41 protein-coding genes and 1 rRNA gene are annotated in these 45,096 nt (G+C 46.1%); 38 read left to right on the top strand and 4 right to left on the bottom strand.

The features are described from left to right. The first annotated feature begins 364 nt into the window (after window positions 1–364). On the top strand, window positions 365–613 hold the full coding sequence (locus AC58VC_RS36640) for a hypothetical protein (RefSeq protein WP_497376396.1): 249 nt from the start codon (window positions 365–367) through the stop codon (window positions 611–613). A 133-nt stretch (window positions 614–746) separates the two neighbouring features. Further along, window positions 747–1,463, top strand: a complete 717-nt coding sequence (locus AC58VC_RS36645) for a hypothetical protein (RefSeq protein WP_497376397.1) — start codon at window positions 747–749, stop codon at window positions 1,461–1,463. Between the two features lie 229 nt (window positions 1,464–1,692). Here the strand turns inward: AC58VC_RS36645 and AC58VC_RS36650 are convergent, their stop codons facing one another. After that, complete coding sequence (locus AC58VC_RS36650; protein WP_497376398.1) at window positions 1,693–1,935, bottom strand: hypothetical protein; 243 nt, start codon at window positions 1,933–1,935, stop codon at window positions 1,693–1,695. A gap of 87 nt (window positions 1,936–2,022) precedes the next feature. Next, complete coding sequence (locus AC58VC_RS36655) at window positions 2,023–2,184, bottom strand: YvrJ family protein (protein WP_497376399.1); 162 nt, start codon at window positions 2,182–2,184, stop codon at window positions 2,023–2,025. 175 nt (window positions 2,185–2,359) lie between these two features. On the opposite strand from AC58VC_RS36655, the gene AC58VC_RS36660 reads away from it, so the two are divergent. The 5 genes from AC58VC_RS36660 to tgl all read left to right on the top strand — a co-directional run bounded on the left by AC58VC_RS36660 (window position 2,360) and on the right by tgl (window position 9,513). Further along, window positions 2,360–2,689 carry a sigma-70 RNA polymerase sigma factor region 4 domain-containing protein gene (locus AC58VC_RS36660; protein ID WP_497376400.1) on the top strand — a complete coding sequence of 110 codons (330 nt, stop codon included), beginning with the start codon at window positions 2,360–2,362 and terminating at the stop codon, window positions 2,687–2,689. Continuing rightward, window positions 2,644–2,904, top strand: a complete 261-nt coding sequence (locus tag AC58VC_RS36665; protein ID WP_497376401.1) for a helix-turn-helix domain-containing protein — start codon at window positions 2,644–2,646, stop codon at window positions 2,902–2,904. The genes AC58VC_RS36660 and AC58VC_RS36665 overlap by 46 nt, the downstream gene beginning before the upstream one ends. A 333-nt stretch (window positions 2,905–3,237) precedes the next feature. Further along, window positions 3,238–3,657 carry a hypothetical protein gene (locus AC58VC_RS36670; protein WP_497376402.1) on the top strand — a complete coding sequence of 140 codons (420 nt, stop codon included), beginning with the start codon at window positions 3,238–3,240 and terminating at the stop codon, window positions 3,655–3,657. Between the two features lie 14 nt (window positions 3,658–3,671). After that, on the top strand, window positions 3,672–8,555 hold the full coding sequence (locus AC58VC_RS36675; RefSeq protein ID WP_497376403.1) for a DUF4132 domain-containing protein: 4,884 nt from the start codon (window positions 3,672–3,674) through the stop codon (window positions 8,553–8,555). Between the two features lie 139 nt (window positions 8,556–8,694). Continuing rightward, a complete protein-coding gene (gene tgl / locus AC58VC_RS36680) occupies window positions 8,695–9,513 on the top strand; it encodes a spore coat transglutaminase TGL (RefSeq protein WP_497376404.1) in 819 nt (272 codons plus the stop codon). Window positions 9,514–9,648: 135 nt separating this feature from the next. On the opposite strand, the gene AC58VC_RS36685 is transcribed toward tgl, so the two are convergent. Then, on the bottom strand, window positions 9,649–9,786 hold the full coding sequence (locus tag AC58VC_RS36685) for a hypothetical protein (protein ID WP_497376405.1): 138 nt from the start codon (window positions 9,784–9,786) through the stop codon (window positions 9,649–9,651). Window positions 9,787–9,849: 63 nt separating this feature from the next. Beyond that, window positions 9,850–9,972, bottom strand: a complete 123-nt coding sequence (locus AC58VC_RS36690) for a hypothetical protein (protein WP_497376406.1) — start codon at window positions 9,970–9,972, stop codon at window positions 9,850–9,852. Between the two features lie 419 nt (window positions 9,973–10,391). Between AC58VC_RS36690 and cysD the strand changes: the two genes are divergently transcribed. From cysD to AC58VC_RS36845, 31 genes are all read left to right on the top strand, one after another. Further along, complete coding sequence (gene cysD, locus AC58VC_RS36695; protein WP_497376407.1) at window positions 10,392–11,315, top strand: sulfate adenylyltransferase subunit CysD; 924 nt, start codon at window positions 10,392–10,394, stop codon at window positions 11,313–11,315. A gap of 1 nt (window position 11,316) precedes the next feature. Further along, window positions 11,317–12,957, top strand: a complete 1,641-nt coding sequence (locus AC58VC_RS36700; RefSeq protein ID WP_497376408.1) for a GTP-binding protein — start codon at window positions 11,317–11,319, stop codon at window positions 12,955–12,957. Between the two features lie 475 nt (window positions 12,958–13,432). Next, complete coding sequence (locus AC58VC_RS36705) at window positions 13,433–18,370, top strand: S-layer homology domain-containing protein (protein ID WP_497376409.1); 4,938 nt, start codon at window positions 13,433–13,435, stop codon at window positions 18,368–18,370. Between the two features lie 358 nt (window positions 18,371–18,728). After that, a complete protein-coding gene (locus AC58VC_RS36710; RefSeq protein ID WP_497376410.1) occupies window positions 18,729–18,863 on the top strand; it encodes a hypothetical protein in 135 nt (44 codons plus the stop codon). Between the two features lie 704 nt (window positions 18,864–19,567). Next, a complete protein-coding gene (locus AC58VC_RS36715) occupies window positions 19,568–19,912 on the top strand; it encodes a DUF805 domain-containing protein (protein ID WP_497376411.1) in 345 nt (114 codons plus the stop codon). Between the two features lie 176 nt (window positions 19,913–20,088). Then, entirely contained in the window at window positions 20,089–21,084 is a 996-nt protein-coding gene (locus tag AC58VC_RS36720; protein ID WP_497376432.1) for an AI-2E family transporter, read from the top strand. Between the two features lie 178 nt (window positions 21,085–21,262). After that, window positions 21,263–22,234, top strand: a complete 972-nt coding sequence (locus AC58VC_RS36725) for an aldo/keto reductase (protein ID WP_497376412.1) — start codon at window positions 21,263–21,265, stop codon at window positions 22,232–22,234. Window positions 22,235–22,260: 26 nt separating this feature from the next. Continuing rightward, the gene (locus AC58VC_RS36730) at window positions 22,261–23,130 is read left to right on the top strand and encodes an NAD-dependent epimerase/dehydratase family protein (RefSeq protein WP_497376413.1); all 870 of its coding nucleotides are present in this window, start codon (window positions 22,261–22,263) and stop codon (window positions 23,128–23,130) included. Between the two features lie 278 nt (window positions 23,131–23,408). Beyond that, a complete protein-coding gene (locus AC58VC_RS36735; RefSeq protein ID WP_497376414.1) occupies window positions 23,409–25,496 on the top strand; it encodes a TerD family protein in 2,088 nt (695 codons plus the stop codon). 296 nt (window positions 25,497–25,792) lie between these two features. Beyond that, window positions 25,793–27,058 (top strand): class I SAM-dependent methyltransferase, encoded by a 1,266-nt coding sequence (locus tag AC58VC_RS36740; RefSeq protein WP_497376415.1) that lies wholly within the window; start codon window positions 25,793–25,795, stop codon window positions 27,056–27,058. A gap of 3 nt (window positions 27,059–27,061) precedes the next feature. Next, on the top strand, window positions 27,062–29,647 hold the full coding sequence (locus AC58VC_RS36745; RefSeq protein ID WP_497376416.1) for a metallophosphoesterase: 2,586 nt from the start codon (window positions 27,062–27,064) through the stop codon (window positions 29,645–29,647). Window positions 29,648–29,758: 111 nt separating this feature from the next. Then, window positions 29,759–30,139 (top strand): iron chaperone, encoded by a 381-nt coding sequence (locus AC58VC_RS36750; protein ID WP_497376417.1) that lies wholly within the window; start codon window positions 29,759–29,761, stop codon window positions 30,137–30,139. A gap of 171 nt (window positions 30,140–30,310) precedes the next feature. Continuing rightward, on the top strand, window positions 30,311–30,979 hold the full coding sequence (gene eutL, locus AC58VC_RS36755; protein WP_497376418.1) for an ethanolamine utilization microcompartment protein EutL: 669 nt from the start codon (window positions 30,311–30,313) through the stop codon (window positions 30,977–30,979). 19 nt (window positions 30,980–30,998) lie between these two features. After that, entirely contained in the window at window positions 30,999–31,514 is a 516-nt protein-coding gene (locus AC58VC_RS36760) for a BMC domain-containing protein (protein WP_497376419.1), read from the top strand. Beyond that, complete coding sequence (locus AC58VC_RS36765) at window positions 31,511–32,995, top strand: acetaldehyde dehydrogenase (acetylating) (protein WP_497376420.1); 1,485 nt, start codon at window positions 31,511–31,513, stop codon at window positions 32,993–32,995. The genes AC58VC_RS36760 and AC58VC_RS36765 overlap by 4 nt, the downstream gene beginning before the upstream one ends. Window positions 32,996–33,013: 18 nt before the next feature. Continuing rightward, a complete protein-coding gene (locus AC58VC_RS36770; RefSeq protein ID WP_145668697.1) occupies window positions 33,014–33,301 on the top strand; it encodes a BMC domain-containing protein in 288 nt (95 codons plus the stop codon). A gap of 3 nt (window positions 33,302–33,304) precedes the next feature. Beyond that, on the top strand, window positions 33,305–34,051 hold the full coding sequence (pduL, locus tag AC58VC_RS36775) for a phosphate propanoyltransferase (protein WP_497376421.1): 747 nt from the start codon (window positions 33,305–33,307) through the stop codon (window positions 34,049–34,051). Next, complete coding sequence (locus AC58VC_RS36780) at window positions 34,052–34,927, top strand: hypothetical protein (RefSeq protein ID WP_497376422.1); 876 nt, start codon at window positions 34,052–34,054, stop codon at window positions 34,925–34,927. Between the two features lie 6 nt (window positions 34,928–34,933). Next, window positions 34,934–35,242, top strand: coding sequence for a EutN/CcmL family microcompartment protein (locus tag AC58VC_RS36785; protein WP_497376423.1), 309 nt, complete (start codon window positions 34,934–34,936; stop codon window positions 35,240–35,242). Then, window positions 35,218–35,559 carry a BMC domain-containing protein gene (locus AC58VC_RS36790; RefSeq protein WP_497376424.1) on the top strand — a complete coding sequence of 114 codons (342 nt, stop codon included), beginning with the start codon at window positions 35,218–35,220 and terminating at the stop codon, window positions 35,557–35,559. Before AC58VC_RS36785 ends, AC58VC_RS36790 begins: the two co-directional genes overlap by 25 nt. A gap of 16 nt (window positions 35,560–35,575) precedes the next feature. After that, window positions 35,576–36,004: a EutP/PduV family microcompartment system protein gene (locus AC58VC_RS36795; protein ID WP_497376433.1), complete on the top strand. Its 429-nt coding sequence runs from the start codon at window positions 35,576–35,578 to the stop codon at window positions 36,002–36,004. Window positions 36,005–36,029: 25 nt separating this feature from the next. After that, window positions 36,030–37,475 (top strand): GAF domain-containing sensor histidine kinase, encoded by a 1,446-nt coding sequence (locus AC58VC_RS36800; protein WP_497376425.1) that lies wholly within the window; start codon window positions 36,030–36,032, stop codon window positions 37,473–37,475. After that, the gene (locus AC58VC_RS36805) at window positions 37,472–38,080 is read left to right on the top strand and encodes an ANTAR domain-containing response regulator (protein WP_497376426.1); all 609 of its coding nucleotides are present in this window, start codon (window positions 37,472–37,474) and stop codon (window positions 38,078–38,080) included. The genes AC58VC_RS36800 and AC58VC_RS36805 overlap by 4 nt, the downstream gene beginning before the upstream one ends. 49 nt (window positions 38,081–38,129) lie before the next feature. Then, the gene (locus AC58VC_RS36810; RefSeq protein WP_497376434.1) at window positions 38,130–39,551 is read left to right on the top strand and encodes an ethanolamine ammonia-lyase reactivating factor EutA; all 1,422 of its coding nucleotides are present in this window, start codon (window positions 38,130–38,132) and stop codon (window positions 39,549–39,551) included. Then, window positions 39,548–40,909 (top strand): ethanolamine ammonia-lyase subunit EutB, encoded by a 1,362-nt coding sequence (locus tag AC58VC_RS36815; protein ID WP_497376427.1) that lies wholly within the window; start codon window positions 39,548–39,550, stop codon window positions 40,907–40,909. Before AC58VC_RS36810 ends, AC58VC_RS36815 begins: the two co-directional genes overlap by 4 nt. A 13-nt stretch (window positions 40,910–40,922) precedes the next feature. Continuing rightward, the gene (gene eutC, locus AC58VC_RS36820) at window positions 40,923–41,789 is read left to right on the top strand and encodes an ethanolamine ammonia-lyase subunit EutC (RefSeq protein ID WP_497376428.1); all 867 of its coding nucleotides are present in this window, start codon (window positions 40,923–40,925) and stop codon (window positions 41,787–41,789) included. Between the two features lie 41 nt (window positions 41,790–41,830). Further along, a complete protein-coding gene (locus AC58VC_RS36825) occupies window positions 41,831–41,959 on the top strand; it encodes a hypothetical protein (RefSeq protein WP_477499179.1) in 129 nt (42 codons plus the stop codon). 45 nt (window positions 41,960–42,004) lie between these two features. Next, entirely contained in the window at window positions 42,005–43,528 is a 1,524-nt protein-coding gene (locus AC58VC_RS36830; protein WP_497376429.1) for an amino acid permease, read from the top strand. Between the two features lie 86 nt (window positions 43,529–43,614). Beyond that, entirely contained in the window at window positions 43,615–44,373 is a 759-nt protein-coding gene (locus AC58VC_RS36835; protein ID WP_497376430.1) for a YwmB family TATA-box binding protein, read from the top strand. A gap of 46 nt (window positions 44,374–44,419) precedes the next feature. Continuing rightward, window positions 44,420–44,632: a hypothetical protein gene (locus AC58VC_RS36840; RefSeq protein WP_497376431.1), complete on the top strand. Its 213-nt coding sequence runs from the start codon at window positions 44,420–44,422 to the stop codon at window positions 44,630–44,632. A 369-nt stretch (window positions 44,633–45,001) separates the two neighbouring features. Next, a 16S ribosomal RNA gene (locus tag AC58VC_RS36845) occupies window positions 45,002–45,096 on the top strand; the annotation flags it as partial.

Consider the following 45,096-nt stretch of genomic DNA (forward strand, 5'->3'; position numbering starts at 1 on the left):
GCTCAGAGTGGAACAGGGATTTAGGGGGAAGAGCGTTAAAGCCAGGCGGGACAAGGGGTTTGGGGGATTTGAGGGGGAGGGGGCTTGAGATGACTATTTAGGACATTGACAATGATTGGCGAGAATAGGCAATAAAACCCACCTTTGTATGGTGGGTTTTATTGCTTATTCTTTTTTGATAACTGCGACTCATACTTACGAAGCAAATTAAGACTCTCTTTTAAATAGTCAGCTTCTTCTGATATTAGGTTCTCTTTGCTCCCAGTCAGAACCGCAATATTGTCTAGCTCTACGTTGGTTTTCAATTCTCTACTGAGAAGTAAATCCAGGCTTACTTCAAAAAAGTCAGCCAATGCAATGAGCGTTGCAAAATCAGGAACAAGCCCTGCAAGAGGAAAGTATCCTTACCCAAAGAATCAGCCTCTGCAAAGAATTCATCGACATCATTCTAGAGTATATCTCTCAAAAAGCCGATTCTATTCACGTGCTCACGGCAGAGGATATCGTTACCGCAGTGCATACTATCGGCCAAGATCTGGATACAGAGTTGCTTCATTTAAGGTTGGAGAAGGGAATTCTCGAAAATAAGTTAAAGAGTTTCAATGCACAATGAAGCGAGTTGAATAAAAGTTAAATATAGTAATAATTGTATAATTTTTAAAATTGTATTAATCTTTAAGGGACCATGGGTTATTACATATGGCTTTACATCAAAAGGATTATATATTCGAGGAGTGGAGTTGATCTTGTTTAAAAGAACTTTATGTGTCTTAGGGCTCACATTTGTAGTTGCTGGATGTGGAAAATCAGTTGATTTAAAGCCTGAAGTAGTAAGCCCGCCAAATCAGGTCTCAGTGGAGTCAAAGGATAAAAAGGTTGAATTGGCTAGAACAGAGAACGGAGTTGTGATATCTGCCAATAATCCTGCTGAGGGGGATTTATTTAAGGGGATTACGATTCAAACGAAAGATCAAAGGAAAGTTTTCGCATGGAATACCTCGTCAAACCCGGCTTACTATCCGACAGTTAAAATAGGAGATTTTTACAAAGGAAACAAAGATGAGCTTGCAATAATACTTACTAAAGGTCACGGCACGGGAGTTCTTCAACAGGAGATCCATGTGCTAAACTTGGGAGATTTATCAGAGATTGCTGTTGAGAATCCTATAGAAGCTATTAAAAGAGATGTTAAAAGCAAAGTAACAAAGGGAGATGACACAATTACTATTGAATTAGAGGCTGACGGAGCGCGAATTAAGAAAGAATACGAAAAGTCGGCTGCAGGATCGTGGAGTGAGAGTGTAGTTTTTGGAGATATAGTCAATTTTATGATTGATGGAAATAAAATTTCGGCTAATCTTCCAGGAGCCGTTAGTCCCGCGCCTCATATAGTCGCTACTGCAGTTGTTGAGTACGGGAATGATTTGAGAGCGAAAAGAGTTAATCTTATTGAAGAGAAGTAAAGGAGCCCTTAAGGGCTCCTTTTTTTAATATCCAGCTACTAAGAAAAACGTGTGGTTACCGATCACTTTTTTGTAAGTGATATCTTGCCAACTTCCAACAAATTGTAGCTGTAGCTGCCCACTCGTCGTCGTACGGGATTTACTGTTAAACAAGGTATTCGTCCAGAACCAGAGAGCATTGCTTATTGGGTTTGTTTGGTTATCAATCGTCAATGCAATATATAAGATATCATTCCAAGCGCTTAAAGAAGTGTCTGGTTCGCGGGCAGACTGAGTCGTCATGCCAACGAACTGGTTCGGTTTTAAAATGACTCCAGGATAAGTTGACGACATGGCCGACTGCTTGCCAACCCTCCACACCTTCGCCGCGCGCCTCAGAATAAATCAATCGCGCCAGCAGATCTGCATCTTCTTGTCCATCGAATTCAGTTAGTCCTGTTGTGTTCGTAAGAACTTCACCATAAGTTGGCATGTGTAATTCCTCCTTTTATTTTAGGGGAATCTGTTGATTCCCTTCACTTAGGAAGCAAATAAATTACACATTTTTACAACTCGGTTATTAATCTTTTGATATTTTCTTTATTAATTCCGTAATTGTCATATCGATTCTATCTAACCGCTTCTGCACATTGAGCAATACAAAAAAAGTCACAGAGATAGGAAAACCTAGGTCAGTTACGATTTTAACGATTTGATTGGCATCTAGAATAGAAGTATCCATTGTGTCTAACCTCCTTATCTTACTAGTAAAAAATTTATTAGATTAAACAACCATAAAGAATTCATAAAGAAAACCTTAATTTACGTCCGATAGACATTTTAAGACGTATATATGTTGTAAAAAATGTATTTAATTTACTTACTAAGTGAGGGCAGATGTAGAGGGGGGATGGTGAGTGGTAAATGAATTTCCATTAATAGAAAAATGTCAGCAAGTGTTAAGAAGATTTGCGTGGAGAATGCAGTATAGGGCTAGAAAACAGATGAATCATGAATTTTTATCGCTAGACCTTGATTATGCCGGAAAAACGGAGGGGGGCCTGAACATTTACATTGTTGAGTTAATAGAAAGCATCCAATCCAAGAAGGGGCGCTATATTATTAAAAGGATTTACATAGATGGTTTGAACGAGAGAGAGGTAGCTAATGAACTTCGAATATCTCAACAGGCGGTGAGTAAATGGAAAAAGAAAGGCTTAGAGACCATGAGGAAACAAGGGTTCTAGAAGATTTATTACAAAAGGCACTGGGAGGTGATAAAGGAAGTATTGAGATCATCTTGCAATATTTTGAGGAGGAAATTATATATCTTGCTAAATTTATTAAGATGCCAAAAGAGGATGCAATACAGACTTTGAAATTGGAGTTGATTGAATATATCTATCAAAAAAGCAAGCAGAAAATGAGTGAATTAGAAGAGAAGGAAGAGGGGGAGGAATAATATACATTGGATTGAAGAGAAAGGAGCAACCGTTAAATGGTATGCTTCTTTTTTTTGTATAACTGTTTGTTACTTTTGCATATTTTGTTCAAATGCTTTTTCATTTATTAAATTTCAACAAAGTCAAAGGGGAATTCTACATGCTGACGAAGTCATTAGAGTTGGTGTTGATTAAAACAAAGCTATTGAGTCTTGCGGGTCTTGCACTTCTAGACATTGCAGTTATGTCTACAACAAACTGATTAAACAGGGTGTACTACACCAAAGCCCCCCAAACTATATATAATTCCAACAGACAATATTGCCCCACCTTACGGCAGAAAGGGAACCGCAATGAGAATTTATTTTACCGTAAAAAGCGTCGGCAAAAGAAAGCCCTTCTTAACAAAGAAGGAATACATCCTCTCCTCCGCACCAACTACTCTCAGAGAATTGATTATCGAAATCGTCGCTCATCACGTACGAGAATACAACGAGCGAGCGGAGGAAGGCCAGCTCATAGCATTTCTAACAGAAGAAGAAATTAGCACGAAAGTGACCCAAGGGAAAGTGGGTTTCGGCTCCAAGTATGATGATAGGCAGGCGGGTGAAGAAGCATCCATTCAAACGGCTCTTTTAGCTTTCGAGGACGGGCTGTATCGGGTGTTCCTGCGCGAAGAAGAGGTGTCGGAGCTGAGTTCCAAGATTGACATTCAGGATGGGGATGACATCACGTTTATTAAATTTACAATGCTAGCTGGCCGACTATGGTAATGGAGGGAATTTAATTGCTATCTTTTCAAAGGGAAGATGAAGAAGCCAAGCAACTGGAACAAATGATAGTCGAGAAATTGGATAAGGAGCCTAGAGAAAGGCGTTTGAACTATCAAGAGATCAGCGTACTTCTCGATCAAATTCATGCGCAAGGAGCGGGCGATGCTTATTTTGCCCCTTTCATTTCTATCCTCCAACAAAAGGCTGGTGGCTATCCGGCTGAGATCATGCGCTACTTATCCACACATATTACTGAGTACCCCTACAGCGTTGGGTATTATCGCAGGCCATTTCGTACGAAGAACCCTCGTGTTCATGTGGAAAATATGGTTCGCAAGCTGTTTGCCCTCTACGACCTCACTAGGACTAACTTTTCGCTTATGGAGTACCTCACGACACAAGTCAACCAAATTGACAGTTCGATGGTTTCCTATATGCTTGCATACGAACTAGATCATAACAATCGTGAAGTGTTCGATGTGCTTAAGGAGATTATATTTGGAGATAACAACACGGCCCTGCTGAATCGGGCTATGATACGTGGCATTTTCCTCAGTCATCAAGAAGAGGCTTATCAAATGCTCGGCCAGATGCTGATCGCTGCACGACTGCAGGAGGGTTTACGCCAAAGTATCGTTGAATCCATGGATGAGGGCACGATTGAGGCTTTTACCTATTTCCTGAAAATTATTATCGACAATGACTTCATCCGGTATAGTTCGGTGATTCGGGCACTGGATGTATGGACAGGACTTGCACTTGAAGCGGCTAATACTAGGGTCGTAAAGCAATGCATCGAGTATGCTCATACCAGCTTGAACGATGAGGGTCTATGCCAGGAGTGGTCGGAGAGTAAGGATGTCCATAAGCTGTATTTCTCCCTCTGGGCTACGGCTGTCAGAGAAGAGGGTAGTCTCCATGACCTCATCCGGCACATTATGGAAGTTGGGGCTACGCACCAACAAATCGCAGCTCAATACTTCCTGTCACAAAGCCAGAATGATGAGGTTCGTTTTTCCCTTTCCGTTCCCTATATAGCTCAATCTGATTTGGAACTGCAGTCACTTGTCATTACCAATTATGTGTATAAGTGGTCAAGCATTTGGAGAGGTCATCTGGATTATGATGCTATCAAGAATAAGCCAATCGTCGAACGAGTCGCTATGCTAGAGGGGAAAGAGGAGAGGGTCAGGCAATTCGAGCTATTTAAAATCATGCTGATCCAAATGCCGAAGCTTGAGGTGACAGAAAAGTCGAGGGTTTTTGAATGGATGGGATACTCTTACTCCACGGATGCAATCGCGAATAAGATGCTTTATCTCGCGGCTTATGATCTAGACCCTGATATGATCGCTCAGATGATTAGCCTTAAAGATCGAGTCAGTCCAGACCTTCGTGGGGCTCTGATCCGCTCCTTTACGAGCGATGTAACCAATTCTGTGCAAAGACAATATCTGTTTGATTCCTTATCGGACAAAAGCATATCCAATCGCGAAGCGGCGCTAACTAGAGTTGGCGAAATGAACCTTACCCCGCTGGATGCTGAGACGATTCATGGCCTTTTGAAATTAAAGACTGGAGCGCTTCGGCAAAGCGCAATCAAAATTCTTCTTAAGCAGGAGTTGGAGCAGATTGCCCATTCCATCGAAACGCTTCTTGATAGCCCAGCAGAGCTGCAGCGTCTAGGCGCCCTTGAGATGCTCTGTGTGTTGAAGGAGGATGACGAGCGAGCTGACCAATTTGAGCGGGTGAAGCCTCATATTGCCTCTATCAAGGAGCCTTCGGATAAAGAGCGTACGCTGATCGATCGTTTGCTCCTGAAGGAGCAGAAGGGCCTCCATAACGGATTCGGTTTATTCGACCCCAATAGGGAGAAGGAACTCTACAAGTTACCAGACTATCCAGATGTTCGCGTAAAAGACTTCTTTGATATGCCGTTTGAAAAGGTCAAAGCATTTCTACAAGGCTTATCTGATTTGGTCCATACACATCGGGAATATGAATATACCGTTGAAAGGTATGCTGGCAGTAAGGAGAATAATCTGCTGGGAGCAAGGTTGTATCGCCTGAATGGATATCAGAAGCAAGAGCATGAAAAGACACATTTGGAAGGATATCCACTTGCAGAAGTATGGGAGTGTTACCTAGAAGATAACGCGTGTATACCTCGAGAACTTGCTCAGATATCTTTTTATTTTGCAACAGAAGGCCTTTATAAGTTCTTTACAAGTAAACTGGAAAGCTGGGAGATAAGTCGGTATAAGTCATTGGAAGGGTGGGGGAAGGAGTTTTTATCGGATTTGTATCCGATGGATACAATCCTTGCTTTCTATAAATTTATTGAGGACCTGCCATACCTCCAACAAGTTCGGCAAATCTTTTTTGCCTACTTCCATGATAGTGATAAGGAAGAACGGTTCTCTATGTCCAGCAAAATTTTAAATAAAATCCTCACCGAATTGCTGAAGATGGAGTTAGAGGAAAACTCGCATGCGTGGTCTATCCTTTCATCACCATGGAGCTCCTGGTCCGGCAGTCTTGTTTATGATGATCATTCGTTCTTTGAGTATTTCGCTATGATGCTGAATCTCGATAGGCTTACTCTTTATGATAATTTTCACCCAGAGCTCCACGAGTTTGTTAGAGCACATAATTTAGGCCTCATTCACGATGATGAACTTTATGAAGAGCTCATGACCCGAAATCGAAGAAGCCAACAGCGTATTAGAACGATCACCGAGAAAAGAGTAGATTTCGTGAATCAACATCCCTCGATCCAGCGGTTTAAGGATAAAGTCCTCTCCGTAATCCTAGAATTGGAACTGAATCGTGGTGAATTACCAACGGATGTATCGGACCTAGCGATGGGAATCACTTATTATGAGGGAATCGAATATTTCATTGCGATTTTATCCGCCCTCGATCAGGATACGTTTGTGCGCGGTTATATTTATGGCAGCCGGACTAAGAAGGAAGCACTTAGCTATCTCCTTCGTGTCTGTCATCCGAAAGAAGGCGACGATGCCCGGAAGCTCGCAGAAATGCTGAAAGGGAAGCCTATTTCGGAGAAGCGGCTGCTAGAGGCAGCGATGTACGCGCCACAATGGATCGAGCTCGTATCTGAGCATTTGAAATGGAATGGACTGCGAAGCGCCGCGTGGTACTTCCACGCCCATGTGAATGACAGCTTCTCGGCAGAAAAAGAAACGATAGTCGCCCACTATTCACCGATCTCGCCAGTGGAATTCAACGATGGAGCATTTGATATCCGTTGGTTCATGGAAGCTTATCAGGAATTGGGCGAGAAATGGTTCAACGTGCTGTATCAATGTGCCAAGTATATTTCAGCAGGGGCCAATCACCGCAGATCCCAGTTGTTCGCGGATGCTGTTCTTGGCAAGCTGGACCTGAACGAAATCCGGGGTTCTGTGGAGGCTAAGCGGAATAAAGACCATTTGCTATGTTACAGCTTAATTCCAATCGGCCAAGATCAAGACCGGGACGTGCTCGGCAGATATGAGTATATTCAGCAATTTCTCAAAGAGAGCAAGAAATTCGGTGCGCAGCGTAGTGCCAGCGAAGCAAAAGCTGCAGCTATTGCCCTCGATAATTTGTCCCGCAACGCAGGGTACCAAGATGTGATTCGGCTCAAATGGGATATGGAAGCGCGGAAGATGGAAGAGATCCTTCATCTGCTTGAGCCGATGGCGATTGATGATATTGAGGTGAAGCTCGTTATCGAAGATTCGGGTCGCGCTGACATTGAGGTGATCAAGCAAGGTAAGATACTGAAATCCTTACCGTCCAAGTACAGCAAGCACCCGTATATTGTTTCTTTAAAAGAAAGCATCGCTAGTTTAAGGGATCAATATAAGCGGGCGAAGAGCGAGTTCGAGAAATGTATGGAATCCGAAAGCACCTTTACCTATACGGAGCTTTTGAATTTAATGAAGAATCCTACGATTGCTCCGCTTCTTCGCACACTTGTCTTTAAAGCTGGTGACAGATTCGGGTTCTATGAAAACGGCCAATTGGTCAGTGTGGATGACGACGAACCCTATGCTTTATCCACAGAGGATATCCTTTGCATTGCGCACCCACTCCATCTGTACATAAGTGGGGAATGGAGCCTGTATCAGAAGTTCCTTTTTGATAAACAAGTGAAGCAGCCTTTCAAACAAGTATTTAGAGAACTGTATTTGCCCAATAAAGATGAGCTCGAGAGCGGTTCAGTTTCGAGACGCTACGCTGGCCATCAGATTCAGCCGAAGCGGGCAGCCGCTCTGCTGAAAACACGTCTTTGGACCGTCAGCTATGAAGATGGATTGCAGAAGGTATACCATAAAGAGAATATCATTGCACAGGTATATGCCTTAGCGGACTGGTTCTCTCCTTCAGATATCGAGGCGCCTACTCTTGAGACTGTCTCCTTCATGGATCGCAAGACATATAAGCCGCTTGAACTCAGCAGCATTCCTGGCATTATCTTCTCGGAAATTATGCGGGATGTGGATCTGGTCGTGAGTACAGCGCACGCTGGTGGTGTTGATCCTGAGGCGAGCCTAACAACGATTGAACTTCGAAAAGCAATTGTCACTGAATCTTTGAGGCTTATGAAGATTACGAATGTACGTCTGGAAGGGAACTTTGCCCGAATTGCAGGTACTCTTGGCGAATACGGAGTTCACCTTGGAAGCGGTACGGTGCAGAAGCAGGCTGCTGGTACTCTGTATATACTACCGGTGCATTCCCAGCATCGCGGCAAGTTATTCCTACCGTTTATGGACGAAGACCCCAAGACATCCGAGATCCTGTCCAAAATCGTCATGCTCGCGCAAGATACGAAAATCAAAGATCCACATATTTTAGAGCAGCTTAAAGGGATCCAGCACGTATAGAAACAGCAAGGCTGCTTAACAGTTATAAAAGAGCGACCACGGATAACTCCGCAGTCGCTCTTTTTTCTATTCACACAACCCCAAAACCCCACATATAAAAATAGGTGAATCACACTTACTTCATTATGAGGAGAAGTTCATGATCGTAATCGAAGGTACCAACTATGTAACCTTTGGAGAAGGTACGCTGTCTGAGCTCGAACTAGTCATTTTTCAAAAAAAGCAAAATAGCCCTTATGAGTATCAGTATGACTCCATTCATTCTCTGCTGTTTGAGCTGCACATGCGAATGCAGATTATGAAATCCGCGAAAGAGCTGAGTAGAGCTGGTGTCTATTTTGCAGGATTCGAAAGAACGCTGTGCAACCCGACATATTGGCACTTAACGAATGAAGGCAGGTTCCAGCTGAATAGTGGAGTTGCTCCACAAGACGCGATAAGGGATATATTCACAAATGGCGGTTCTTACGGCTTCGAATGTTCAATGGCTGTCATCGTTGTTTTGTATCATGCATTATTACAATCGATAGATCCTGGTCAATTCGACCTCTTATTTGCGGATCTTTTATTATTTGATTGGGATTCCAATAGCAAATTGAACCTCATCGACCGGATCGATAACGAGGAGGCTGTGATGGGGGATGTGCTTTATTTTGAAAATCCCGACGTTGAACAGCTGCTGCCCTGGTGGAAAGGGGAGAACGTCGTCTTGTTGGAGAACGACCTGTATTATGGACATGGTCATGGCCTCGGAATTGCTTCTGGGGAGGAAGTAATTAATGTCCTTAATAAATACAGAATGCCTGGCAGTACGAAATCCGCCTATCTGACGGATCGTTATGTTCATCCTGATTTCTCCTCCTTCTCAGAATTTCAGCATCCTTTACGGGAGAAACCCATTGTTGCGAAAATAGGAGATTGGATTCATGTCCGCAAAGCTGGATTTCCAACAAATTAGGATGAATGAGCCCAATTTCTATAGACATATACCCTAATTGTGAAACGATGCATAGGATGACGTATTGACATATGCCTACTTCAGGAGGGAGCAAGAAGATGCCAAAAGACAGTCGATCAACAGAGGATAGCTTACCTATTTATCAAGCTGGAACAAGAACGGAGAAACTCCAACCCGTTCAAAAATCTCAACCTGTTCCACCAGCTCCAGCGGCTCCACCAGTGCAACCAGCTCCACCCGTACAACAAGCTCAGCCAGTGCTACCAATTCCACAAGTTCAACCCGTGCAACCAGCTCCAAAATGGACGGGAGATAACCTCCCTATCTATCAGCAACCTATCGTGGCGCCAATAGTTCATTCTCCAGCGCAACCGCATCACACTCAAGCTCAAGCTCAAACTCATTACGCTCAGCCTCATCAAGTTTATCATCCGCAGCATCATTATGCTCAGCACCCACACCATGTCTATCATCCTATGCATCATGTTCCTTACCATCCGATGCATCATTACGTTGCCTTTGTTCCACATCCCTATCATGCTTATATGCATCATCATCCCATGCACCACCAGCAGCCCCACCAGCACCATGTTCAGAATCCTCAACAAACCGGGCAACATCACAATATGGGGCAAAATCAACAACACTATACGCCTACACAATCTAATTAATCCAGGCACGGAATACCAAATAAACCCTGAGGCTCTAAGCTTCTAGGGTTTATTCCCATTCGTTAACCACCTACTCCGACAATATTCGAGGAAAATGATAGAAAAATAGACGAATTTACTTTCTTCCACTTTGCATAAAAGCTAGGATCTGGTAGTATATAAGAAATACCGATGGATTTAGTAAGAATTAAAAGGAGGCACCTTTCCATGCAAAAACTGATGCTTGATTCCATACAAGAAATGACGCATCTGGATCAACTTGAAGCTGAAGCGATTTATATTATCCGAGAAGTAGCCGCGGAATGCGAAAACCCCGTGATGCTGTATTCGATCGGGAAGGATAGTTCCGTGATGCTGCATTTGGCGCTGAAAGCTTTCTATCCTGAGAAGCCGCCATTTCCTTTCATGCATATTGATACAACGTGGAAGTTCAAAGAGATGATCGAGTTCCGCGACCGCAAAGCGAAAGAATTCGGGATCGAGATGATTGTTCACTCGAATGAGGAAGGTATTAAGCAAGGGATCAACCCATTTGATCACGGTTCAGCGTACACCGATATTATGAAAACGCAAGCCCTGAAACAGGGATTGGACAAGTATGGGTTTACGGCTGCATTTGGCGGCGGAAGACGTGACGAAGAGAAGTCCCGTGCGAAAGAGCGGATTTTCTCATTCCGGAATAAGAATCATGCATGGGATCCGAAGAACCAACGGCCGGAAATGTGGAAGCTTTTTAACACAAGAATTAATAAAGGCGAAAGCATTCGTGTCTTCCCAATATCCAACTGGACGGAAAAAGATATCTGGCAATATATCCATAGAGAAAACATTGATATTGTGCCTCTCTATTTTGCACAGGAAAGACCTGTTCTTGAACGCGATGGCCATCTCATTATGGTCGATGATGATCGGATGAAACTCGAACCTAATGAGAAAATTGAAATGAAGAAGATGCGATTCCGCACACTAGGCTGCTATCCTCTTACTGGCGGAGCCGAGTCGGAAGCGGATACGCTGGATGCCATCATCGAGGAAACGCTTGGTGCCGTTTCATCCGAACGAACCACTCGGGTTATTGATCAAGAGGCGGCGGGAAGTATGGAAAGACGTAAACGGGAGGGTTATTTCTAAAATGAAAAGTCTGCTTAAATTTATTACATGCGGTAGTGTAGACGACGGAAAATCCACCTTAATTGGACATATGCTTTATGAAGCAAAGCTTCTATTCGCCGACCAGGAGAGAGCACTGGAGCTAGATAGCAAACTTGGTAGTCGTGGCGGCAAAATTGACTATTCCTTGCTGCTTGATGGGTTACTGGCTGAGCGTGAGCAAGGGATAACGATTGATGTGGCTTATCGGTATTTTACGACGGAGCACCGTTCATTCATTGTAGCGGACACGCCAGGACACGAAGAGTATACACGTAACATGGCCGTAGGCGCATCCTTTGCGGATCTTGCCGTCATTCTTGTGGATGCAACCAAAGGGATCATCACCCAAACCAAGCGCCATACTCGGATTTGCGCACTCATGGGCATTAAACATCTGGTATTAGCAGTGAATAAAATGGATTTAGTTCATTTTGAACAAAAGATCTTCGAAGAGATTAAAGATGAGTTCTTCCAAACAGCTGGTGAATTTCATTTTCAAAGCATTGAGGTCATTCCTGTTTCTGCGACAGAAGGGGATAACATTACCAAACAATCAGAGCATACCCCTTGGTATGAGGGCCTTCCGTTATTATCTTATTTAGAAAATGTGGATGTTCTTGAAACTAATGACGCGAAACCGTTCATGATGCCAATCCAGCGTGTATGCCGACCTGACCATACGTTCCGTGGTTTCCAAGGTCAGATTGAGGCTGGGAGTATCGCGGTCGATGATGAGTTGACCATTCTGCCGAGTCGTGAGAAAGCGAAAGTCAAACGCATCTTAGTGACAGACCAAGATAGGGAATCAGCCTATGCTGGACAACCTGTAACCATTCAATTGGATCGTGAAGTTGACGTTTCACGGGGCTGTGTATTCACGAAAGATGATCAAATCAAAGAGGCTGATCGCTTTTCCGCGACGATTCTTTGGATGGATGATTCCGTGCTGACTCCCGGCAAGAATTATTTGGTCAAAGTAGGCACGAAAGTCCTGCCTGGTACCGTAACAGCAATTATTCATAAAATCGATATTAATACAGGACATACAGTTCCAGCCGATCAAATTGTCAAAAATGAAGTGGCAAAATGCGAATTTTCTTTATCCGATGACATCGTTTTTGATTCTTTTGAACAGTATAAAAGTATTGGTGGATTCATTCTGATTGATCGTGTCACTAACATGACATCCGCTTGCGGAGTTATTGAACAGGCTCTGCAAAGCTCGGACAGTGTTGTGCGGTTAGATGCGGAAGTCACCAGAAATGTCCGTGCTGAGCAAAAAGGACAAAGTCCGTTGACTCTTTGGTTCACTGGTTCGGTTTCGGATAACCTAGCTGTAGCGAAGGAAGTCGAGAAACGTTTGGTATCGACAGGCTACCATACGATGCTGCTCGAGAACAGCCAGGGCGAATCGTCGCAGCGCGTAGTCGAGGTTGCCAAACTGATGAACGATGCGGGACTTATTGCATTGGTAGCAAATCAGAATGACAATGACCGAGCAATCGTGAGAGACATCATTGGTAAAGAGTTGATGGAAGTCGACATCGATACAAGCAAGCATTCGATTGAAGAGGCTGCGAGTGATGTTGTGAAGCGGGTTGTGCGGTTTTTGATTCATTAGAAGATAGAGAATCCCTACATCAGCGGTGTGGGGATTCTTTTTTTTGTCTCAATCCCATTGCCTTATGTCAATTTATGGCGAACGAACTATTAAGATTTTACAAAGTTAGAGGATATTTGGTTTATGTAACGAAGACATACCAGTCAAGCTTGCTTATCTGGGGAGGCATCGTACAGAATTTGATTTTGAAGGGGAGATGGATTCTCGTAATTTCTAATATAAGACTTGCCAATTTGTAGTACATAATTTACAAAAATAACTTTAGAAACAATGTTGTCAAAGTTCAAAGTGGGAGGAACATTTTTTCATGCATACCGGAACGTACAGGAGTTTATTGAATAAAAGAATATCAGTAGTCCTATTGGCTATCCTTATGGTTCTCTCATCTGTTTTAATCCCTGGGATCAAAAGTAAAGCATACGCAGAAGCATCTCCGTTAAGCACAACTCTGCAGAAACCGATCAGGGAGTGGATAATGGATGAAGCGAATGGATATATCTATGCTGTCTCTAGTGAGGCTAATAGTTTACTATTTATTCGAATGCGTGACCTGCAGATAGAGAAGCAAGTCACGCTTACTGCACCTTCAGATTTAGTACAATCTGGCGGCAAGCTTTATGTCGCTTTGTCAGGAACAACGGCCATTGCTATTGTAGATATTGCGCGAAAGGAAGTAATTGGCTCGATTACAACGTCCATAAAGCCATACGAACTGGCTATCGACGGTGATAAGCTGTTTTATGCAGAGCTTTACAGTTGGTCTCGTGTAGCGGCATACAATTTAACAACTCAAACAGAGACAGTGCTGGATGGGGCGATTAACGGTAGTTTTAGTGATCCTGATCTAGCCGTTGATACAGCAAATCATATTTTATTTGTTGGCGAGTCGGGATCGACTGGCTCCAATCTTTTCTCATACAGCAGTTCTACTTTGCAGTCACTTTCAAGAACTACTTATGATAAAAACTATGGATTTGGTTTTCCTGACAGAAAAGTAATTGTTGATGGTAATCAGGTTTTTTATGCAGGCTATCGGTTTAAGAATTCAGATTTATCCTCTATTCAAGGGACCTATCAAGATGATGCGATTTACGTTCAAGGCAATACGGTATTTACCAGCCATGCATATAATTCAGGAAATGCCGCACCAGACCGTAGTTATGTGTATGATCGAGAAGGATTTACTCAAATTGCTCAACTTCCTGTGGCATCAAGAAAAATTTTAATGGATAGTCAGAATCATGTTTATTCCTATACAGGATCGGATGTTTGGAATCCTAATATTCCAAATGTTATACAGATCATTGATGTGAAACTGGCACCCTCCACTCCTCCAGTATCTTGGCAATCTGACGGTCAAAAGCTGATATTCGATAAGTCAGTGACTGATCTCGTATATAGCAGTGACGGTGCGAGCCTGTTTGCCATTTCCTCAGAAAACAATCAGTTGATGAGGATTCGCACAAGCGATATGACTGTTCAAGAAACCCGAACCATAGGATCTAACCCTAATTCAATATTTATAGATCATGATGAGCTATATATTAGCAACGCTTCAGCGACACAAATCATGAGAGTAGATACACTTTCTGGTGCAAGTGTCAATGGAGCCGTTTATTCATGGGAGGTCGGAACCTCTGTTGGTCAAGTTGTATATGGTACTCAAAAGCTGATCTATACCGCGTCAAATATGGGCAGCGGTTTTGGTTACCCTGGGATTCAGGTTATTGATACATCAACCGGAGCTAAAGCGAATTATGCTAAAAACATTAATCCAGGTCGTATGGCTCTTAGTCTAGGGGACAACGCATTATACTTCGGAGAAAAAGCACCTAATTCCACAAGTACAGCTGTTAAGTTCAACTTAACTAACTTTTCACAGCAAGCAGTATCTCAAGCCTACATCAACGTATTAGGCGCAATCACGATGAGCGGAAACGATCTATACTACGCGAGCAATCTTTTGAATAAAAATACGCTTGTTCAGATTCCGGCATGGAAAGGTTATTTTGGGGCTGCAATTATTGCGGCTAAAGGAGCCAATGTTTTTGCACAGGACTCAGTTTGGGATCGGGACTCGTATACGATGCAATATCATCTGCCATTCATCGCGAAAAATGTGCTGACACTGCCAAACGACCAAATTGTTGTGGTTTCTGAAGATGGGAAAACCATACAGAAATTCACTTCTATGCAGGCTCTTCATGATCGTGCACCCGAATTTAATCTACCGTCGCTGCAAGTTTCTAATGTTAATTTTTATGATAACGACGCTACTACGGGAAAAATAAGTGGGAACATCTATTGGTACGGCACACCGGGTACCTCCATAATAACCAGTTATACAGTGTATTTTTTAGATCAAAATAAGGATAAAATCGGAAATAAAATAGCGGAAGTTCCTTATGCTGCTAATAGCTCGTACTATAGCTACAGCCTTCCGCAAACTAGCATACCCGCGGGAGCTAAATATATAGGCGTTTATGCAAAGAATGCTGTTGGAGAAAGCTCTTCCGCCGCTTCGCTTGAGCTGAAGGATTATTTTGAAACTCCTCCTCCAATCGGCGGCGGTGGTGGTGGTATCGATCCATACGCCTACTTTCAGTACACACTGGAAGATCAGGAACCAATTCGCGGGAAAATCCAACCATTAGTAAATTGGTATACGCCAATTGAAACTAACTATTCGGGCTACCAATTGACGTTTGCCGACGCGTTAGGGAATCCGCTTGGTAATCCCTATAGCGTTTCAAAGCATGTGTCGCCTGGGATGAGTTATCATGTTGATATTGCTGAGGATACTGTGCCGGCTGGGGCCGTTTATATCGATATGCAACCAAAGGGTTTATCAGGGATAGTAAGTACGAATTTGTACCGCATGCAAATTTTCGACAATACGACAGGCAGCCCAGTTATTGCAGGAACAAATCCGGCGATTCCAGTTCCCAACATTAGTGTCATTGGAAGCCCCGACAACGATTTGTCCCATGGAATGTTTGGAGGCGCGATCAGTTGGTATGACTTTTCCTCTGATGGAATTGCAACAAGCTATGATCTCTATTTTGTTGATGGAAACAACGTAAAACTTCAATCCATTGCCGAAATAACTCAAAGTAATCTTATTTCTCCAGCCCAAGGGCAGTATTATCCGACCTATGAAATTAATTTGCCGAATGGCACCGCTATTCCAACAGGCGCCAAAAGGATTGGAATTTTCGGCAAAAACAGTCAGGGTGAAGGGGCTAACGGATATTATTTCGGATTATGGGATAAAATTGACCGCGATCCTGATAGTAACTACTTTGAGGACCGGGATACTCGTGCTAAGAATGTTAATGGGGTATTACACTGGGTTCCTAGCTTTGATGAAACAAACGTTGATCATTATGTTGTCAATTTTTTGGATTCAAGATGGGCGCCAATTGGAAGCCCCTTTGCGCAAGTCAGCAAAGGGCAGATGCAGTACAATGTATCCATTCAAGATACGCAAATTCCAGTAGGTGCTTCTGGCCTAATGCTATCAGCAATCAATTCGGAAAATGATGAGATCGCATTGGGGATTTATAATTTAGCGAATAACATAGCGGATGAACCTGTCTCTACCTTGCCGACAGATTATCAACAACCTGTCGAGTTTATAGATCAATTAGATTTTGATGGAGATCAAGGAGAAATAGGGGGCTTCCTATACTTTTATGCTAATGATAGCTCCAGTACTCTGAGTTACGATGTCTATTTTGTCAACGATCAACTTCAAAAACTCAAACCTATTATCAGCGTAGAAAAAGAATTAGTCAGAGCCTATCAGACAAGTATTCCAACGAATACAAAGATTCCGGTAGGAGCAACTAAGATTGCCATTTATGCCGTTTCCTCGACTGGGACGAGCACACCTAGTACGATTAACTTAATGGATCGGACTTACGAACGTTCGTTGACACCCGATCAAATTCAGATTACCAACAACAAATCCGGAACCCCCGACTCCATTACTGTTTCGGGTTTAAATCCTAGTGACATTGTTCGAGTGTACCGCGACTCAAACTCAGCTAATTCCTTCCTATACCAAGTAGTTGGGGATAATTCGACTTCAGTAAACTTTACCACTGCACAGTTGGGAACTGGGGCTGGAAGTCTTTATTTCTCAGTGCAACATAGCGTAGGCATTCCGAGTCAGAAAATGGAAAAGGCATATAGTGCCGAATCTGCACCTGCTAACCCAGTAGGCGGCGGTGGTGGTGGTGGAGGCGGAGGCGGTGGCAAGAGCCTTCCTACGCGTGACGCTAACGGCAAGATGACTTATGATGTTCAGCCAGCTCATATAGATATGCTGATTGATCTTTCTAATTCTGCGAAGCCACAGCTTGTTATGGACGCGACAGCTAAGCAGCAAATCGACATTACGACAGTTAGTTTCGATGCTGACATTGTTAAAATAGCTGCCGACAAAGGTAAGCCAATCGTTGTCAAAACAAATGATACTCAGCTAACATTCCCTGTGAATGCTCTGTCTGTCAACGACTTGAGTAACACGATAAAACTCAAGATTACAAGCAGTGAATTTCCAAATATGAGCAGCTTCCTTGCGGCCTCTCCGCTGGTAGAGTTCACTTTAACTGAAAAGGATAAGACGATCACGGCTTTTAATAGCCCTGTTGAAGTTGTATTCTACTATGATCCGTCCAAAGTAAAAGACTCAAGTAAATTAGGTGTCTACTGGCTAGATGAGACAACTAATACTTGGACTTATGTGGGTGGTACATTGAATGGGGATGGTACGATCACCGCATCGCTGCCACACTTCTCCAAGTACGCAGTTCTAGAGAAAAATGAACAAGCACAATCATTGACCACTTTCGCTGATATTCAAGGCCATTGGGCGCAAGCGGAGATCGAGCAGCTGGTCAGCAAGCAAATCGTTGACGGCATGGATGCCGACTCCTTCCAGCCGAACAGCGACATGACCCGTGCACAGTTTGTTACGATTCTCAAGAAAGCCATGAATCTTCCGGTTCAAACAGTCACTAAGTCATTCGCGGACGTAGCTGATGAGTCGTGGTATAAGGATGCTGTATATGCTGCTTATGCTGCGAAAATCACTGGTGGCACAAGCGACAGCACTTTCGCTCCTTATGATAATGTTACCCGTGAACAGCTGGCAGTCATGGTGGTAGGTGCGTACCTGAACGCTACGGGTAAGGAACTGAGCGATCTTGCTGCAACTCCACTGGCCAACTATGCAGACGCAAGCAGCATTAGCGATTGGGCTAAGCAATATGTAGCAGCTGCTACAGCTCTCGGATTACTAAACGGTATGGACGATACTCATTTTGCACCTGCTCAAAACAGCACACGGGCACAGGTGGCTGCCGTTGTTGTACGTATGCTGAAACAAATCAGCGACGTGAAATAAGTTTTATACCAAATAACTCTACATCAATGATGTAGGGTTATTTGGTGTTTAGGGGGATTGGAAAATTTTATGCGTCTTCGTAATACTTCCGCCATGTTCGTTATTTCGAAAATAAGCGAAGATAGAACCTGTAAGGCGCATGAAGTAAGGTGGTAAGCGCCTGATGGCGTTTAATCATACATTGTTTCTTGCTCGGACGGTCGTAACGAGGCGGGGATATCGAGATATCTCGCAGTGCCGAACATGGTATGTTACGGTATCCTGTACGATCGGATCGGTAAGAGGCCACTATTTGGGGTTCGATTCCCCAATCGCATAATGAGCGATTCTGGTAGAATACTCGACTTCCCATCGAGCGATGAGTAAATTATTAGACCTGTTAGCGAGGAGAGGATCCCCGGCCCGTCTTCAAGTAGGCACTGAGAAAGCAGCTTTGCAGCCTGTGGATACCGGATCAGGAAAAAAAGCATTTGGCCACGAAATGGCAAGATGAGTGAGCGCGGACTGAAACAGAGAATGCACCGCTATCAGAAAGTTTCGTGCGCAGGTACTGATTTTCCAACCTTAAGCTCGGCTCCGCTTCTGAATCAGGGGGATTCCCTCATAAAGGTCACAACACACCACAAAGGTTCCATGAAATGAGGTGATAAATAATGTTTAAGAAAATTATCGTTAAAGCTGACGAACGAGGAATACTTTTTAAGAAAGGCAGTTATGTGAAGCCTATTTCGCTTGAAAGAGCTTGAATTTCTTGAGAAAATCGGAACGATTTCGCTCACCGGTAGAGACAATCTGCTGGAACAGTTGAATTCGCTTCTTGGGGGAGTTAAATAATAACGCAACGCGGCTAATCTGCAGGTTCAAACAGCCAGACGGTACTCATTTTGCATCTGTTCAAAACAGCGAATCTCTACGTCATTGTGATGTAGGGATTTTTTTATTAAATAAATGAACCCAGTATTATCCATATTTTAATCATCAAGACAACCCCCAACAAAATACATATAAGGGCATAGCATTATTTGGAGCCTGGAACGCCTTGGCTTTGTTCGGGGAGGTGGAGTGGGAGAAAGCAAACATTCCAAAGGGGGGTAGAGTTTTTACATGATCAAATAATTACATACAAATGCGAAGGAGATTGCAAAAAGGGAAGCCTTTTTATCAATCCAAGTTGGTGAATATGAAGGAGGTTTATACATGGAATGGTATGTAAAAGTGTTGAAAAATTACGTAGGATTTACAGGCAGAGCGCAACGCAAGGAGTACTGGATGTTTGTACTCTTCAATCTGATTATCTCAATCATCCTTGCCGTATTGGAATCCCTGTTGGGGATTACAAATGTTTTAACCGGCCTTTACTCTTTAGCCGTCTTATTGCCATCCTTGGCCGTTGCATTCCGAAGACTCCATGATACGGGGAGAAGCGCTTGGTGGATACTGATTGGTTTAATTCCGCTTATTGGAGCTATTATTCTTATCGTATTTTACTGTCAAGATAGTGATCCAAATGATAACCAGCATGGTCCTAATCCTAAGCTATGAGTATGATAGCGCAAAAGCTAACCCCCATCCTAAGCAGGTGGGGGTTTTTGGCGTTTGTTTATTACCTGCTCGTAAGAAATTGCTATAGTTACTTTATTTCTGTAAACTAAGGAAAGAATAAGCTGACGGTTGATAATTTTGAATGGGGACGCGACATGATGGAGCATATTAGCAAAATGTTTTCGAACTTAACTGTAAGGCGTTTTTCTATCCTTATCCTTATTGTTCTATTAGTAATTGCTTTAAGGGACATGCTGAATCTAGTGCTCTTAACTTTTTTAATGGCATTCCTTATGAGCAGTATTCAAAATTTTCTGACTAAAAGGCTTGGTAGATACATTAAGGTTAATAGTAAAGTCATTCTTATTTTGCTTTATCTAATTATGATTACTGTATTGGTTGTTTCAATTATTAATTACTTACCGAAGGTATTTGTTCAAATCTTGCAATTAAAAGAAATTCTAGTCGGACTAACGAATTTACCAGTACCTCAAGATGAAGCTTCTCGTTATCTATATAAAACTTTAAAGGATTTAAATCTACAAGCCTATGTTAAGCAAGGATTTGAATATATTCTTAGAATTAGCAATTGGGGAACCACTTTTATTTTAGCAATGATCTTAAGTTTCTTCTTCATCCTGGAGAGGAAAAGAATCGTTGCCTTTACTTCCAGATTAAGAGAAAGTAAAATTTCTTGGCTATATAAAGAATTGGAATATTTCGGTCAGAAGTTCGTCTTATCTTTTGGAAAAGTTATCGAAGCACAACTCCTAATCGCCCTTTTTAATACTGTGTTTACTGTAATAGGACTTTGGATTCTTGGCTTTCCTTATCTTTTCGCTCTAGCCATTATGATTTTCCTGCTTAGCTTAATTCCCGTAGCGGGCTTTCTTATATCTTTACTTCCTTTAGGCATCATTGCCTTTAATTTAGGCGGATATCTGATGGTAATATATGTGATCTCTATGATCATGGTGCTTCACTTCCTGGAAGGGTATTTCTTAAATCCCAAACTGATGTCTTCCAAAATGAATCTTCCGATGTTTTACACGTTCATTATTCTGATTTTCTCTGAGCATTATCTGGGTACATGGGGTTTAATCGTAGGAATTCCTATCTTTATTTTTTTGTTGGATATTATAGATGTAGATACAGCAAAAAAAGTGGACTGATCCTGTGACTATGACAAGAACTACAAAAAGGGCACCCCCACGGGTGTCTTTTTTTTATTTTCCCCATCCCCCCACTTACTCGAACGTAACTAACTGACAACTTTTTCAGTTCTTATGCAGCTTTTCCTTTGCCTGTATAATAACAAGTGTAAGTAAAACAGTGGATGGAGGACTAAAGATGAACGATAGAACTCTTGGGAAAACGGGACTGCAGATATCGGAAATCGGATACGGCGCATGGGGAATCGGTAAAACGGCTTGGATTGGCGCTTCCGATGAGGAATCCATTCAAGCGCTGAATCGCTCTATTGAGCTGGGGTTGAATTTTATTGATACGGCTTTGGGCTATGGCGACGGCCACAGTGAACGACTTGTCGGGCAGGTGGTGAAAGCCCACGATAAGCCGATTTATGTGGCTACCAAAATCCCGCCGAAAAATAGACAATGGCCGGCACGTGATGGCGTACCTGTGGAAGAGACTTATACGGCAGAGCATGTCATTGCGAGTACGGAGCAAAGCCTACGCAATCTGGGCTTAGAGACGATCGATGTGCAGCAGTTCCACGTCTGGTCGGACGAATGGGTAGGTCAAGGAGACTGGCTGGAAGGGATCCGCAAGCTGAAAGAGCAGGGTAAAATCCAGCATTTTGGCATCTCGATCAACGATCATCAACCGAACAATGCGCTCAAGCTGATTGAAACGGGGCTCGTTGATACGGTGCAGGTTATTTATAACATTTTCGATCAAAGTCCTGAAGATCAACTGCTTCCTGCCTGTGCAGAGCACAATGTTGGCGTCATTGTCAGAGTTTCGCTGGATGAAGGCGGTCTAACGGGGCGGATTACACCTGACACGACGTTTAGCGAAGGTGATTTCCGCAATAGCTATTTCCGAGGCGATCGCAAGCAGCAGGTGTATGACCGCATTCAGAAGATCACTGCTGATCTGGATATTTCTGTCGAGCAAATGCCGGAAATTGCCCTGCGGTATGTGTTGAGCCATCCTGCTGTATCAACGGTCATTCCGGGTATGCGCTCGGTGCGCAATGTGGAGGCAAATATGCGTGTTGGCGACGGTCAGGGGCTAACCAAGGAACAACTTGAGAAGTTGAAACCGCATCGCTGGATTCGGGATTTTTATAGAGGCTGATTAGACCTAAGGAGGATTACGGATTCATGGAGAAAAAACGGATCATTGTAACTGGCGGCAGCGGTAAAGCGGGTCAGTGGATTTTAAAACATTTTGTGGACAATAATTATGATGTCATTAATTTGGATGTAAAGGCTCCTGCGGAACCGATCTGCCGGACGATTATTACGGACCTCAATGATTTGGGGCAGGTACATAATGCGATTTCGCAGTTCAGCACGGGCAGTCGGAAAGAGGTGGTGGGTATTGTGCATTTTGCCGCTATCCCACAAGCCTATACGCATACGAATGATGTCTGCTTCCGCAATAATGTGATGAGCACTTATAATATTTTGGAAGCGGCGGCCAACTTGGGCGTCAAGAAGGTCGTGCTCGCGTCGAGTGAGTCATCGTATGGGATCTGTTTTGCCAGCGAGTTTTTCGAGCCTCAGTATATTCCGATCGATGAAGAGCATCCACAATTGCCGGAGGACAGCTACGGCTTGTCCAAGGTGGTGAATGAAGTGACTGCTCAGGCGTTCCATCGACGTACCGGCATGCAGGTGGTTAGTTTCCGCTTAGGCAACATTCTTGTTCCGGAGAGCTATGAGCAGCTGAAAGCTAATTTCGATAATACGGACGCGCGTTTGCGCATCCTGTGGTCTTACATCGACGCAAGGGACGTAGCTTCTGCTTGTCTCAAAGCGATTGAGGTCGATGGGCTTGGCGCTGAAGCGCTAATCATTGCAGCGGATGATAGCTCGTCGAATCGGTTAACTAGGGATTTAGTGGAACAATACCTTCCTGGCGTCAAAGAAATACGATCCCCGCTTGAGGGAAGAACTTCTCTCATTTCCAACGCGAAGGCGAAAAGATTGTTGGGCTGGGAACCACAGATTAAGCTGATGGAGCAGTAAAGTAGAGCGGCCGATCCTTTGGGATTGGTCGTTTTTTTGTCTTAAAAACCAATGTCGTAATACTTTCACCATGTTCGGGCCGTCCAAAATATGGGATGATAACCTCACATCAGGCTATTGCCGCCCTTCCTTCTACAACTACTCTGATTCTAGGGCGGCATCTTTCCTGAAGTAACAATCAGGCTATTGCCTTTCTTCCTTCTAAATCGATTGGGCCGAATTAGAGAGGCAAGTTTCCTGATTGTATTTTACAAATCATAAGGAGGCGTTATGCCGCAATGAGAAATACCATTTATTTAAGAAGAAATAGGAAGCTCATTGTAGACCCTGGTCATGGCAGCCTTCCTCTAAGATACATCGCTACAGCAATGAAGAACATTGAGTACCTAGGGTTTACTTTTTCCAAAGATCTTATGGAAGTCCTTCAAACATTATCTATTGAGTCTTTTACCGAGCTATATCATCAACTTGTAAAGGATTTGAAAGAGCTCGTAGGGGCTAATGTTATTTTCAAACCTATGTACCCAAATTTTCCCCAACATGTCATGATGGCAAGTGAGGTTGAACTTTATTTACAGGCGATCCATCACTATTTAACATTTAATCTGCCCAGCCATGTGGCCCTTGAGAGGTTTCCTTTACTGGATCAAGTTGATCTGGAAATTATCGATTTAGGATGTATAGACGAATTTGAATGTGACATACGTAATCTGATCGGAGCGAATGGCTCGATCTCGGAAACGGACAAACAGGATATTAGCGAGGTGATCTCTACCTCTGATGATCTAACGGCCATTCTGCCGGATGAGATTCCTTCAAAAGAAAATGTGGGGTTTGTCGTGGGCGCGCTCCTCAAATACGAAAAGGCCAACATCAAGCACATCGCAAAATACATGAAGACGGCAACGGATGTGCTTAGGTTAGCTATAGCCCTGTCGGATGGAGATGTAAGTCTTGCAACCAACACGAAATTCAGAAAGTTCAGACGCCCTGAGAGAAGGCTGCTTCTGGATCTGTTAGAACATTGCGGGAACAAGACCGAGGATATGCTGCGCCATAGGGATCGCTGGATCCGTCTTGGTGAGATTCTTCACCCTGCTGCGTATAAAAATAAGTACGAGAGCTGCAAGGAAGCTTTTGACATCCTGCGCAATAATAAACCTTTTGAAACATTCGGTGGTAAGGTTGAACAAGCGCTCCGTACGAAAGACACAAGTCTAGCTATAGCCTTACTACAAAATCGCGCAGGAGAGTTCGCTAGACGACTAGATCATTTGATTCGAATCAATCAAGATTCGTCTCTAGTGGTTGAGACATTCGTACAACTTACAGCGCAGATTGCGACGCCAGTATTATTACAAGTTATGGCTCATTTTGACCATAGACATGAAAAGCGCGAACTGCGGACGTTCTTTCCAAAAGGGAATGTCGCAAAAGCGGTAGCAATTCCAAATACGCTTCCCGAGATTAAAGCTGAAGTGTGTGAAACAATCGTACAAACGTGCAAAAACACGTTGATTGCTCGATTTGCCGAACTTCCTTCGTTGGGAGACGTTTATGTCGATGAGAGATTGAAGCAGTATGTTATGCCCTTTTCACAAAGATCTGCGAGTAAGGCACTCCGTACTCTCGTTCGTGGAAGCCGGCTGGAGCTGCCGGAGGGTGACACGATCCGCTTTTTCTTATGGTGGAAGGAGGGAACCGTCAACGGAAAGCATACAGGAAGAGTCGATATCGATCTCTCTGCAGTGATGTATGATGAGAAATGGCAGTATGTCGAGCACATCTCCTACACGAATTTGCGCTCTGACAGATATAAAGCCGCCCACAGCGGGGATATCACATCGGCCCCTTTTGGAGCATGCGAGTTTATAGATATTGATATTTCTTCCGTTGTTAAATATGGCGGACGCTACATTGTAACTTCGCTAAATTCGTTTACGGAGCAGCCTTATTGTGATTTGCCTGAATGTTTTGCAGGTTGGATGATGAGAAAACACCCTAATTCAGGGGAGATTTTTGAGCCTAGGGCTGTGGTGGATCGCGTGGATCTCGCGGCCGACACCAGAATTGCGATTCCGGTCATCATGGATTTAGTAGAACGAAAGCTAATTTGGAGTGACTTGGCGCTGCAGAAGCATCCTTACTATTACAACAATGTGGAAGGGAATCAAAAAGGCATGCTGCACATGGGCAAAGCCATGCTCTCCTTAGTAAAACCTAACCTGTATGATTTATTCATGCTTCATGCGGCGGCAAGGGGCCGAATTGTGGAGGATATGAATCTTGCCCAGACCGTGTTTTCGGTGGAAGAGGGGATTACTCCTTTTGATATTAGCAAGATTATGGCTGAGTTTATAGCTTAAGGAATTTTTCGTTGACAATATCTGGGGATGCAGTTAATATTTCAATATCTAAAACGATAACGAAAGGAGCATGATGAAGATGAAATTCGTACAGTTATTCAATTCCAAGCATAGTAAACATAGTAATTTCAAATGGATAACTGTATATTCCAATCTCATCGGCTCATCTGGTATAGGCACGCGCGAATTCAACTAGTCTTTTCTACTGGTTGCATAGTGTGAGTTATATTTACCTGGTCATGGACTTTGAGTCCATGGCCTTTTTTTATACTTTGATACCCAAGGGGAAGATAACGATGGCTATTGTCCAAGTAAGATCGACCAACCCAAAGCTTTCTTTTATCATCAAAAAGAATCCAGAATCCGGTGCGCTGCTCCGATCCATTCGGAAGGGAATGGCTTATGGTTGGTATACGGATGCCTCTACATTCAATGTATATTTCAAGGATGCAGAGAATGAAATCTCGTACAAGCAACATGAGAAGGAAAACTTTGAATATCTCAATGTGTCCCGATATAATACGCCGTTATTTCCGCTAAATGCGATAAGTGAGTTCTTCTCAGCTCCGCTTAAGGTACAAGATGAACGGGATGTTGAGGGGTTCGAGCACACGTTTTATATCAATATGATTCATATTGAAATGGTGCGGTATGTAGAATCTTTTCAAAAATATCTGAAAGACTTCACGTTTGATATGAAGCACCAAGCAGACAAAAGTTACTCACTTACCATTACAACACGGCGTAGTCTGTATCATCTGATGCATGCCGTAAGTGTGCTATGTCTATTCCTAGCTATGTTTGGCAATGAATTTATCGATATTTCAGAAAGTATTTTGGATAAATATATCAAAAGCATCCAGGTGATTGACGCGCCGTTTTATATTCGGAGCTTGTTCGTTCGACACTTCTTGTCTTCGAAAGAGCGATTTCGAAACTACAAAGATAAGCTTGAGAATACGAGTCTTTATGACATTCGTTTTGACTACGGGGGTACGGGGCTTCAGAGAAGGAATTATATTGCCCGAAGGCTGCCTTTTGACAAGTCTATATTGGATGTTGGTTGTGGGGAAGGTTACTATGCACTTCCGTTTTCCACGAAGATTGAAGGCAGTTATTACGCCATTGATATTAATGAAGAGTTACTCAAGAACGTTATACGCAAGGCCAATTCCAAAGAGATCGACAACATCGTTCCGTTCAACTCAATTGCCTGTTTCTTAGAAACGTATAACGGGGAGAAGGTCGATATTATTTTGACGGAAGTCATTGAACATATGAGTGAGGACGAAGCCAAGGGACTCATTCGCCTAATCTGCGAGCGAGTAGATTTTGACAATTTTATCATTACAACGCCTAACTCCGATTTCAATGTGTATTATGAATTATCTGGATTCCGGCATGACGATCATAAGTGGGAAATGGGGCAGCAATTGTTCCAACAGTGGTTGATGGATGTCATTCGTGAAACTAAGCTGGACTATGAATTCGTCTCCATTGGTGATGGGGTTAATCATATTCAGACGACGCAAGGCGTCATTCTTAAGAAAAGGGGGGCGTAAAAGATGGAGATTCAAACCAAGGTTCATACGATATTCATGCTGATTGGTTCCACGGAGTGCGGGAAGACGACTTTTGCGAAGGAAGTTTTGATTCCGGGGCTAAGGTTCGTTGACGAGTCTAGGCATGTAAATGCTAACGTTCAATATGTATCTTCCGATAGCCTTCGCCAAGAGCTTCTGGGCTACGACTATGATAAATATGATCAAGTGATGCTGGAGGCTAGTGAGCAGGCTTTTCACTTGTTGTTTGAGAAACTGAAAATGGCAACTTCGTTCCCCATTAACGCCGAATTTGTAGTTGTGGATACGACTGGATTAGCAGAGGAGTTTCGTGCGAAGGTACGTGAGATTGCGAAAGTGAACAATTATAACTTGGAAGTTATTCTGTTTGATTATCGCAAGCGTGAAGACTATTATGCATCGGATCGTTCGAAAAAGTTGATTACAAGCCATATCAACCGATTACGGAAGGAAGTCCTCGGATCGCTTTCTCGAGAGGGTTATACCAAAGTTCATAAGATCCGGTATAAGGATTTTTACTCAGTGACGGAGAAGCAAGCGAATCCTGCTTATAAAGTGGTCATTGAGGATCGAGAGGAATACTTGTCCACGATCCTTCCCCACAATGAGAAATATATTATCATTGGCGATATTCATGAGTGCATGGATGAACTCAAGGCATTGCTGTTGAGCTATGGCTACAAAATTGAGGGCAACAAGTTAGTTGTTACAGAAAAAGTGCGGAATACCAAGGTCATATCTGTTGGCGACTGGATCGATAAAGGCAAGATGACGAGGGAAATCGTTGAGTTTCTATATGAAAATCAGGAGCACTTTCTGTTCGTCATGGGGAATCATGAGAATTTTGTTTATAAATTCATGCGTGGAGATATCGGCGGGGTTGATCAAGAGCTGCTTCATACATACTTCGATTCTACGCAAGTGCTTGCACAAGATACGGAATTGCTCGAGAAATTCAATGAGTTGGTAATGCTAGCTAAGCCGTTTTATCGGTTAAATGGCTTGGATGGTCCGTCTTTTTATGTGACGCATGCTCCATGTAAAAATAAATATATCGGCAAGCTGGATGTGAACTCGGTTCGTCATCAGCGTAATTATCGCATTGATCGCGATGCGCCATTAGAGGAACAGTTAGCCTTTCTCCGTACGGAGGCAGTGAAAAACCATCCTTATCACATTTTCGGACACGTAGCCGCTAAGCATGCATTTCGTATTAAAAATAAGCTCCATATCGACACGGGAAGCGCGCATGGGAATGTGTTGACTTCGGTGAGCATTTCTTATAAACCTTTTATGAAATCTCAGAAGTCTGTGCAACATGTGATGACGGATGAACTTCAGGTTTTATTTTACGAAGAGAGAAAAGTTTCACTGCAAGATCTGGATGAGGATGAGATGCGCAGGCTGCAATACGTCTCTAGGAATAAGGTGAACTTCATCTCAGGGACGATGTCTCCTGCCGATAAGGATGAGGCTGCACAAGACTTGGAGTCCTTGCAGCATGGATTAAACTACTTCGCGGAGCGTGGCGTCAAGCAGGTTGTTCTGCAACCGAAATATATGGGCTCACGCTGTAATCTCTATTTGAGCAAAGATATTGAACAATGTTTTGCGGTCAGCCGTAACGGGTATCGCATCAATCAGGTAGATTTGACAGGAATCTATGAGAAGATGTTGGTTAAGTTCGGTGATTACATGGAAATGAATGAGATTGAACGGCTCATTCTGGACGGAGAGCTACTGCCGTGGAAAGCTATCGGGGAAGGGCTAATTCAAAGGCAATTTAAACCGATTGAGAAGGCTTTGGAAAGCGAATTGGCATTTTTGCAGCAAAATGGTTTTGAACAAGCATTCGATAAATTGGCTGCTGAATATCGGGCAAGCGGTTTTGAGAAGGATCAGTACAATATGCCCAAGACAGCACTCAGTGACAAATATGGCTCACACGTTTATCAAAATTATAAGTATGTCCATGATGTTCAGGATACCTATGTTCCATTGGAACAGCATGTTCAGGCTTATGAAACCTACAAAAAGCAGCTAGAGATTTATGGAGAAGATGGGGAAATTATTTACAAACCTTTTGATTTGTTGAAAATCGTTTATCAAAATGGCGAGGAACAAATCCCTGATTGGAAGACGTCGGATGTTTATAGCTTTTTGTCGGAAGATGAGTTCCTCTTGCTTGACCTAGCCGATGTGGATAGCTATGAGAAAGCGGATTGCTATTTTTCAAGGTTAACTGTGGATAACTATATGGAAGGTGTCGTAATCAAGCCTGAAGTCATCCAAGCGAATGCCGTCCCATATATGAAGGTACGGAATAAGGACTATCTGTCCATCATTTATGGGTATGATTATCGTTTTCCACACAAGTTTAAGAAACTAATGAAGCAGAAGAATATTAATCAAAAACTGCGAACTTCCATGAATGAGTACCGTTTGGGGCAGAAGATGATAGCAATTCCATTCGATGGGATTACGCCGGATAATAACAAGTATAAGGAAATTGCGGGGAATTTATTGTTTGAGGTTGCTGGAGAGAAGGAGATGGACCCCCGGTTGTAGGGTGTAGGTTGGAGCACAGGGCAGGGGGAAGCCTCGGTTAATCCACCCCTGGTTCTGATATAATAGTAATATTATGCCGACGGAAACTAAGCACCCACGAGAGGAGAACCCATGAAAGAGAAAATCACGTACACATCCATCGATGAGTACATCTCAGCCTTTTCACCAGAGATTCAGGAGATCCTCCAGAAGTTAAGAGAAGTGATCAAAGAGTCAGCCCCAGACGCCAAGGAAAAAATCAGTTATGCGATGCCTACTTTTGAGCAGCATGGGAATTTAGTTCATTTTGCAGCTTTTAAAAATCATATCGGATTTTACCCTGCACCGGATGGAATTAATCAATTCCAAGATGAAGTAGCAGAGTACCATGCGTCCAAAGGAACTTTGCAATTTCCACTTGGAAAACCGATACCTTATGAATTGATTAGCCGGATCGTGAAGTATAGGGTTGCTCGGAATTTGGAGAAGGCGAAGAGTGGGAAAAAGAAGTGAAGGATTCAATTTTGCAATTACTATGGGCCATGCTAGCATATCCCCACCCCTCTCCGCATATCCATTAACAAAAGCATAAAACAGGCAAAGGTGCCTCAGGTCCAAGAACGTCGAGCGTTCTCCGAACCGAGGCACCTTTTTGCTTTCAATCGAGGCGAAGAGGTGAAAGGAGTGACCCCTCGCGTAAACGCACAACCGATACGCGCCGTACCGCTCGCCGTCCGGATTATCCCGAACGTCGACGCTGGGCTCGCGCAGCAGCTAGAGCTGAAGCCGGGCATCCGCAGCCTCGGCCTACTTACTTCATCCATCGACGATGTAGGTTACACCGCAATCGATGAAGCAACGAAGAACGCAGCGGTAGAGGTGGTGTATGCCCGCTCGTTCTATGCAGGATCAGGACATGCGTCGGGGCCGCTGTCCGGTGAATTTATCGGCATCATCGGCGGCGCCTCGCCGGATGAGGTGCGAAGCGGGCTGGATGCCGCTATTCAAGTGATGGAGAGCGGCGCCTGTTTCTACGCGCTGAATGCCGAAGCCACACATGCTTATTATGCGCATGTCATTTCCCGCACGGGTTCGTACCTCTCCAAAGAAGCGGGTATCGGGGAGGGAGAACCGCTTGCTTACTTAATTGCTCCTCCGCTGGAAGCTGTTTATGCGCTGGATGCTGCACTAAAGGCAGCTGATGTGCGCATGTGCAAATTCTACGGCCCGCCGACGGAGACGAATTTTGCAGGAGGATTACTGACAGGCAGTCAATCGGCTTGTATGGCGGCGGCAGAAGCTTTTGCAGAGGCCGTTCAAAGCATCGCTAGAGATCCGAAGAAAATAGGCTAGTAAGAGGCAGGTGTCCGAAATGATTGAACAAAAGCTAGCCTTGGGCATGATCGAAACCTACGGCTTGCCGGCATTAATTGCCGCCGCCGACGCTGCAGCGAAAACGGCGGATGTGAAGGTCACGATGTACGAGAAGGTAGATGCCGGCATCGTAACGGTTTATATCTGGGGCGATGTGGCAGCAGTCAAAGCGGCTGTAGATGCCGGCGCAGAAGAAGCGAAGCGGGTGGGTAAGCTGCTTGGCATACAGGTGATTCCGCGTCCTGATCCTTCGGTCTACAAGATGCTGCAAAGTGCCCAGCATGAGGAGCAGCCCGAAGTCTCTGCACCACAAGCACCAGAAGCACCCAAGCAGGAAGCGGCTCCTGGCACAACGAACTGGAGCAAAATGACGGTCGCCAAGCTCAGAGAGCTCGCCCAAAGCATGCCGAAGTTCCCCCTGACCGGACGAGATATTCAGCTGGTTAGCAAGGCGGAGTTAGTCCGACTTTTCACGGAGCTGACTGCTGAAGGAGGAGGAGAGCAGCCGACATGAAGCTGGACAGCGATTTGCAAGCGATCCAGGAGGTCCGGAGCCACCTTCAAGAGGCGAAAGCAGCTCAAAAGCTCCTGGAAAAAATGACGCAGCCACAGATCGATGCGATCGTATCCGCAATGGCCGAAGCAGCGGAGCAGCAGGCTGAACGGCTCGGCGCTATGGCCGTCCACGAGACCGGATTCGGGAAAGTCGCCGATAAAAAGGCGAAGAATCTGTTCGTCGCGAGGGACATTTATGTAGCAATAAAGGACATGCAAACGGTAGGTATCATTCGCAAGGACAACGCAAAGCAGGTCTGGGAAATCGCCCAACCTGTCGGAATCATTGCGGCAATCATTCCCTCAACGAACCCGACTTCTACGGTGCTGTTCAAATGCCTGATCGCGCTGAAAGCACGCAACGCGATCGTGATCTCCCCGCACCCGTCCGCGCTTCGCTGCTCGCAAGAGTCAGCCGCCGTCATGCGGGTTGCGGCAGAGAGTGCGGGAGCCCCGCCGGGGCTCATTCATTGCCTCTCGCATCCTTCTTTGGAGGCTGGCGGTGAGCTGATGCGGCACAAGCTGACGGATCTCATCTTGGCCACAGGGGGAACCGCCATGGTGAAGGCGGCCTACAGCTCCGGCAAACCCGCTTATGGTGTAGGGCCTGGCAATGTGCCGGTGTATATCGACCGGAGTGCTAATCTCCCAAGCGCGGTGAACCACATTGTGCAGAGTAAAACATTCGACTACGGCACGATCTGCGCTTCAGAGCAAGCGCTTGTTGTGGATCAAGCCATCAAACCGCACTTCATTCAAGAATTACAACGACGTGGCGCCTACTTTTTGAACGAGCACGAGAAACAGAAGATAGCCGCTATCCTTATGACCAATAAGGGAATGAATCCGCAGATAGTTGGCCAATCACCGCAGGCCATTGCGGGCAAAGCTGGTATCACCGTCCCGGAAAACGCGCAAATTTTAATCGCGGAAGAGTCGGAGGTCGGGCACAACTACCCTTTTTCCATGGAGAAGCTTTGCCCTGTGCTTGCCTTATATACCGTGAATGACTGGCAGGAAGGCTGCCAAAGGTGCATTCAGCTGTTAACACTTGGCGGCCTAGGCCACACGCTCGGCATTCACGCCGAAGATCAATCGATCATCGAAGCATTTGGACTGGAGAAACCTGCATCACGCATTGTCGTTAACACAGGAACAACATTCGGCGGGATTGGTGCCACGACAGGCATATTCCCCTCGATGACACTGGGTTGCGGGACGTTTGGCAATAACATCACATCGGACAATATTGGGCCGCAGCATTTGCTGAATATCAAGCGGGTTGCTTTTGGTATCAAAGAAATGCCTTCGGAACTTGACCCAAACAGAGTCGCCAGCCAAGTGGCGGACAGCCTAATCAAGACGAATCAGCTCGGTATTACGCGCGAGGAAGTTGCTCAGATCATCAGAAGGGTCCTTACCGATATGCAATTGTCTTAATCCAAGGAGGAGATCTTAATGGCAGGAGAATTGGCGGCATTAGGTTTAGTGGAAACAAGAGGGTTGGTAGGTTCAATTGAAGCGGCAGATGCGATGGTGAAGGCGGCGAATGTCAGATTGGTCGGGAAAGTGCATGTAGGCGGCGGGTTAGTGACCGTGATGGTCAGGGGAGATGTCGGTGCCGTCAAAGCGGCCACGGATGCAGGCGCAGCAGCTGCGGAGAAGGTGGGAGAGCTGGTTTCGGTGCATGTGATCCCGCGTCCGCATTCAGACATTGAGTTCATTCTCCCTAAGCTTGAAGGGTAAAATATGGCGCTTATTACAGAAACGTATCTGCGCACACAGCTGATCAAAGGTTTGGCAAACCCTTTTCCAATAACAGAGGGGGATAAGCTAACCCCGGCAGCCGCCGATTTCCTGAAGGAGCGCGGAATTCCTTTGCTGCGTGTGGAGCCAGAGTCCGATCTGCTCATCCCTGTCGGCGTCTCCAATCGGCACGTGCATCTCGCACCTCATCATATAGAAGCGCTGTTCGGCAAGGGTTACGAGCTGACGCCTTTGCGCGAGTTGTCCCAGAAAGGACAGTTTGCTGCCCATGAAACAGTGATACTCAAAGGTCCGCATGGCAGTCTTTCTAACGTCCGCATCTTAGGTCCCTCACGCAGCGCGACGCAAGTGGAGATTTCGCGCACAGACGGATTCGAGCTCGGCATTCATCCGCCGATTCGGCTATCTGGCGATCTCGCAGGCACGCCGGGGATTATCCTAGTGGGGACAAAAGGAACCGTCGCTTTACCCCAAGGGCTGATTATCGCGAAGAATCACGTGCATGCATCTCTAGAGGAAGCCAAGTCCCTGCATCTAACCCACGGTGACCGCATTCTGGTGCAAGCGATGGGGGAGCGGCCAGTTATTTTTACCGATGTGATCGTGAGGGTGAGCCCGGAGTTTTCGCTGGACTTTCATATTGATCGAGATGAGGCCAATGCGGCCCATTTAAGTACGGGCGATACGGGTCTGATCATCCATAAGAATGCCGAAAGGAGGCTGCGCTAGGTGGAGATCAAGCAAATGGTCGAAGCAATCGTTCGTGAGATTTTGAGCCAGCAGGTTAAAAGGCCGAAGGTGCTCTACTTGTTTTACGACAGCACGACGCATGAAGCTTTCACCGATCATTTTATAGCATTAAATATTCACGGCATTGACTATGATCTTATGTTCCTGGATGGTGAGGCCTCCTGCTGGCTTGGCAAGCACAAGATTGAATGCGGAGGCCGTGGCAAAACGATTGCATCTGACGAGTTCGCTCCAGCTCCCATAGAGGTGCCGCTTGCGTACGAAGGCATCGTGATTCCAGAAATCGATCTGGACAATGCAGCGAGGGCGGCCCTTGGTATGAAAGGGACGATCGTGTCGGAGATTATTTTTTCTACGCTGGTTCAACATAAATTCGTCCTCATCGGTGAGGATATCTCAGGAATGAAAAAGGCGGACCGCCGGACGCTCCAGACGTTGTCACTGCCTACCCCATATCGCAATCTTTTTGATTATTACAAAATGGAGCTCCAAATGTACGGCGTCGAATTCGCCCCCAGTAAACTGCTTGCCGAAAGAGCCGTGAGCAAAATCCACCCTGAAATCCAGCAAACTCCCGATGCTTTCAAAGCTGAGGTTGATCTTGAACTTATGACTGGGGTTGATCTCAAAGCTGAGGTTGAATTTAGCCTGCCTGCGTCATCGGAGTTTTCTATGCCACCATCCTCAACCCTCGTCTACGAAGGAAAACTAGTCTCCGCAGAATGGGTCACACGGGAGCTCCGAAATCGTTCGTTCCGCTCCCTGCAAATCGGCAAGAAAACGATCATCTCCGCACTAGCGCACGACATGCTGAAGGATAAAGGCGTCACAGTTGAATATATAGCCGAAAGGTGAGGTCCTATGTTTTACGGTAAAGTCATTGGCAGTGTATGGGCAACGCAAAAGGAAACAGGTATGGACAACTTAAAGCTGCTCGTGATTCAGCCGATGGATTTCAAAGACAGCGAAGCGGGCACGCCGATTATCGCCGCAGACCGCATTGGAGCAGGTGTTGGCGAACGTGTGATCGTCTCCAGGGGTAGTCCAGCCAGAACCTTGTTCAAGGATAAAATGGTACCCATCGATGCGATGATCGTCGGCATTGTAGATAGCTTCGAGGTCACGAAGGAAGCCGAGGAGGAAGCATGGAAGAGCAGAAACAGAGAGTGATTCAGGAATATGTCCCCGGCAAGCAGCTGACACTTGCTCATGTGATTGCCAATCCAGATCCGGTTTTGTATACGAAGCTCGGCATCGAGGAGCGTAGTGCAATTGGGATTCTTACGCTGACCCCAACCGAGACGGCCATCATCGCAGCGGACATTGCGACCAAAGCAGCCGACGTAGGCATTGGCTATTTGGACCGATTCACAGGCTCGCTGGTGCTCACGGGAGAAGTAGCTGCTGTGGAGATGGCGATTGCCGCTGTGAATGTGTTTTTGCTGGAGAAGTTGAAATTTTCGACGGCACCGATTACGAGGTCATAAGGTTATGAAAAAAGTGATGATCATCGGTGCCGTCGGTGCAGGCAAATCAACGCTGATCAAAGCCTTATTCGGGGAGTCTCAGCCCGCATCCAAAACGCAAAGCCTCATCTACCGAGACTGGGTCATCGATACTCCCGGCGAGTACAGTGAGAACCCGCTGTATTATCGCTCGTTAATGGCGACCTCGCACGAGGCTGCAGCCGTTCTGCTGGTTCAGGATGCAACGCGGGACAGGAACTATTTTCCCCCTGGATTTGAACAAGGTTTTGCGGTGCCAGCTTTAGGGGCTGTTACCAAAATCGATCACCCGCAAGCAGATATAGACCATGCCATCGAACTTCTGAGGCAGGCGCTGCCGGAAGGCGAAATCTTTTTAACGTCGGCTGCATCAAATGATGGCATCACCCAGCTAAAAGATAGGCTTATGCAAATCGTACGCTCTTGATCCTAAAGTGAAGAGGGATTGCACCATGGCGTCCATTATGGAATTGTGCAGGAAGTATACGCTTTTGAGCAACGAAGAAGCCCAAACCATCCAAGAGATGGCGGATCATCTCCAACTATTTGCCGATGTATCGGAATCCGATGTCTTCATAGACTGTCCGCTCCCTGACAAAGGTACGGCGCTCGTCGTGGCGGAGGCACATCCCTCCCAAGGCTCCTCCTTATACAAAACGTCAGTCGTTGGACAGTATGCTTTTGTGCAAAATGAACCCGCCGTCATGTTCTGCCTGCTGTCCGGCCAATCCGTGATCGGCTCACGGGGCATTTCGCAGGAGCAGATTGCCATCCAGCAAAATGTCGTGCCAATTCGGTCCAAAAGCGGCCAAGTTATCGGTGCACTCATTATGGAGAAGGACATTTCCGAGAAGCTTGAGCAGGAGAAGAATGTGACTCGATTAATGGAGACAACGGAACAGCTAAGCGAAACGTTGCTTAGTGTAGCCATGTCGCAGGGCAGTATGCAGTCGCTGATGCATGAAGGCGTCATTGTTTTTGATGATAAGGAGCGGGTCACCTACACCAATCCACGCGCGCTCGACATGCTGAAGGAAATCGGTCACACGTCTGAGGCTGCTAACAGCTCCTCGATAACCCAGTTGTTTTATGGGAAATTGACGGTACTTGGCCGCTCAGGCCTCATTCAGCAGGAACTGCAAATCGGACCTGTGACCTTTGAACTCAAGGCCATGTCCATTTACCGGGAGCAGCGGGAGGTAGGCGGGATTATTTTGCTGCGTGACATTTCGGACATGAAAGAGAAGGAGAAGCAGCTGATCATCAAGTCCGCCGTCATCAAGGAGATTCATCATCGCGTGAAAAATAATTTGCAAACCGTATCCAGCTTGCTCCGCCTGCAGATGCGAAGAACGAAACACGAAGAGGTCGAGAGAGTGTATCGCGACAGCATCAACCGTATTAATTCAATAGCTGTTATTCATGAAATGCTCGCGTTTGAAGGACTGGATACGATTCATTTTAATGAGGTCGTGGACCGTATTATCAAGAACATCATTTCCTCCTCGTCCAAGCCGGATCAGACGATCGTCCCGACGATTTCTGGGGATGAGCTCATTTTACAGTCCGATGCCGCCACGACGCTTGCGCTTGTTGTTAATGAACTGGTGCAGAACTGCGTGCTGCATGCTTTTGGAGAGAGGCGTACTGGGCATATTGAAGTTTCGCTGCAGCACCAAGACAGCTTCGCTCGGGTTCGGGTGTCGGATAACGGCATCGGCTTCAAAGCGGCGAATCATTCTGAGCGGAAAGGGCATCTTGGTTTGAAAATCACAGAGACACTAGTGGAAGAAAATCTCGGCGGTGTTCTCGATATCATGACGGATGAGCGAGGGACCGAAGTGCAGCTTGCCTTTCCGTTAGCGAGAACGCAGCCAAAGGAGGACGAATCGCCATGAGAAATGCCATCGTCGTCGTTGATGATGATCCAATCATTCGCATGGATATCCGTGAAATGCTGGAGGAGGGCGGCTACTTCGTCGCAGGCGAAGCCAAGAATGGCGAGGAAGCGATTGAACTTATAGCTCGTGTGAAGCCAGATTTGGCCATTATGGATATTAAAATGCCCGTCATGAACGGCATCAAAGCCTCTCATATTATCCGCAAGCTGCAGCAGGATACATCGGTGTTGCTTCTAACTGCTTACAGTCAGAAGGAGTTGGTGAAGGAGGCACGCGAGGCGGGGGTGGCCGCTTTTCTGGTCAAACCGGTGTCGGAGGAAGATTTGCTGCCGGCTGTCGAGATTGCTTTGAGTCAGAAGGAGAAGATGGACTCGCTGAAGCAGGATATCAAACTTCTGAAGCAATCCATCGAGGAACGTAAAAGCATCGAGAAAGCGAAAGGCCTCATTATGCAGAAGCACACCATGAGTGAAGAAGAGGCTTATGCCAGATTGCGCGAAGTGAGCATGGCGACCCGCATCCCGCTTTCGAGGCTGGCAGATGATATCCTGCGGGATGGGGCCGAGGCCTTGGCAGGTGCGGGTGAGCGCAAATATGGATGACCAGTGGATTACGAGTGTCGGACTCGATATCGGAACAAGCACGACGAAGATGGTGATTTCCCGGCTGAAAATCGTACGCTCCTCTGGCGTGCTCAGCTTGCCGCGCTTCCAGATTGCGGAGCGGGAGCTGCTGTACGCAAGCCCGATTTACAGCACTCCGCTCCTCAGCAGCGATGAGATCCACGCGGAGCACATTTGGGCCATCGTGGCTCAGGAGTACGAGCAGGCCGGTATCCGGCCAGCGGATATCAAATCCGGCGCCGTCATCATTACGGGCGAGACGGCGAACAAAACCAACGCGCAACACATCCTCCACCTGCTCGCAGAACGAGCGGGAGATTTCGTCGTCGCGACAGCAGGCGCGGACCTCGAGGGGCTGCTCGCTGGCAAAGGCGCCGGCGCAGAGCAGCGCTCCTTGCAGCTTCGAGGCGCGGTCGTCAACATTGATATCGGCGGCGGGACGGCGAATGCGGCGATTTTTCATCGCGGCAAGCTGCTCGGCACGGTGGCCTTTCATGTTGGCGGCAGGCTGATCCGGATCGACTCGACCGGCACGATCCTTGAGGTGTCGCCGTCGATACGCCCTTGGCTGCAAAGGGCTGGCTACGCCGTTCAGCCAGGCGACAGGTTGAGCCTGCTGCAGCTGAACGAGATCTGCATGGCCATGTGCCGCTGCTTCATGGACTATTTAAGCGGCCGCGATTCATGCGCGGAGCTAGCAGCTTTAATGATCGGACCACCGCTAGCCGCCATCCCTTCTATAGAAGAGTGGATGGTCTCTGGCGGCATCGGTCAGCTGATGACGCAGATGTCACCGCAGAGTTTGGCTGACGCGGCGCTGTACCAAGATATAGGCCCGCTGCTCGCTCGCGCCTGGAAAGAGCTAGCCGCCGGGTACCCCGCTCGCCAGATCCAAGCGGATCAGACGGTCAGGGCGACCGTCATCGGCGCAGGGATGCAGAGCACGGAAATCAGCGGCGCGACGGTGCATTTGGATGCATCGCTGCTGCCGATTCGCAACTTGCCCGTGCTCAAGCTTGAGCTTTCGCCGCAGCTGCTAGTCCAAGGCGGTGGGCTTGCAGACCAGTTTGACACCCTCATGAGAAGTGGCGGAAGCTTATTCTCTCTAGATCGTTCGCCTCCGTTTGGACTTGCGTTATCCGGGACGCACAACATAACCTATCCAACCCTTCAATACATAGCCGATCAGTTGTATGCGAGTTTTATTCATCATTTTCCTCAAAGCGAAGTTATAGTCGTCATTTGTGAAACGGATATCGCCAAGGCGCTCGGCCAATCCCTCTCGAGACGCTGTGATCAGCGTCCGAAAATCATTTGCATCGATCAGATCCGTGTAGAGCACGGGGATTATATCGATTTGGGCGAGCCGATTTCCGGCATCATGATTCCCGTGGTGGTCAAAACGTTGGCCTTCCAAGGCAAAGATAGAGGGGAGGAGAGCCGCCAATGAATTTGAAAACGACGCTGCTCGGGACGACTTTTCAGTTCAAAGATTTGAAAGAAGTGATGGCCAAAGCGAATGAAGAGAAGTCCGGCGACCAGCTCGCGGGCATTTCCGCGCAGGATGCGAAGGAAAGAATCGCCGCCAAAGAGGTGCTCGCCGATTTGACGCTGGCGGATATTCGCAACCACCCTCTGCTGCCTCCGGAGACCGATGAAGTTTCACGGGTCATCGAGGATGCTTTGAATGAGAAAATCTATTCCGAGGTGCGGAATTGGACGGTGGCGGAGCTGCGAGAGTATTTGCTGCGTCAAGAGACAGAGAATCAAGAAATCCGCCGGCTTTCCCGAGGCTTAACGAGTGAGATGGTCGCCGCGGCTGCCAAACTGATGACGAACCTGGATCTGGTGCAGGCTGCCTCCAAGATGGAGGTCACGAGCCATTGCAACATCACCATCGGTCAAAAAGGCGTACTCGCCGGGAGGGCTCAGCCCAATCACCCTACAGATAATATTCAGGGCATTAAAGCGGCTCTTTTTGAAGCTTTAAGTTACGGCATTGGCGATGCGGTGATCGGCATCAATCCCGTGATTGATTCGGCGGATAGCGTGAAGCACATTTTGCAGATGACCAAAGAGGTCATGGAGAAATGGCAGATCCCTACGCAGAACTGCGTTTTGGCGCATATCAAAACCCAGATGCGCGCTATTCGTCAGGGCGCCCCTGCGGACATGGTGTTTCAAAGCTTGGCAGGAACGGAAGACGGCAATAAAGCTTTTGGCATCGACGTCGCTCTGCTGGATGAAGCGGATGAGCTTATAACGCGAGAGGGTACCGGAACAGGGCCGAATGTGTGGTATTTTGAAACGGGTCAGGGCTCTGAGCTGTCCGCGGAAGCGCATCACGGTATCGATCAGGTCACGCTGGAGTCGCGCTGTTACGGGCTTGCCCGAAAATATAAGCCGTTTATCGTTAACACGGTGGTTGGTTTCATCGGGCCTGAGTATTTATATGACAGCAAACAGGTTATTCGCGCCGGGCTGGAGGACCATTTCATGGGCAAGCTGCAGGGGCTGCCTATGGGCGTGGATGTTTGCTATACCAACCATATGAAGGCGGATCAGAATGATATGGACAATTTGGCTGTGCTGCTTTCCGCCGCAGGTGTCAACTATTTGATTGGTGTAGCCATGGCCGACGACTGCATGCTCAACTATCAGTCGACCAGCTATCACGATATCGCTACTTTGCGGGAATTAATGAGGCTGCGGCCGGCTCCGGCTTTTGAACAATGGCTGGTTCGAATGGGCATCATGGAAAATGGCCGACTAACGCCACTTGCGGGAGACCCGAGTCTATTTATGTGAAAGAGGTGTAGTGATGAACCAATCTGTCCCCATCGATGCGCTGGTGGATATGGTGATGGCAGAGCTTGAGAAGAAGCTGTCCGTTCCTGTATCAAAAGGGGAAGAGTTCCTGCCGTCCGATCCTCCAGATCTCCCTATTCCTGCAGATGAAGAGCCGCAGTCGTATGTGCCGAGTCCCAGATGGGAGGAAGGGATGAACGAGCTGCTGTCCAGCACACCTTCGCGAATCGGCGTTTGGCGGACGGGCACAAGGGCGCTGACCAAAGAAGTGTTGAAATTCCGCCGTGACCATGCAGCAGCTGTCGATTCCATCTATGGCCAAGCAAGTCCAGCGCTTTTGGATCAATTCGGTTTATTTGCCGTAGAAACGCGCTATGAGAACACGGAAAACTACTTAAAGCGCCCCGACATGGGACGTATTGTTACAGATGAGGGAATCGCCCTTATTCAGCAAAAGTGCAAGATGCATCCACAGGTTCAGATCGTTGTGTCTGATGGGCTTAGCGCCAACGCGGTAGATGCTAATCTCGCCGACGTGTATCCTTCGCTTCTTGACTCGCTAAGTGCTTATAAGTTATCCACAGGTACTCCGTTTTTTGTGCGAGGCGGACGGGTTGCCGTCATGGATCACATTGGCGAAATCTTGCAGCCGGATGTGCTCGTGCTTTTGATCGGAGAACGGCCTGGGCTTGTTTCGTCCAAATCATTGAGTGCCTATATCTGTTATAGACCGCGGAAAGGCACGGTAGAGAGCGACCGAACAGTCATTTCCAATATTCATCGCGGGGGCACACCTCCTCTGGAAGGCGGCGCGCATATCGGCACCCTCGTACACAAAATGCTCGAACAAAAGACGAGTGGTGTTAACCTTGACATCTGAATCTGATCAAGCAAGTCATTCGGTGAAGGAGGTGGGGCGGAATGGGACTGGCGATTGGCATCGTAATCGTTGTGATCACGTGTTTGTTTGCGGGGTGGATCGTTAGCATCGCGAACAAGAGCATTCGGGAGTTCGATGAAAGCAAGCATGAAAGCTTCTTGGGGAAATGAGACTTGGCTGTACAAATCGTATGGAATGGATGAGGAGGAGTAAAGATGAGCTTATCTTCCAATCATCAGGACAAAGACAAAAGTGATTTGAACAAGTTCGGTTATGCCCAGGAGCTGCTGCGCAGTATGGGCGGATTTTCCAATTTTGCGATCTCATTCTCCATCATTTCCATTCTGACTGGCGCTGTATCTTTATATGGTCACGGATTAACCTATGGCGGAGCGGGCATGATGGGCTTCGGCTGGCCGATCGTCGCGTTTTTTGTGATGTGTGTTGCGGCTGTCATGGCTGAGCTGGCATCGGCTATTCCGACAGCAGGTGCTTTGTACCACTGGGCTGCTATCTTGAAAAACAAACGCTGGGGCTGGTACACCGCCTGGATCAACCTCATCGGCCAAATCGGCATTGTCGCCGGCATCGATTATTCCGTCGCGCTGTTCGCTGACCCTCTGATCGCGAGCGTCTTCGGTTATGAATCGAGCAATACAACGGTGCTGATTTGCTTCTCGGTCATTTTGCTTACGCATGGTATCCTCAATCACATCGGCATCCGGATCGTTGCGAAGCTTAACGACTTCTCCGCCTGGTACCATATCGCTGTGGTGGCGGTGTTGGTTTTGTCTCTGGCCTTTTTCACCAAAGGCAGCCTAAATCCGGTCTCGTATTTGTTCCAAGTAGGCGAAACCTTTTCCGATAAACCTTACATGTTGGCCTTTCTGATCGGACTTTTGCAGGCTCAGTGGACGTTTACAGGCTATGACGCTTCGGCGCATACCATTGAAGAAACGATTAATCCGCGTGTGCGCGCGCCTTGGGGGATTTTCACATCTGTCGCTTATTCCTTTGTCATAGGTTTCATTATGCTTGCTTTTGTCACCTTGTCCATCAAGGATGCTAGCGCTGCTGCTGGTTCCAGCAATGCGTTCATCTATGTCATCAGCGAAGCGCTTGGCGGTACGTTCGGTTCCGTCATTTTGTGGCTAGTCACAGCTGCGATGTGGTTCTGCGGACTTGCGTCCATCACCTCTTTTTCCCGCATGATGTATGCTTTCTCGAGGGATAGAGGGATGCCGCTGAGCACACAATGGGCGCAAATTTCAAAAAAATACCGGACCCCGGCCAAAGCCATCTGGCTGGCTATCATCCTGTCCTTCCTGCTTGCTTTCATCGACTATCTCATCAAAATGGTGAACCCGGATGCCACGTATACGACGATAGCGTTCCTAACAGCAGTTAGTGTTGTAGGACTTTATGTCGCCTATGGTATTCCCATTTACTTGAAGCTTCGGGCCAAAGCCGAAGGTAGATTTCAAGATAAGCATCTTGGGCCTTGGAATCTCGGAAAATACAGCAATGTGATCTCGGTTGTCGCGCTGCTCTGGATTCTCTTTATCTGTGTCATCATGGTTATCCCTCCGAACCAAATGGCTGGTTACGCCGTAGCGGGAATGCTCATTCTCCTGGTCATTATGGATTTATCCTACTATAACAAGCACTTCCTTGGCCCGCAGGCCGCTCTTAACAAGTCTATGGAGGAGATTTTGCGCCGGGAAAAAGAGTTAGAATAGACTTCATCATAATTGGTTTAGCATTTGATAGATTTGGGCATCCTTTTACTAGAGTTGAAGATTCTAGTGAAGAGGTGCCTTTTTATATGCAGAAAAGTTGGATTAACGCCATTATTGCAGTTTCTATTATCGGTATTATTTTTGGCTGGGTTCGGCATGCAGATGCTCGCAGCGGGCAAGAAGCGCTTCAACTCTTGAACACTGTGAAACCGTACATGATGAATGAGCAGCAAATTACTTTCAAATATACGGGCTATTACGGAACTTGCGCTGGCAGCGATCGGAGCATACTCCAAACCGGCAAAAAGCTTTCTCTAGCCTTTGATATCCCGCAAGAAGATCAATTAAGCGAGTCGAACTCCCATGCGGTGTATACAGCGCGAATGGAGATTGCTCCCGGCACAGTTGTTACTTTAACAGTTGCAAGTCCAGCCGGATCAAATGGCTGCTACACAGTGCTGAAATTAGATGCATCTGAACAAGCGGATCAATCGGAGCTTATGAATTGGCAGGAGCAAGCTGGCGATCAATTAAAGAAATTAGGCATCCAAGGACAATGGAATGTGATGGTGCAAGGCTATGTTAACGAGCAGGAGCAGGTACTGTCTGGGACAAATAGTGCCAACGACCTGGCTCAAGCAGTAGCGCAAGCTTTTAAGGGCAAAACAGTAGAGAGTTATAGCGATTCGAAGACGATTAGCTTGTCTCTGGCTTCTAATGAGTTTCAAACTTCCATCCAAAGCGGTAAGCAAACAGTGAATCTGCAGCTTGCTCTGCATCAGGAATCAACGACAGGCAAATGGCGGCTGACAGCAGGTACACCGATTATCACTATGGAGTACTAGTTCTCTATACATATATGAACGGCAAATAACCTCAAGGAGTGAAGGTATGTCAACGATTATGAAACCAGTCATCCCAAGTGTGATTGCTGAATCCATTGAAAGCTTACGACGAGAGGGATGGGCAGACGACGATTTCTTCAACTTTCCGAAGTATGATGATGAATCACCGGAAGCTCGCATTCTGTTCCATTTCTTTCGAAATAATCGCGTAACGTTCGCCGCGGCGATCGTCAACAGCTATACCGTGTATGATGGATAAAAGATGACTAGGCACTTGCTCAAGCAGCGGGTGTTTTTTATTATAAAAATGGAAAAATAAAACAAGTTGCATTCCACTTGTTGGACATGTTATATTGTCATTCCGGCCGCAAGAATGCCGCGAAATAAGCAAGAAAAAGCAGCTCGAAAAAAGAAATAAAAAAAGAGTTGCACAATGAAAAATAGTATGGTATATTACTTTTCGCTGCTTCGGTAACACGGCAGAGAACGAAAGTAAATTGATCTTTGAAAACTGAACAACGAGTGAGTAAGCACAGTCGAGTAATCGACTATAAATGAGATGAATAATCTCGCTAGCAAGTCAATGAGCTATTAAGCTTTCAGATATAAGGACGAGCAATCGTCAACTATTATGGAGAGTTTGATCCTGGCTCAGGACGAACGCTGGCGGCGTGCCTAATACATGCAAGTCGAGCGGAGCACTTCGGTGCTTAGCGGCGGACG

Source organism: Paenibacillus sp. J22R67 (genome assembly GCF_059692175.1).

What these genes read in the sequence shown, in the direction of transcription:
- AC58VC_RS36650 (WP_497376398.1), bottom strand. Translation starts at nt 1,935, where the DNA reads ATGCCAACTTATGGTGAAGTTCTTACGAACACAACAGGACTAACTGAA.
- AC58VC_RS36655 (WP_497376399.1), bottom strand. Translation starts at nt 2,184, where the DNA reads ATGGATACTTCTATTCTAGATGCCAATCAAATCGTTAAAATCGTAACT.
- AC58VC_RS36665 (WP_497376401.1), top strand. Translation starts at nt 2,644, where the DNA reads ATGGAAAAAGAAAGGCTTAGAGACCATGAGGAAACAAGGGTTCTAGAA.
- AC58VC_RS36670 (WP_497376402.1), top strand. Translation starts at nt 3,238, where the DNA reads ATGAGAATTTATTTTACCGTAAAAAGCGTCGGCAAAAGAAAGCCCTTC.
- tgl (WP_497376404.1), top strand. Translation starts at nt 8,695, where the DNA reads ATGATCGTAATCGAAGGTACCAACTATGTAACCTTTGGAGAAGGTACG.
- cysD (WP_497376407.1), top strand. Translation starts at nt 10,392, where the DNA reads ATGCAAAAACTGATGCTTGATTCCATACAAGAAATGACGCATCTGGAT.
- AC58VC_RS36700 (WP_497376408.1), top strand. Translation starts at nt 11,317, where the DNA reads ATGAAAAGTCTGCTTAAATTTATTACATGCGGTAGTGTAGACGACGGA.
- AC58VC_RS36705 (WP_497376409.1), top strand. Translation starts at nt 13,433, where the DNA reads ATGGATGAAGCGAATGGATATATCTATGCTGTCTCTAGTGAGGCTAAT.
- AC58VC_RS36710 (WP_497376410.1), top strand. Translation starts at nt 18,729, where the DNA reads ATGAGTAAATTATTAGACCTGTTAGCGAGGAGAGGATCCCCGGCCCGT.
- AC58VC_RS36715 (WP_497376411.1), top strand. Translation starts at nt 19,568, where the DNA reads ATGGAATGGTATGTAAAAGTGTTGAAAAATTACGTAGGATTTACAGGC.
- AC58VC_RS36720 (WP_497376432.1), top strand. Translation starts at nt 20,089, where the DNA reads ATGTTTTCGAACTTAACTGTAAGGCGTTTTTCTATCCTTATCCTTATT.
- AC58VC_RS36725 (WP_497376412.1), top strand. Translation starts at nt 21,263, where the DNA reads ATGAACGATAGAACTCTTGGGAAAACGGGACTGCAGATATCGGAAATC.
- AC58VC_RS36730 (WP_497376413.1), top strand. Translation starts at nt 22,261, where the DNA reads ATGGAGAAAAAACGGATCATTGTAACTGGCGGCAGCGGTAAAGCGGGT.
- AC58VC_RS36735 (WP_497376414.1), top strand. Translation starts at nt 23,409, where the DNA reads ATGAGAAATACCATTTATTTAAGAAGAAATAGGAAGCTCATTGTAGAC.
- AC58VC_RS36740 (WP_497376415.1), top strand. Translation starts at nt 25,793, where the DNA reads ATGGCTATTGTCCAAGTAAGATCGACCAACCCAAAGCTTTCTTTTATC.
- AC58VC_RS36745 (WP_497376416.1), top strand. Translation starts at nt 27,062, where the DNA reads ATGGAGATTCAAACCAAGGTTCATACGATATTCATGCTGATTGGTTCC.
- AC58VC_RS36750 (WP_497376417.1), top strand. Translation starts at nt 29,759, where the DNA reads ATGAAAGAGAAAATCACGTACACATCCATCGATGAGTACATCTCAGCC.
- AC58VC_RS36760 (WP_497376419.1), top strand. Translation starts at nt 30,999, where the DNA reads ATGATTGAACAAAAGCTAGCCTTGGGCATGATCGAAACCTACGGCTTG.
- AC58VC_RS36765 (WP_497376420.1), top strand. Translation starts at nt 31,511, where the DNA reads ATGAAGCTGGACAGCGATTTGCAAGCGATCCAGGAGGTCCGGAGCCAC.
- AC58VC_RS36770 (WP_145668697.1), top strand. Translation starts at nt 33,014, where the DNA reads ATGGCAGGAGAATTGGCGGCATTAGGTTTAGTGGAAACAAGAGGGTTG.
- pduL (WP_497376421.1), top strand. Translation starts at nt 33,305, where the DNA reads ATGGCGCTTATTACAGAAACGTATCTGCGCACACAGCTGATCAAAGGT.
- AC58VC_RS36785 (WP_497376423.1), top strand. Translation starts at nt 34,934, where the DNA reads ATGTTTTACGGTAAAGTCATTGGCAGTGTATGGGCAACGCAAAAGGAA.
- AC58VC_RS36790 (WP_497376424.1), top strand. Translation starts at nt 35,218, where the DNA reads ATGGAAGAGCAGAAACAGAGAGTGATTCAGGAATATGTCCCCGGCAAG.
- AC58VC_RS36795 (WP_497376433.1), top strand. Translation starts at nt 35,576, where the DNA reads ATGATCATCGGTGCCGTCGGTGCAGGCAAATCAACGCTGATCAAAGCC.
- AC58VC_RS36800 (WP_497376425.1), top strand. Translation starts at nt 36,030, where the DNA reads ATGGCGTCCATTATGGAATTGTGCAGGAAGTATACGCTTTTGAGCAAC.
- AC58VC_RS36805 (WP_497376426.1), top strand. Translation starts at nt 37,472, where the DNA reads ATGAGAAATGCCATCGTCGTCGTTGATGATGATCCAATCATTCGCATG.
- AC58VC_RS36810 (WP_497376434.1), top strand. Translation starts at nt 38,130, where the DNA reads ATGGTGATTTCCCGGCTGAAAATCGTACGCTCCTCTGGCGTGCTCAGC.
- AC58VC_RS36815 (WP_497376427.1), top strand. Translation starts at nt 39,548, where the DNA reads ATGAATTTGAAAACGACGCTGCTCGGGACGACTTTTCAGTTCAAAGAT.
- eutC (WP_497376428.1), top strand. Translation starts at nt 40,923, where the DNA reads ATGAACCAATCTGTCCCCATCGATGCGCTGGTGGATATGGTGATGGCA.
- AC58VC_RS36825 (WP_477499179.1), top strand. Translation starts at nt 41,831, where the DNA reads ATGGGACTGGCGATTGGCATCGTAATCGTTGTGATCACGTGTTTGTTT.
- AC58VC_RS36830 (WP_497376429.1), top strand. Translation starts at nt 42,005, where the DNA reads ATGAGCTTATCTTCCAATCATCAGGACAAAGACAAAAGTGATTTGAAC.
- AC58VC_RS36835 (WP_497376430.1), top strand. Translation starts at nt 43,615, where the DNA reads ATGCAGAAAAGTTGGATTAACGCCATTATTGCAGTTTCTATTATCGGT.
- AC58VC_RS36840 (WP_497376431.1), top strand. Translation starts at nt 44,420, where the DNA reads ATGTCAACGATTATGAAACCAGTCATCCCAAGTGTGATTGCTGAATCC.